General features: G+C 71.4%; 50 protein-coding genes and 6 pseudogenes (1 of these 56 cut by a window edge). 29 read left to right on the top strand and 27 right to left on the bottom strand.

All coding sequences use genetic code 11. The annotated features are described in order from the left end of the window. Positions 1-214: 214 nt before the first annotated feature. The 3 genes and pseudogenes from OHQ87_RS31375 to OHQ87_RS15620 all read right to left on the bottom strand — a co-directional run. Positions 215-571, bottom strand: a pseudogene (locus tag OHQ87_RS31375) (ATP-binding protein); the annotation flags it as partial. Positions 572-742: 171 nt separating this feature from the next. Next, positions 743-1,726, bottom strand: a pseudogene (locus OHQ87_RS31380) (histidine kinase dimerization/phospho-acceptor domain-containing protein); the annotation flags it as partial. Positions 1,727-1,767: 41 nt separating this feature from the next. Further along, positions 1,768-2,424: a response regulator transcription factor gene (locus OHQ87_RS15620; protein ID WP_328338545.1), complete on the bottom strand. Its 657-nt coding sequence runs from the start codon at positions 2,422-2,424 to the stop codon at positions 1,768-1,770. A 95-nt stretch (positions 2,425-2,519) separates the two neighbouring features. Here OHQ87_RS15620 and OHQ87_RS15625 point away from each other — a divergent pair, with 95 nt between their 5' ends. Beyond that, the gene (locus tag OHQ87_RS15625; RefSeq protein WP_328338547.1) at positions 2,520-3,671 is read left to right on the top strand and encodes a LolA family protein; all 1,152 of its coding nucleotides are present in this window, start codon (positions 2,520-2,522) and stop codon (positions 3,669-3,671) included. Positions 3,672-3,969: 298 nt separating this feature from the next. Beyond that, complete coding sequence (locus OHQ87_RS15630) at positions 3,970-6,294, top strand: HelD family protein (RefSeq protein WP_328348867.1); 2,325 nt, start codon at positions 3,970-3,972, stop codon at positions 6,292-6,294. A gap of 533 nt (positions 6,295-6,827) precedes the next feature. On the opposite strand, the gene OHQ87_RS15635 is transcribed toward OHQ87_RS15630, so the two are convergent. Beyond that, entirely contained in the window at positions 6,828-7,235 is a 408-nt protein-coding gene (locus OHQ87_RS15635; RefSeq protein WP_442930459.1) for a hypothetical protein, read from the bottom strand. A 790-nt stretch (positions 7,236-8,025) separates the two neighbouring features. Here OHQ87_RS15635 and OHQ87_RS15640 point away from each other — a divergent pair. Next, positions 8,026-8,361: a hypothetical protein gene (locus tag OHQ87_RS15640; RefSeq protein WP_442930833.1), complete on the top strand. Its 336-nt coding sequence runs from the start codon at positions 8,026-8,028 to the stop codon at positions 8,359-8,361. Between the two features lie 129 nt (positions 8,362-8,490). On the opposite strand, the gene OHQ87_RS15645 is transcribed toward OHQ87_RS15640, so the two are convergent. Continuing rightward, entirely contained in the window at positions 8,491-9,480 is a 990-nt protein-coding gene (locus tag OHQ87_RS15645; RefSeq protein ID WP_328338551.1) for a sporulation protein, read from the bottom strand. 63 nt (positions 9,481-9,543) lie between these two features. Next, a complete protein-coding gene (locus OHQ87_RS15650; RefSeq protein ID WP_328338553.1) occupies positions 9,544-10,809 on the bottom strand; it encodes a multidrug effflux MFS transporter in 1,266 nt (421 codons plus the stop codon). Positions 10,810-11,152: 343 nt separating this feature from the next. Between OHQ87_RS15650 and OHQ87_RS15655 the strand changes: the two genes are divergently transcribed. The 3 genes from OHQ87_RS15655 (at position 11,153) to OHQ87_RS15665 (ending at position 15,668) form a co-directional block, all read left to right on the top strand. Continuing rightward, positions 11,153-11,326, top strand: a complete 174-nt coding sequence (locus OHQ87_RS15655) for a hypothetical protein (RefSeq protein ID WP_328338555.1) — start codon at positions 11,153-11,155, stop codon at positions 11,324-11,326. Positions 11,327-11,583: 257 nt separating this feature from the next. Beyond that, positions 11,584-14,733 (top strand): RHS repeat-associated core domain-containing protein, encoded by a 3,150-nt coding sequence (locus OHQ87_RS15660; protein WP_328338557.1) that lies wholly within the window; start codon positions 11,584-11,586, stop codon positions 14,731-14,733. A gap of 620 nt (positions 14,734-15,353) precedes the next feature. Next, positions 15,354-15,668, top strand: a complete 315-nt coding sequence (locus OHQ87_RS15665; RefSeq protein WP_328338559.1) for a hypothetical protein — start codon at positions 15,354-15,356, stop codon at positions 15,666-15,668. A 101-nt stretch (positions 15,669-15,769) separates the two neighbouring features. Here OHQ87_RS15665 and OHQ87_RS15670 read toward each other — a convergent pair whose 3' ends face one another. After that, a complete protein-coding gene (locus OHQ87_RS15670) occupies positions 15,770-15,937 on the bottom strand; it encodes a hypothetical protein (protein WP_328338561.1) in 168 nt (55 codons plus the stop codon). A gap of 369 nt (positions 15,938-16,306) precedes the next feature. On the opposite strand from OHQ87_RS15670, the gene OHQ87_RS15675 reads away from it, so the two are divergent. Together OHQ87_RS15675 and OHQ87_RS15680 are read left to right on the top strand one after the other, a co-directional pair. After that, a complete protein-coding gene (locus OHQ87_RS15675; protein ID WP_328338563.1) occupies positions 16,307-16,495 on the top strand; it encodes a hypothetical protein in 189 nt (62 codons plus the stop codon). Positions 16,496-16,679: 184 nt separating this feature from the next. After that, positions 16,680-16,889: a hypothetical protein gene (locus tag OHQ87_RS15680; RefSeq protein ID WP_328338565.1), complete on the top strand. Its 210-nt coding sequence runs from the start codon at positions 16,680-16,682 to the stop codon at positions 16,887-16,889. A gap of 48 nt (positions 16,890-16,937) precedes the next feature. On the opposite strand, the gene OHQ87_RS15685 is transcribed toward OHQ87_RS15680, so the two are convergent. After that, positions 16,938-17,609 carry a TetR/AcrR family transcriptional regulator gene (locus OHQ87_RS15685; protein WP_328338567.1) on the bottom strand — a complete coding sequence of 224 codons (672 nt, stop codon included), beginning with the start codon at positions 17,607-17,609 and terminating at the stop codon, positions 16,938-16,940. A gap of 51 nt (positions 17,610-17,660) precedes the next feature. Between OHQ87_RS15685 and OHQ87_RS15690 the strand changes: the two genes are divergently transcribed. Continuing rightward, positions 17,661-18,497: an alpha/beta fold hydrolase gene (locus OHQ87_RS15690; protein ID WP_328338568.1), complete on the top strand. Its 837-nt coding sequence runs from the start codon at positions 17,661-17,663 to the stop codon at positions 18,495-18,497. On the opposite strand, the gene OHQ87_RS15695 is transcribed toward OHQ87_RS15690, so the two are convergent. Then, on the bottom strand, positions 18,494-19,387 hold the full coding sequence (locus tag OHQ87_RS15695) for an alpha/beta fold hydrolase (protein ID WP_328338569.1): 894 nt from the start codon (positions 19,385-19,387) through the stop codon (positions 18,494-18,496). The genes OHQ87_RS15690 and OHQ87_RS15695 overlap by 4 nt on opposite strands. A 56-nt stretch (positions 19,388-19,443) precedes the next feature. Between OHQ87_RS15695 and OHQ87_RS15700 the strand changes: the two genes are divergently transcribed. Then, the gene (locus OHQ87_RS15700; protein WP_328338571.1) at positions 19,444-20,013 is read left to right on the top strand and encodes a TetR/AcrR family transcriptional regulator; all 570 of its coding nucleotides are present in this window, start codon (positions 19,444-19,446) and stop codon (positions 20,011-20,013) included. A gap of 248 nt (positions 20,014-20,261) precedes the next feature. After that, positions 20,262-20,693, top strand: coding sequence for an NUDIX domain-containing protein (locus OHQ87_RS15705; protein WP_328338573.1), 432 nt, complete (start codon positions 20,262-20,264; stop codon positions 20,691-20,693). Here the strand turns inward: OHQ87_RS15705 and OHQ87_RS15710 are convergent. Next, entirely contained in the window at positions 20,667-21,101 is a 435-nt protein-coding gene (locus tag OHQ87_RS15710) for a hypothetical protein (RefSeq protein WP_328338575.1), read from the bottom strand. The genes OHQ87_RS15705 and OHQ87_RS15710 overlap by 27 nt on opposite strands. A 57-nt stretch (positions 21,102-21,158) precedes the next feature. After that, positions 21,159-21,524, bottom strand: coding sequence for a DoxX family protein (locus OHQ87_RS15715; RefSeq protein WP_328338577.1), 366 nt, complete (start codon positions 21,522-21,524; stop codon positions 21,159-21,161). Positions 21,525-21,640: 116 nt separating this feature from the next. On the opposite strand from OHQ87_RS15715, the gene OHQ87_RS15720 reads away from it, so the two are divergent. The 3 genes from OHQ87_RS15720 (at position 21,641) to OHQ87_RS15730 (ending at position 23,028) form a co-directional block, all read left to right on the top strand. Next, positions 21,641-22,018: a winged helix-turn-helix transcriptional regulator gene (locus OHQ87_RS15720; RefSeq protein WP_328338579.1), complete on the top strand. Its 378-nt coding sequence runs from the start codon at positions 21,641-21,643 to the stop codon at positions 22,016-22,018. Positions 22,019-22,030: 12 nt separating this feature from the next. Beyond that, a complete protein-coding gene (locus OHQ87_RS15725; protein WP_328338581.1) occupies positions 22,031-22,579 on the top strand; it encodes an AAA family ATPase in 549 nt (182 codons plus the stop codon). Between the two features lie 248 nt (positions 22,580-22,827). Continuing rightward, a complete protein-coding gene (locus OHQ87_RS15730) occupies positions 22,828-23,028 on the top strand; it encodes a hypothetical protein (protein ID WP_328338583.1) in 201 nt (66 codons plus the stop codon). A gap of 64 nt (positions 23,029-23,092) precedes the next feature. On the opposite strand, the pseudogene OHQ87_RS15735 reads toward OHQ87_RS15730, so the two are convergent. Next, positions 23,093-23,233, bottom strand: a pseudogene (locus OHQ87_RS15735) (IS5/IS1182 family transposase); the annotation flags it as partial. Between the two features lie 119 nt (positions 23,234-23,352). Between OHQ87_RS15735 and OHQ87_RS15740 the strand changes: the two are divergent. After that, a protein-coding gene (locus OHQ87_RS15740) for an IS3 family transposase (RefSeq protein ID WP_442930460.1) occupies positions 23,353-24,752 on the top strand; the annotation gives its coding sequence in 2 pieces (ribosomal slippage) (positions 23,353-23,686 and positions 23,686-24,752; 1,401 coding nt in all). Between the two features lie 123 nt (positions 24,753-24,875). Here OHQ87_RS15740 and OHQ87_RS15745 read toward each other — a convergent pair. The 3 genes from OHQ87_RS15745 to OHQ87_RS15755 all read right to left on the bottom strand — a co-directional run bounded on the left by OHQ87_RS15745 (position 24,876) and on the right by OHQ87_RS15755 (position 26,447). After that, the gene (locus tag OHQ87_RS15745) at positions 24,876-25,148 is read right to left on the bottom strand and encodes a hypothetical protein (RefSeq protein ID WP_328338585.1); all 273 of its coding nucleotides are present in this window, start codon (positions 25,146-25,148) and stop codon (positions 24,876-24,878) included. Between the two features lie 217 nt (positions 25,149-25,365). Beyond that, positions 25,366-25,587, bottom strand: a complete 222-nt coding sequence (locus tag OHQ87_RS15750; protein ID WP_328338586.1) for a DUF397 domain-containing protein — start codon at positions 25,585-25,587, stop codon at positions 25,366-25,368. Further along, positions 25,584-26,447, bottom strand: a complete 864-nt coding sequence (locus OHQ87_RS15755) for a helix-turn-helix domain-containing protein (RefSeq protein ID WP_328338588.1) — start codon at positions 26,445-26,447, stop codon at positions 25,584-25,586. Before OHQ87_RS15755 ends, OHQ87_RS15750 begins: the two co-directional genes overlap by 4 nt. A gap of 436 nt (positions 26,448-26,883) precedes the next feature. On the opposite strand from OHQ87_RS15755, the gene OHQ87_RS15760 reads away from it, so the two are divergent. Both OHQ87_RS15760 and OHQ87_RS15765 read left to right on the top strand, forming a co-directional pair. Continuing rightward, complete coding sequence (locus tag OHQ87_RS15760) at positions 26,884-27,141, top strand: DivIVA domain-containing protein (RefSeq protein WP_328338590.1); 258 nt, start codon at positions 26,884-26,886, stop codon at positions 27,139-27,141. Further along, a complete protein-coding gene (locus OHQ87_RS15765) occupies positions 27,138-27,470 on the top strand; it encodes a hypothetical protein (protein ID WP_442930461.1) in 333 nt (110 codons plus the stop codon). Before OHQ87_RS15760 ends, OHQ87_RS15765 begins: the two co-directional genes overlap by 4 nt. 15 nt (positions 27,471-27,485) lie before the next feature. Here the strand turns inward: OHQ87_RS15765 and OHQ87_RS15770 are convergent, their stop codons facing one another. Both OHQ87_RS15770 and OHQ87_RS15775 read right to left on the bottom strand, forming a co-directional pair. Beyond that, positions 27,486-28,262 carry a DeoR/GlpR family DNA-binding transcription regulator gene (locus OHQ87_RS15770; RefSeq protein WP_328338592.1) on the bottom strand — a complete coding sequence of 259 codons (777 nt, stop codon included), beginning with the start codon at positions 28,260-28,262 and terminating at the stop codon, positions 27,486-27,488. 40 nt (positions 28,263-28,302) lie between these two features. After that, positions 28,303-30,348, bottom strand: coding sequence for a beta-galactosidase (locus OHQ87_RS15775; RefSeq protein WP_328338593.1), 2,046 nt, complete (start codon positions 30,346-30,348; stop codon positions 28,303-28,305). A 280-nt stretch (positions 30,349-30,628) separates the two neighbouring features. On the opposite strand from OHQ87_RS15775, the gene OHQ87_RS15780 reads away from it, so the two are divergent. The 4 genes from OHQ87_RS15780 to OHQ87_RS15795 all read left to right on the top strand — a co-directional run bounded on the left by OHQ87_RS15780 (position 30,629) and on the right by OHQ87_RS15795 (position 36,206). Next, positions 30,629-31,960 (top strand): ABC transporter substrate-binding protein, encoded by a 1,332-nt coding sequence (locus tag OHQ87_RS15780; protein WP_328338595.1) that lies wholly within the window; start codon positions 30,629-30,631, stop codon positions 31,958-31,960. Between the two features lie 22 nt (positions 31,961-31,982). Continuing rightward, entirely contained in the window at positions 31,983-32,942 is a 960-nt protein-coding gene (locus OHQ87_RS15785) for a carbohydrate ABC transporter permease (RefSeq protein ID WP_328338597.1), read from the top strand. Beyond that, positions 32,939-33,859, top strand: coding sequence for a carbohydrate ABC transporter permease (locus OHQ87_RS15790; protein WP_328338599.1), 921 nt, complete (start codon positions 32,939-32,941; stop codon positions 33,857-33,859). Before OHQ87_RS15785 ends, OHQ87_RS15790 begins: the two co-directional genes overlap by 4 nt. A gap of 199 nt (positions 33,860-34,058) precedes the next feature. Continuing rightward, positions 34,059-36,206 (top strand): alpha-galactosidase, encoded by a 2,148-nt coding sequence (locus tag OHQ87_RS15795; protein WP_328338600.1) that lies wholly within the window; start codon positions 34,059-34,061, stop codon positions 36,204-36,206. Positions 36,207-36,308: 102 nt separating this feature from the next. Here the strand turns inward: OHQ87_RS15795 and OHQ87_RS15800 are convergent, their stop codons facing one another. Continuing rightward, a complete protein-coding gene (locus OHQ87_RS15800) occupies positions 36,309-37,712 on the bottom strand; it encodes a cellulase family glycosylhydrolase (RefSeq protein ID WP_328338602.1) in 1,404 nt (467 codons plus the stop codon). A gap of 426 nt (positions 37,713-38,138) precedes the next feature. On the opposite strand from OHQ87_RS15800, the gene OHQ87_RS15805 reads away from it, so the two are divergent. Next, a complete protein-coding gene (locus tag OHQ87_RS15805) occupies positions 38,139-39,101 on the top strand; it encodes a TIGR03557 family F420-dependent LLM class oxidoreductase (protein WP_328338604.1) in 963 nt (320 codons plus the stop codon). A 5-nt stretch (positions 39,102-39,106) separates the two neighbouring features. Continuing rightward, on the top strand, positions 39,107-39,514 hold the full coding sequence (locus OHQ87_RS15810; protein WP_328338605.1) for a hypothetical protein: 408 nt from the start codon (positions 39,107-39,109) through the stop codon (positions 39,512-39,514). A 364-nt stretch (positions 39,515-39,878) separates the two neighbouring features. On the opposite strand, the gene OHQ87_RS15815 is transcribed toward OHQ87_RS15810, so the two are convergent. The 7 genes and pseudogenes from OHQ87_RS15815 to OHQ87_RS15840 all read right to left on the bottom strand — a co-directional run bounded on the left by OHQ87_RS15815 (position 39,879) and on the right by OHQ87_RS15840 (position 45,244). Further along, positions 39,879-40,742, bottom strand: coding sequence for an endonuclease/exonuclease/phosphatase family protein (locus tag OHQ87_RS15815; protein WP_328338607.1), 864 nt, complete (start codon positions 40,740-40,742; stop codon positions 39,879-39,881). 10 nt (positions 40,743-40,752) lie between these two features. After that, positions 40,753-42,246, bottom strand: a complete 1,494-nt coding sequence (locus tag OHQ87_RS15820) for a phosphatase PAP2 family protein (protein ID WP_328338609.1) — start codon at positions 42,244-42,246, stop codon at positions 40,753-40,755. 82 nt (positions 42,247-42,328) lie between these two features. Beyond that, positions 42,329-43,328, bottom strand: a pseudogene (locus OHQ87_RS15825) (YihY/virulence factor BrkB family protein). After that, positions 43,321-44,328 (bottom strand): diacylglycerol/lipid kinase family protein, encoded by a 1,008-nt coding sequence (locus OHQ87_RS15830; RefSeq protein WP_328338611.1) that lies wholly within the window; start codon positions 44,326-44,328, stop codon positions 43,321-43,323. Before OHQ87_RS15830 ends, OHQ87_RS15825 begins: the two are co-directional and overlap by 8 nt. Before the next feature lie 128 nt (positions 44,329-44,456). After that, positions 44,457-44,636: pseudogene (locus OHQ87_RS31385) on the bottom strand (Clp protease N-terminal domain-containing protein); the annotation flags it as partial. Between the two features lie 183 nt (positions 44,637-44,819). Next, positions 44,820-45,011, bottom strand: a pseudogene (locus OHQ87_RS31390) (Clp protease N-terminal domain-containing protein); the annotation flags it as partial. Then, positions 45,008-45,244, bottom strand: coding sequence for an HTH domain-containing protein (locus tag OHQ87_RS15840; RefSeq protein ID WP_067310060.1), 237 nt, complete (start codon positions 45,242-45,244; stop codon positions 45,008-45,010). The gene OHQ87_RS15840 and the pseudogene OHQ87_RS31390, both read right to left, overlap by 4 nt. 115 nt (positions 45,245-45,359) lie before the next feature. Here OHQ87_RS15840 and OHQ87_RS15845 point away from each other — a divergent pair, with 115 nt between their 5' ends. From OHQ87_RS15845 to OHQ87_RS15860, 4 genes are all read left to right on the top strand, one after another. Continuing rightward, positions 45,360-46,190: a PP2C family protein-serine/threonine phosphatase gene (locus OHQ87_RS15845; protein ID WP_328338615.1), complete on the top strand. Its 831-nt coding sequence runs from the start codon at positions 45,360-45,362 to the stop codon at positions 46,188-46,190. Positions 46,191-46,244: 54 nt separating this feature from the next. Next, positions 46,245-47,075 (top strand): universal stress protein, encoded by an 831-nt coding sequence (locus OHQ87_RS15850; RefSeq protein ID WP_328338617.1) that lies wholly within the window; start codon positions 46,245-46,247, stop codon positions 47,073-47,075. A gap of 126 nt (positions 47,076-47,201) precedes the next feature. Then, complete coding sequence (locus tag OHQ87_RS15855) at positions 47,202-49,604, top strand: phosphoketolase family protein (protein WP_328338619.1); 2,403 nt, start codon at positions 47,202-47,204, stop codon at positions 49,602-49,604. 87 nt (positions 49,605-49,691) lie between these two features. After that, entirely contained in the window at positions 49,692-50,558 is an 867-nt protein-coding gene (locus OHQ87_RS15860; RefSeq protein ID WP_328338621.1) for a universal stress protein, read from the top strand. A gap of 21 nt (positions 50,559-50,579) precedes the next feature. Here OHQ87_RS15860 and OHQ87_RS15865 read toward each other — a convergent pair whose 3' ends face one another. Beyond that, entirely contained in the window at positions 50,580-52,931 is a 2,352-nt protein-coding gene (locus OHQ87_RS15865; RefSeq protein WP_442930462.1) for a heavy metal translocating P-type ATPase, read from the bottom strand. Between the two features lie 187 nt (positions 52,932-53,118). On the opposite strand from OHQ87_RS15865, the gene OHQ87_RS15870 reads away from it, so the two are divergent. Continuing rightward, positions 53,119-54,129, top strand: coding sequence for an Acg family FMN-binding oxidoreductase (locus OHQ87_RS15870; protein WP_328338623.1), 1,011 nt, complete (start codon positions 53,119-53,121; stop codon positions 54,127-54,129). An 85-nt stretch (positions 54,130-54,214) separates the two neighbouring features. Continuing rightward, on the top strand, positions 54,215-55,885 hold the full coding sequence (locus tag OHQ87_RS15875) for a sensor histidine kinase (protein ID WP_328348871.1): 1,671 nt from the start codon (positions 54,215-54,217) through the stop codon (positions 55,883-55,885). A 65-nt stretch (positions 55,886-55,950) separates the two neighbouring features. Here OHQ87_RS15875 and OHQ87_RS15880 read toward each other — a convergent pair whose 3' ends face one another. Further along, positions 55,951-56,023, bottom strand: the end of a protein-coding gene (locus OHQ87_RS15880) for a response regulator transcription factor (RefSeq protein WP_328338625.1). The gene runs 566 nt beyond the window's last position; only the last 73 of its 639 coding nucleotides appear in the window; its start codon lies beyond the right edge, outside the window; the stop codon is at positions 55,951-55,953.

Consider the following 56,023-nt stretch of genomic DNA (forward strand, 5'->3'; position numbering starts at 1 on the left):
CTCGGGTGATCAAGAGGTTTACGTCAGGTGGGGCAGGTGGGGTGACGTAAACCTCTTGATCAACTCGGGCGGACGGGCGGACGGGCGGACGGGCGGACGGGCGGACGGGCGGACGGGCGGGCCCACTGCACCGTCCGGGGCGCCACGCTTGCCTGGCAGCGCTCAGGCCACGCCGCGCCGCGCCGCGCGGGTCACGCCGAGGCGCGGCGACGGTTCAGTCGGGGTCCGGCAGGATCGGTAGGCGTAGCCGGACCAGCAGGCCGGGGTCGGCGTCGGCGAGTTCGACCGTGCCACCGCTCCGACGGACCAGCTCCCCGACGATGGCAAGGCCGAGCCCGGCACCGCCCGCGTCCCGGGCACGGCCCTCGTCCAACCGGGTGAACCGGCGGAACACCCGCTCCCGGTCCGCGACCGGGATGCCCGGCCCGTCGTCGGTCACCGTCACCAGGTGGTACGCCCCGTCCACCGCCGGCTCGACCGCCAGCACGACCCGGGTACGGGCGTGCCGGACGGCGTTGTCGACCAGGTTCCCCAACACCCGCCGCAGTTCGTCCGGAACACCTACCGTCCACGCCGACCCCGACTCCGCAGCGACGGTGACGACCGGCGACACCGACGGACCACCAACATCCGACGACACGGACGCAGCGGTGAGGGCCGACGGCACGGACGGACCGGTGACAGCCGGCGACACGGACGGACCACCGACAGCCGGCGACACGGACGTAGCGGTGAGGGCCTGCGGTGCGGGCGTCGCGGTGGCGGCGACCGGGGGGCTCGGCCAGCGGGCGGCCAGCTCGGCGAGCAGTCCGCCCAGTTCCACCGGTTCCGCCTCGCGTGGGGGGCCGGCCCGCTGCGCCGGCTGCTCGTCGAGCCGGGCCAGCAGCAGCAGGTCGTCGACGAGCCGGCCCAGCCGCTCGGTGTCGGCGAGCAGGTCGGCGGCGACCGCAGGCCAGTCGGACCGCTCACCGAGACGCTGGGCCACCTCCAGCTCGGTACGCATGTTCGTCAACGGGCTACGCAGCTCGTGCGCCGCGTCGGCGAGGAACGCCCGCTGCCGGGCACGGGCCGCCGCCAACCGGTCCAGCATGTCGTTCAGGGTGACCGCCAGCCGGTGGATCTCGTCCTGCGAGGCGGGCACCGGCAGCCGGTCGGCCGCGTCCCGGCCGGTGATCTCGGCGGCCCCGCTGCGCAACGCCTCGACCGGGCGCAGGGTAGCCCCGACCACCCGCCAGGCGACCACCGCGAGCAGCGCCACCAACAGCGGAAAGGCGACCAGCAGCACCGTCCGGGCGGCCTGGGTGGCGTGTCGGACGTCCACCGTGGAGCGACCCACCAGCACGGTCAACGGCTCTCCCGCCGCCTGGGCCGGCACCGCCACCACCCGCACCGGCCCCTCCCAGCCGAGCCGCTGGCCGGGCACCACCGTCCGCCGCCGGCCGTCCCCGGCGAGCTGGCCGGGGCGGACCATGGGCACCAGCCGGTCCGCGTCGATGGAGGCGGCCCGGATCCGTCCGGCCGAGTCGACCACCTGCACCCGCAACTGCCCGCCGGCCACCGGCAGCGGATCAGGCAGGGCATCCTCACCGGCCAGCCGGGCGACCGCGTCGGCCGTCCGGAACGCCTCCTCGTCGACTGTGCGTTGCAGCGTCCAGCCCAGCGCCACCAGCAGCACCACCCCGCCCAGGGCCAGCCCCACCGAGAGCCCCGCCACCCCGAGCACCATCAGCCGGGCGCGCAGGCCCAGCACCGGCCAGCGGGGGCGTCTCACGGGCTCAGCCGGTAGCCGGCGCCCCGGACGGTCTCCAACCGGTCCCGGCCGATCTTGCGGCGCAGGTAACCGACGTAGACCTCGACCGCGTTCGGGGCGGTCCGCATGCTGGCGTCCCAGACGTGATCCAGCAGCTCGGTCTTGGAGATCACCTCGCCGGGCCGGCGGATCAGGTACTCCAGCAGGGCGAATTCCCGGGCGGTGAGCACCACCTCGGCGTCGGCCCGGGTGACCCGTCGGCGGGCCGGGTCCAGCCGCAGATCACCGACGGCGAGCACGGTCGGCCGTTCCGGGGCGCCCCGCCGCAGCAGCGCCCGCAGCCGGGCCAGCAGCACCACGTACGAGAAGGGCTTGGTCAGGTAGTCGTCCGCCCCGCAGTCCAACCCGTCGGCCTGGTCGTACTCGCCGTCCTTGGCGGAGAGCATCAGCACCGGCAGCCAGTGCTCGTCGGCGCGCAACCGGCGGACCACCTCGTAGCCGGACAGGCCGGGGAGCATCACGTCGAGGATCATCGCGTCGTAACCGCCGTGCCGGGCGGCATCCAACCCGGTCGGCCCGGTGCCCGCGGTGTCCACCACGAACCCCTCGGCGGTCAGGCCCCGCTGCAGCGCCGCCGCCAGCCGCGCCTCGTCCTCCACCACCAGCACCCGCATAACCCCAGCCTGCCACCCCGACGCGAGCGACCGGGAGGCCGTCCTCAGCCGGTTCACAGCACCGGACCGGCAGGATGGCCCCAGGAGGTGTCGTCATGTCCTTACTGAAAAACCGTTCCACCCTGCGGTGGCTGGTGCCGCTGGCCGCCGCGGTCACCGTCGTCGGCGGAGGTGCCGCGATCGGCACGTTCGCGGCGAACGCCGAACCCGCCCTGCCCCCGCGCAGCGCCGCCCAGCTTCTCGTCGACCTGCAGACCGCCCGGCTGGACGGGCTGTCCGGCACGGTGGTGCAGCGCGCCGATCTCGGGCTGCCGCCGCTGGCCGGGCTGGCCGGTGGGGATGCCGCGCTGCTCACCGGCACGCACACCCTTCGGGTCTGGTACTCCGGGCCGGACCGGCAGCGGGTCGCGCTGCTCGACACCCTCGGCGAGCGGGACGTCGTCCGCTCCGGCCGGGACGTGTGGACCTGGGACAGCAAGGCCAACACCGCGACGCACCGCACCCTGCCGGAGTCGACCGGGCGGGCGGCGGAGGGCGCGTTGCCGGTCACCCCGAAGGAGGCCGCCGAACGGGCCCTGGCCGCCGTCGACCCGAGCACGCTGGTCACCACCGGCCGGTCGGCCACCGTCGCCGGTCGGGACGCGTACGAGTTGGTGCTCACCCCGCGTGACCAGGCGTCCCTGGTGCACCAGGTGCGGATCGCCATCGACGCGACCGAGCACGTGCCGTTGCGGTTCGAGGTGCTCGCCGACGGTGCCGACCAGCCGGCCTTCGAGCTGGCCTTCACCCAGGTCGACTACCGGCGGCCGGACGCCGACCAGTTCACCTTCAACCCGCCGCCCGGGGTGAAGGTGACTGAGGCGACCGGTGACCGCCCGGGGCCGAAGGCCGGCGCGCACCCGAAGGCGGGGGCCGGGAAGCCCGACGCGGCGCAGCGGCCCGACGCGGACGGCGACGCCGGTCTGCGTACCGTCGGGACCGGCTGGACCACGGTGCTGGTGGCGCGGACGGACGCGGCGGACGCGGCGCGGACCCCGGCCGGCGGTGCGGCGAAGCCCGGACCGGGTGACGGTCCCGGCGCGGCCCAGGCCCTCGACCTGCTCAACGGGTTGCCGAAGGTCAGCGGGGACTGGGGCAGCGGCCGGTTGTTCAGCGCGAAGCTGTTCAGCGTGCTGCTCACCGACGACGGACGGGTGCTCGCCGGAGCGGTGACGCCGGAGCGGCTCTACCAGGCCGCGCGCGACTGATCATCCCGTACGCGACGACCCTCGGGGGTCCGGGCCGGCGAAAGCCGGTGCGGGCCCCCGAGGGCTGTCCGGCCCCGCGCTGCCTGTCCCGGCCCCACCCCGGTACTCGGTGGAGGGGTGCGGCGCAGGCAGCGGCGGTGCCAGGCAGCGGCGTGGGAGTGTGACGAGGGTCGGGAACGGGCGCAGGCTTGGTACGGACGGCCGCAGGCGGTATCTTAAGCAGTTCCCGAAACAAAAGAAGGAATGACCAGAAGGCCATTCCAGAAGCAATTCTAAGCGACGAGGAGACGGCTTGTCAATGCGCCCGGACGAGCTGCGGCAACACGATGACGAGATCGGCCGCGAGCAGACGTACGTCTCGATGCTCTACGGCCGGCTGGACGACCTGCGTGAGCAGGCCGCCCGGCGGCTCACCGACGAATTGCGCGCCGGTGGCGGCGGCACCCAGCAGGACCGCTCCCAACGCGACAGCGCTGTCCGGATGTACGCCGACCAGGTCGAGCAGTTCTCGGCGGTCGAGCAGGGGCTGGCCTTCGGCCGGCTCGACGGCGCCGACGGCAGCCGGCACTACGTCGGCCGGATCGGCATCTTCGACAACGACGGTGACTACGACCCGCTGCTGATGGACTGGCGGGCGCCGGCCGCCCGACCCTTCTATCTCGCCACCGCCGCCAACCCGCAGGGCATCCGGCAACGGCGGCACCTGCGCACCCGGGAACGCAAGGTCACCGGCCTCAACGACGAGGTGCTGGACATCCAGGCGGCCTCCCCCACCGGCCACGAGGAGCTGACCGGCGAGGCGTCCCTGCTCGCCGCGCTCGACGCCGGGCGTACCGGCCGGATGCGGGACATCGTCGAGACCATCCAGGCCGAGCAGGACCGGATCATCCGGGCCGACCTGCCGGGGGTACTGGTCGTGCAGGGCGGGCCGGGCACCGGTAAGACGGCCGTCGCGCTGCACCGCGCCGCGTACCTGCTCTACACCCACCGGCAGCAGCTCTCCACCCGGGGCGTGCTGCTGGTCGGGCCGAACGCCACCTTCCTGCGGTACATCTCCCAGGTGCTGCCGGCGCTGGCCGAGACGGGCGTGCTGCTCAGCACCCCGGGCGACCTCTTCCCCGGGGTCAGCGCCCGCCGCACCGAGCCGGCCCGGACCGCCGCGCTCAAGGGGCGGGCGGTGCTGGCCGAGGTGCTCGCCGCCGCCGTACGGGACCGGCAGTGGGTGCCCGACGAACCGCTGGAGATCGAACTGCCCCAGCGGGAGGTGCTGCCGCTCGACCCGGCGACCGTACGCCGGGCCCGGGACCGGGTCCGGCGTACCGGCCGCCCGCACAACCTGGCCCGCGCCCTGTTCGACATCGAGATCGTGCACGCCCTGGCCGACCAGGTCGCCGAGCGGATCGGCGCCGACCCGCTCGGCGGGGAGAACCTGCTGGAGGAGGCGGACCGCGCCGAGATCCGCCGGGAACTGCGGGAGGAACCGGAGATCACCGCCGCGCTGGACAGGCTCTGGCCGGTGCTCACCCCGCAGCGCCTCCTCGCCGACCTGTACGCCTCCCCGGAGCGGATCGCCGCCGCCGCGCCGATGCTCACCGACGCCGAACGCGCCCTGCTGCACCGCCCGGCCGGCGGTGGCTGGACGCCTGCCGACGTGCCGCTGCTGGACGAGGCCGCCGAGCTGCTCGGCGAGGACGAGCGGGCCGCCGCCGCCCGCCGGGAACGGATCCGCTCCTTCCAACGCGAGTACGCCGAGGGCGTGCTGGACATCGCCCGGGGCTCCCGCTCGATCGACGTGGAGGACGACGCCGACGGCGGCGAGATCCTCGGTGTCACCGACCTGATCGACGCCGAGCGGCTGCTGGAACGGCAGGAGGAAACCGACCGGCTGACCACCGCGCAGCGGGCCGCCGCCGACCGGAGCTGGGCGTTCGGCCATGTCATCGTCGACGAGGCGCAGGAGCTCACCCCGATGGCCTGGCGGCTGCTGATGCGCCGCTGCCCGAGCCGGTCGATGACCATCGTCGGGGACGTGGCGCAGACCGGCGCGCTGGCCGGCACCCCGTCCTGGGCCGAGGCGCTGGAACCGTACGTCGCGCAGCGGTGGCGGCTGGAGGAGTTGACGGTCAGCTACCGCACCCCGGCCGAGATCATGGCGGTCGCCGCCGAGGTGCTCACCGGGATCGACCCGGCACTACGCCCACCCCGCTCGGTACGCCGCAGCGGCGTACCACCGTGGGACCGGACGGTCGGGGCGGACCGGCTCGCCGCCGAGCTGGTCGAGGCGGCCAACCGGGAGGCCGCCGGGCTGGCCGGTGCCGGCTCGGATGCCCGTCCGGGTGACCGGGAGGGGCGGCTCGGGGTGATCGTGCCGGCCAGCCGGGCCGACGAGCTGGCGAGCGTCGTGCTGGCCGCGCTACCCGAGGCGGCGGTGGGCGAACAACCCGAACTGGAGAGCCGGGTGGTGCTGCTCACCGTCGGCCAGGCCAAGGGCCTGGAGTTCGACTCGGTGCTGGTGGTCGACCCGGACGGGATCGTCGCCGAGTCCCCGCGCGGGCGCAGCGACCTCTACGTCGCACTGACCCGCGCCACCCAACGCCTGGGCGTGCTCCGCCCCACCCCCTGACAGCCCCCACCCCTGACGCCCTGCCCCGCCCCATCCCCTTTTGTGACGCCCTGCCGCGTCCCGCCGGGTCCCCGTGACTCGCAAGATCGTGCTGCAACATGGATGTCAACACCGTTGCGTTAACGCCGTGGGTGGCTCTGGTCAACCCGGGACAGGAAGTGCCCGATCGGGGAGCGGGGTGGGCCCGCTCGGCGATCATGGAGTGGTGGTGCCGACCTTGGGGGTTCTACGGGCGTTCTGTTACCCACCACAACTCCATGATCGGCGAGGCAGCGGTGGTTGACGAACAGCCGTTCCACCTAACGCAACGGGGTTGACATGGATGTAGTGGCCTCCCCACGTGGGGAGGCCACTACATCCATGTTCGAGCGTGATCAAGGGTATCGACCGCCCACGACGGAGCGGGTGTCGCGAGTGCCGGGCGCACTGATTCGGTCGGGATGCCGGGCCCGACCTGGTGAGCACGCGGCACATCCGCGCTGTCGCTCGGTGGGTCAGACCCGACCAGGTGAGCACGCGGCACATCCGCGCTGTCAGTCGTCGGAGAAGTCGCCGATCTCGACGGCGCTGGCGGCCTGGTCGCTGACGGGGCCACCGGTCGGGGTGCTCAGGCCACCGGTGGTGGCGTCGCCGGTGGTGGTCGGGGCCACCGCACCCGGGTGTCGTTCGGGTTGTCGGGCGACCCGGCGGACGCTGGCCGGGCCGGCGGTGCCGCCGGTGGTGGTCACCGCGCCCTGGCCCCGGGTCGGGCCGCCGTCGCGCAGCACCTCCGGGTCGATCGGCACGTCGGCCACGTCGTCCGGGTCGTCCTCCTGGATGGCCCGGGTCACGTCGACCTGGGGCACGGTCACCTCGTCGAGTGCCCCGGGGCCGTACACCCCGGCGGTGAGCCGGTCCTCGGCCTGCCGGACGGACTGTCGGAACCTGTCGTTCTCGCCCACGTTCATCACCTCGCAGCAGTGGTGGTGAACCTGCTGCCTGCCCGCTGCGGTGCCGGCCAAACCGGTCCGCGCCGGTCCACCGGCCGGTCGCCGGGATGCTGGTGCACCAGCTGACCCTGGCCCAGTTGCGCACGATCGACTACCGTTCCCGGACGCTGCCGGAGTTTCTGGCGGGCGCCGACCAGGATCACCCCGAGCGAGCGGGCACCGACCAGGATCACCCCGAACGAGCGGCGGCGCTCCCGGACAAGCTCGCCGTCCCCGGTGCCCGTATTCCCACCCCGGACGAGGTCTTCGCGCTGCTGTGTGCCAGTGGGCGTACCGGAGCCCGGCTTGGACATCGGGACGAGGAGCAGCCCACATCGAGCCGTACCCGAGCGTCACCCGCAAGCTGGTCGACGCGACCGGCCGGGCCGGCTTCGCCAGTTGCTCGTCGCGGGCGGTCCACGACGATCCGCCGGTACGCAGCCCGTGGGCCGCACGGCCCGGACTGGTGGCGGACGCCGGACCTGGGCCGGCTGGTCCGGGAGTCCGGTCCCGACGGTGCCCGAGACCGGGGGACCACCGGCGGCGAACATTTCGGGGCGGGTCGGTGTTACCTGCTCGGGGCCCGGGGGTAGACCCAGGGTGCCCCCGCCACAGCAGGTGAACCGTGCCGTGGCCGACCACGGTAGCGGGGCGAGGGAGTGCCAGGTACTCATCAAATCCTGAGGAGGACCAGATGAGCACGCAGGCTGCATCCACCAGGCCCATGAACCGGCCGATGCAGGACGTCCAGAACCGGACGTCGATGCAGGACACCGCCCAGCGCAACGCCATGATGAACGAGCAGACCCGGCAGATGCCGGCGATGCACGACGGGCACCGGGATCCGATGCCGTCTCCGGGCACGGAGACCAAGCAGTCGTTCCTGACCACCGAGTTCTGGGTCTATGCCGCCGCAGTCGCGGTAGTGGTGATCTCCGCCTTCTGGCGTGGTACCACCACGAACGGGCTGAACATCAACAACCCGAACCAGGCGTGGTGGTTCCTGACCGCCCTGACCGGCGCCTATCTGGTGAGCCGGGGCCTGGCGAAGGCCGGCTCGGCGCGGCGCTCCGGCGCGGAACGCAAGGGTCGGCGCTGACCGTAGCTGACCCGAGCAGCGCGAGCTGCTGAGTACGATGGCCCCCGGGATTCCTCCCGGGGGCCATCGCCGTTTCCCGTCAGCCGCCGCACACAGCGGGCCGCACGTAGGCGGGCCGCTCTGCGGCGGTCACTCGAAGTCGCCGCCGAAGTCACCGCCGTCGTCGTCGCCCTCGAAGGCGTCGTCGAGCAGTTCACCGGCGATCAGGCCCCCGGCGACACCGAGCGCCGCGCCGGCCACCACGCCGCCCATTCCGGGACCCCGGCCGTGGTGGCCGTGGCTCTGGCCGTGCATCGGGTAGCCGTGGGTGGGAGCACCGAACCCGGAGGAGGCGCGGAGGTTGCCGTACGTCGAGGTGGTCTCGCGCAGCCAGCCGTCGACGACCTGGGCCCAGTCGACCCGGTCGGCGTCGGCGTGCGAGACGGTGTAGCGGCCGAACACGTCATGCCCGGAGCTGAGGAAGCCGCCCCGCTTGTCGCACTCCAGCACCACCTCGACCCCGTGCGGGCTGGTGACGAAGGTCAGCTCGACCTCGGAGATGGCCTGTGCGTACTGGGGTGCCGCGAAGAACTCGATCTCCTGGTAGAACGGCAGCGTCTGCTGGGAGCCCCGGATGTGGCCCCGCTCCAGGTCGGCGTGCTTGAACCGGAAACCGAGCTGCTGGAACGCGCCGAGGATGTGCTCGTGCACCGGCAGCGGGTGCACGTTGACCTGGTCCAGGTCGCTCTTGTCGACCGCGCGGGCGATGGCCAGCTCGGTACGCAGACCCATGGTCATGCCGTGCAGGCGCTGACCGTAGACGTCGGTGATCGGGGTCTCCCACGGCACCGGGAACTGGAACGGGATGGCGAGCTGCTGCTTCGGCGCGAGCTGGAGCGGGCCGCTGACCACCATCCGGTGGAACTCCATCACCCCGGCGTACTCGCCGTCGCCGCCCTCGACCTCGACCCGGGTGACCAGGCCGATGCCGATCTGCTCGATGTTGGCGGGGGCGTCCCCGCCGACCAGGTTCACGTTGCCGTCGAGGGTCAGGCCGGGCCGGGTGTTCGGGTTGGCCAGGACGGTGTCGACGCTGGGCCCACCGACACCGAACGCGCTCAGCATCTTCTTGAAGACCATCGGTACTCCCGTTTCACGGTCGGCGCACTCCACCATGGAGCACACACAGTTACCTCGCGCACCCTAAACGGTAGGACTGTGAAGTGGCTGAGAGGGCGCGCCGGGCCGGGCCGACAGGATCAGCACCCCGCAGGCCGCCACGAAGAAGACCGCCATCGCCGACGCCATGGGCAGCAGGGTCGCGTACCCGAGGAGACCGGTCAGCGGCGTGACCAGCGCGCCGGCCAGGAAACCCAGGCCACCCTGGAGGGCGGCGGCGGTGCCGGCGGAACGGCGGCCCGCCTCCTGGGCCAGCGCGGTGGTCGCCGGCAGGGTCAGGCCCATCCCGGTCACCACCACGGCGAGCAGCACCCACGGCACCGCCAGCGGCCATCCGGCCCGCCCGTCGACCACGGCGACGACCAGCAGGGCGAGGGTGGCCACAGTGGACAGGGCCACCCCGACCGCCCGCAGCCGGGCGGCCCCGACCCGCACCACAAGCAGCCGGAACAGCAGCCCGGCCCCGGCCATCCCGGCGGCGTTGGTGGCGAAGACGAGGGTGTAGCGGGCCTCGTCCAGCCGGTAGACCGTCTGGAAGACGAACGACGACCCGCCGATGTAGGTGAAGAAACCGGCGATGGCCAGGCACAGCACGGTGAGATGGCTCAGGAACACCCGGTCGTGCAGCAGTTCGGTCATCCGCGCCACCGCCTCGCGCGGGCCGCCCGCCTGCCGGCGGTGTGCGGGCAGCGTCTCCGGCAGCCCGACCAGCGCGGCCACCGCCATCACCGCCCCGAGCGCGGTGAGGGCGAGGAACACGGTACGCCAGGTGCCGTGGTCGAGGATCACCCCGCCGACGGCCGGTGCCAGCACCGGACCGAGGAAGGTCACCGAGGCGATGGTGCCGAACCGGGCGGCGGCCCGCGTACCCTGCCAGGCGTCGGTCACCATCGCCCGGCCGAGCGCCAGTCCGGTGCCGGCGGCGATGCCCTGAAAGAGCCGGGCCAGCACCAGGATCCCACCGGTCGGGGCGACCGCGCAGACCAGCGACAGCAGCGCGAAGCTCAGCGTGCTCGCCAGCACGATGCCCCGCCGGCCCCGGACGTCGCTGACCGGGCCGAGCAGGAGCTGGCCGGCGGCCATCCCGACGATGAACGCGGTCAGGGTCAGCTGCGCCACGGTGGCGCTGGTCTCCAGGGAGCGCCGCAGCTCGGGCAAGGCGGCGATGTACGCGTCGGTGGCGAACGGCCCGACCCCGGTCAACAGCACCAACGCCACCATGGACGGGGTGCCCGGCGGGCGGCGTCGCCGTGACGGCGTGGACGGCGTGTCGACATTCCGCAGGCTCACCCATGGACCCTAGACGATCTGATCCCTTACCACTAACGGACAGGTGGGACACGGAGAGTAACTCATAGGTCCGTTTAGATGAGAATTCTGGCTTTCCTCCTGGCTGGTTGTGCTTTTCATTGACAGCCATTCGATCGATGGATAGCTTCGTGACCAGACGCTTGTCGGACAGCAATAGAATCACGGGGGCTGTTCGGGGATCCGGTCGTGTCGAGTCGCGACCTTCATGGGCCACTGTCCAGACGGCGGATGATCTTTCAATGATTGCCGACAGGTGATCAAAACGGGGACTCGGTGAATCAATGAACAATCGTCGCTGCTTGGCGTCTTCATGGGCTTGCGGATGAACGCCGCCCTCGTGCTCGTGGCAATTTTCCTCTTACTTGCCATCGTGGTGCCCGCCCTTGTGCGGGCCGCGCGTCGCGTCGACCACGATCTGGCCGTGCTGGCAGAACTTCCCGCCACCTCAGCGGCAGGGCGCACCGTCTACTGCCTGGAAGACACCTCGCCAGTCTGACTCTTGGCCGTTCCTCGACACCCGCTCATCCGGGTGTCGGTCACGCCCGCCCTGAATCGGGTCCGCCCGGCTCAGCGTCCGGCTCTTCGGCATAGCTCCATACCAGTGGAAATTCGTCCACTGGAGTCATCGGGGAGATTTTTGTGGGTCAACGCAAAATGGTCGCGGGGATAGTCTCAGCCCTGCTGACCACATCAGTGCTGGTAATGCCCTCAGGTGGGGCGGCGACCGCCGCCGCACCCGGTGGTCGAGACGGGGTGGGCAAGCCCGTCGTGTCCCCGAAGTCGAAGCCCTCGGTCTGGTTGTTCGACACGCCACACACCACCCCGTCGCGGGCCGCCTCGCTCGCGGGGGCGGCACCGTCGGTGCCGAAGGGCACCGGGCCGGTACGCAACGCCACCCAGCTGTCGTTCTCGCTCAGTGACCGCCTACAGGCGAAGGTCAACGTCGGTTCCGGCAACCTGATGCTGAGCAGCACCGAGCTCACCCTGCCCGGTGTCGCGGAGAACGTCACAGTCGGCGCGACCTTCAACAGCCTGCTGCTGGGCAGTGACCTGGCGACCGGCGCACACGGGGCGGGGTGGCGCACCCGCGCCGGCCAGGACGTCAAGCTCTACCCGGCCGACGACGACTCGGTCACGTACGCCGCCGCCGACGGCGTGGTCGGCAAGTTCACCGCCTCCGGTTCCGGCTACTCCGCGCCGAGCGAGTTCAAGGCCACCCTGGCGCACAACGGGACCGGCTGGAAACTCACCGAGCACGACAGTGGCAAGAAACTGTTCTTCGGCTCCGACGGGCTGCTGGACAAGACGGAGGACCGCAACGACAACGTCACCGACGTCGCCTACAGCGGCGGGCAGATGACCGGCATCACCTCCGACCGCGGCCCCACCGCGGCGCGCACTGCGGCGGCGACGTGGACCGCCGGCAAGATCAGTAAGTACCGGCAGACCGGCAGCGACGGCAGTTGGCGGGAGGTGTCCTACGCCTACGACGGCAACGGCCGCCTCCAGAAGATCCAGTCGGCGACGTGGCGCAAGGTGCTGTTCGAGTACGACACCGCCGGTGACCTCACGAAGATCACCACGAAGGACAACACCTACGTCACCATCACCTACGACGGTCAGCACCGGGTCACCTCGCTGACCCAGGTCACCGACAACGCCACCATGCAGGGCTCCACCACCCGCCTGGCGTACCCGACCTCCTCCCAGACGCTTGTCGCCGACGCCCGGCAGGACATCTCGCTGGCCGTCTCGGCGGTGCCGCACACCACCTACGACCTGAACAGCAGCAAACGGGTCACCAAGACGACCGACCCGGCCGGCAACGAGCAGAGCAAGACCTACACGCCGTTCAGCGACGTGGCCACCTCGGTCAGCCCGGAGAACTCGACTGTCACCAACACCTTCGGCGCGAACGCCGGTGAGTCGATGACCAAGTCGGAGTCCCCGACCGGGGCCAGCGCCTCCGCCGCCTACGCCAACGCCGCGACCTCGACGAACCCGACGGCGAACTTCCAGCCGTCGTCCTCGATCGACACCCAGAGCAACAGCTCGACCTACACCTACAACGGCGCCGGCAACCCCACCTCCACCGCCGACGCCCTCGCGGCGAAGGCCGAGGTCGACTACAACACCGACGGCACCGTCAAGACCTCGACCGACCCGGCCAACACCGGCAACCCCACCAACTACGGCTACGACGGCAGCAGGCAACTCACCACTGTCACCCCGCCGACCGGCAACGGCCTGGCGACCAAGACCATGACATACGACCCCTACGGCCGGCTGAAGACCGTCAACGACGGCTGCACCACCAGCTACACCTACACCCTGGACGACCGGATCTCCCAGATCGACTACTCCGGATGCGGCACGCAGCCCCCGGTCACCTATGACTACGGCGGCACCGGCAACCTGCTCACCCGCGTCGACGCCACCGGCACCACCGCCTGGTCGTACGACAATCTCAACCGGCTCCGCGAGCGGAACAACCCCGGCGGTGGCATTCTGACGTACGTGCCGGACGCAGTGGGCAACCTGGTGGAGCTGACCGACGGTCGGGGCACCACGAAGTACTACTACAACACCCGCAACTGGCTGGTCCGGATGGACACCGCCGGGAACACCCGCTACAACTTCCAGTACGACAAGGACGGCAACCGCACCTACACGTACTTCGCCACCAACGAGACCAACAGCAGTTGGGCGTTGCGCACCCAGACGACATACGACAAGTCGAACCGGCCGACCCGGATCACCGCCACCCGCAACTCGGCCAGCCCGGCCACCGTCTTCGACGTCACCTACTGCCACGCCGAGTACACCTCGGGTCAGCCCTGCTCGACGGCAAAGGCCGACGACACCGGCCTGCGCCAGTGGCAGAAGGACGAGGTGACCGCCGCCGTCAGCCAATTCACCTACGACAAGGCCAACCGGCTGACCAAGGCCACCAACTACAACGGCAAGACCTACGACTACGCCTACAACAGCAACGGCAACCGCACCAGCGTCAAGGTCGACGGCACCACCACCCAGACCCTGACCTACAACACCGCCAACCAGATCACCACCACCAACAACACCTACGACGGCCGCGGCAACCAGACCAGGGTCAGCACGCCCTCGGTCAACCCGGTGACGTACAACTCGGTCAAGCAGATGACCGGCGCCAACAGCGGCAGCTACTCCTACGCCGGCACCGACCAGGTCGAACTCGTCCAGAACACCACGGCCACCATGCAGTACGGCATGGAAGACCAACACGGCATGCCATGGCTGCAGTCCTGGACGGCGAACGGCTCGACCGCCTACGTCGAACGCGACGGCATCGGCACCCCGTTGGGTCTGCGGCTCGGATCCACCGACCACGCCTACGTGCTCGACGCGCTCGGCTCGCCAGTGGCCATCGTCAAGGCAGACGGCACCGTCTCGGCCACCTACCGCTACGATCCCTACGGCACGGGGACGACCACCGACGAATACAACCTTGGCCAGAGCAACCTCATCCGCTACACCGGCGGCACGTACGACCCGACCACCGGATTCACCAAGTTCGGGCAGCGCTGGTACAACCCGGGACAGGGCCGCTTCACCCAACAGGACAACCTCAGCTTCATCGGCAGCCCCGAGAAGGGGAACCGCTATGCTTACGCTGCCTGCAGCCCTCTGAATTTCATTGACCCCACAGGTATGGACACGGGCACCAATATCGGAACGACGATGGTCGGCGTGATCACTACCGTCATGTGTGAGGCAACCGTCGTCCTTGGGGCTGCTGCCTTAACCGCATCCTCTGGCGGTGCTGGGTTTCTCGTGGCAGCGCAGGGCGTCGGATGGGCGGGGGCACTATGCACTGGCGTGGGAGCAGCGGTAGGCTTCGGGCTCAGCCAATTGACCGATTGATAGGCGGGACTCGATGGGAAAGCGATCCCCATGGCTTTGGCTTTTAGCCACCTTCGTACTGTGCGCACTACTCGGCCTGACTGTTTTCAAACTGCCGTGGTTGAAAGTCCTACTCTTCGCCGGGGTGCCGTTTCTTGTCACCTCCTTGGCATTGCTGGCTAGACCGAGAAACTGGAATAAGTAGCCCCAACTGAATTACCAATAGCATCTCACCTTCGCGTCAATAGCGACGGAAGGGCAGGATTGCGGTCCGGCTCGTTCCCGCCTGACCGCAATCCTGCCAATCATCCGCGCCGTGGCGCATTAGCCATCAATTCAGGGGTTGAGGCGCAGAGAAGACACGGGGGCAGGATCGACTAGAAATCGTGAGGAGGGCGGGTCGCCACCCCGTCCTCCTCACGCTGCCACGAGCCTCTCAGACGCCACGGGCCCTATGGGTGACATCTTCACAGCGGAGAGTCAAGCCCGACCCCATAAGATCCACAATTGGAAAAACCCTCCGAGATTTCGCCGAACTCGTAGAGGCAGATGCTTCGACTGCCTGATTCGCCCCAAGCTTGCGGTGGCTCATCACGAGCCACCGCAAGCTTGATGCAAGAGCAACACTTGAGGAGGAGTCGATGGCATCAGTTGTGGTTCGTCGCGGGAACGACTTAGGAGGACTGCTACGCCGCATGAAGATAGAATTGGATGGCGTCGTCGTGGCCAGGCTAAAGCAGGGCGAAAGCATCACGTTGAAGGTGAATCCCGGGCCTCACGTCTTCAGGGCACGCCTCGACTGGCTCACCAGCGCCCCGCTCGAATTGCACGTCGAGGAGAACATGCAGTTCACTTTGGCAGTTGCCGCCGGCGAGAAGGTGCAGACATACGACGCCACCTTCATCCGGCCGGAAACCGCACTGGAACTACTGATAGTCGAACCTGGAAATAGGTAGCAGCATTGGCTGCGCCGACGACCCGTGCCTGATGCCGACCGGCCTCGACCGACGCCACCCATCCGGCCCGGCAAGAGCCCTACAGCCAGCTTTATCTGGCGTCATCGGTGAGCAGCGCTGCGTACCATCGCCTCGAAGAGATCGCGGGGCGCGGACGGTGACGGCGGCGCGGTGAGGGCGGCGGTCAGGTTCGGGAACGCCGCCACGTCGATCCCGGCGAAGCCGGCCGGCGGCCCGGCGGACTTCCGGCGGGCCAACAGCGACGTCACCCAAATCATCATAGCGATCGTCTGCAACCGATACGCCTACGCCGGGACAACCCGGTAAACTACATCAATCCCACTGGACAGCTGCCTGAGGGAGCGAAAGCTTTTGGACCGGTGTCGGGTTCGTAGGCGCAGCCATACTGGGCGCAGCGGTCGCTCCTGGTGTCGTCACGGGCTTGGCTCTCGCTGCGGCCCGCGGGTGCCGGCATGTCGACCTTGCTGGCGCCACGTTCATCTGGTGCTGCCCACCCAGCCACCGACCTCCGTCGTGGTCGCGGCACGATCGGGCGGTGCGCCTCACCGCCACGTCACTACCGGGCATGAACAGGACTGTCAGCATTGGGATTCGCCAGGCTGCCCGCATCGAGAAAGATGAGCGTCGCCGGAAGCACGTACTGGTACCTGACGTCCGTGTCGCCCTGGGTCATCGCCTGGGCCGGGTACGAGATGGTTTCGGGCGAGCGTGGCGATGCCGTGCCGTGGGTGTTGCTGATCGTCTCGATTGCGGCACTGGTCGCTGGTGTCGTCGGACTGGTCGTGCTGAAGTCCCGGCGTCATTGACCCATACCCCCAAAGCGATCGCTACAGTGGTGGGACGGCCCCTGAATCCCTGCACGGGCCTGTCATAAATCGACCCTGCCGGCGACCTGGGCGAGCCGTTCGCTTGACAGGAACCGGGCATACTGGAGGCAGCGGAGTTCCGGACCACAACGGACCCGAAGCCTTTCGGTGGACGGAGGCCGACATGCGTTGGCTCATTATCCTGATCATCGTGGTGGTAGCTGCCGTCGCCGTCTGGCTGTGGCGTCGTTCCCGACTGGCACCCATCGACCCCGACCGTCGGATTCTCGACCAGCAGGCGTCGGCCGAAGCCCGGAACCGACTCGACGAGCACCGCAACCGCACCGACGGCAGCGGCACCGGCAGCGGCGGGGTCGGCGGCTGGAGCCAGTAGGGCCCGCCCTCCGTTCTCGCTGGAGCCGGTAGGGTCCGCCCGCCGGCCCTACCCTGGGTCGTCGACGAGCAGTCCGCGCAGGACGCTGCGTACCGTCGTCTCGAAGAGGTCGCGGGGTGCGGACGGTGACGGCGGCGCGGTGAGGGCGGCGGTCAGGTTCGGGAACGCCGCCACGTCGATCCCGGCGAAGCCGACCGGCGGGCCGGCGGACTCCCGGCGGGCGAACAGCGACGTCACCCCGGTCATCATGGCGATCGCCTCGAACTTGGTGGCGGTCGCCGCCGGCACCGGGCGCAGGATCGCCAGGCAGTGGTCGAACCAGGCGAGGCTCTGCGGGCCGGGGGCGGTCGGCCGGGGTAGGACCTCCACCAGCCACGGGTGCCGGCGGTAGAGCGCCAACTGCCGGTGGGCGAGGCGCAGCATCGCGTCGAGCCAGTCGCCGCTGCCATCCGGGTAGGGGCGCAGCTCCCCCGCCGCCCGGTCGACCATCAGGTCGAGCAGGTCGTCCCGGGAGGACAGGTAGCGGTAGAGCGATCCGGCTCCGGTGTGCAGCGCGGCGGCGACCGCCCGCATGGAGACCGCGCCGATGCCGTCGGCGTCCGCCATCGCGATCGCGGCGGCCACGATCTCGTACCGGGAGTGCGTCGGGGCGGGACCGCGCAGGCCCCGCGCAGGCCGGGACCAGATCGGCGGACGCTCTGGCTCATCGGGTGACGTCACGGTTAGACTTTAACTGCGAACGCCGTTCGCGGTTTCGAGGGGGAGGACGAGATGGAACAGGACTGGACCGTCCAACGGGTGCCGGCAGCCGACGGTGCCGAGATCGTGCTCCACTCCGTCGGCAGCGGGCCGGGCCTCGTGGTCGTGCACGGCGGCGGCGTCACCATCGACATCTACCGTCGGCTGGCCCTGCGGCTGGCCGACCGGTTCACCGTCCACCTCTACAACCGGCGCGGGCGGGCCGACGCGGCGACCCGCGCCGAGCCCTACGACGGCGAGCAGGACGTCGACGATCTCGCCACGCTGCTGGCCCACACCGGGGTCCGCAACGTGATCGGCCACAGCGCCGGCGGCTTCGTGGCCCTGCGTGCCGCCGCCCGCGGCCTGCCGATCGACCGGCTCGCCCTCTACGACCCGGCGATCCAGGTCAACGGCCTGTTCCCCCTCGGGTGGGTGCCCGCCGCCCAGCAGGCGGCGCAGGCCGGCAACACCGCCCGCGCCCTGGCGATCACCGGCGGCGGCCTCAACACCCACTCGCCCGCGTCGCGCCTGCCGCTGGCCGTCCGGACCACCCTCTGCCGACTGTTCCTGCGGTCGCCGGTCGGGCGCACCATGGGCGAACTGCTGCCGACCACCCTCGACGAGAGCACGCTGATCCAGCGGCACGACGGCCCACCGGAGCAGTGGGCCGGCGTCAAGGCCGAGGTGCTGCTGGCCTGCGGCGGTGCCGGTCCGGCCTACTACCGGCCGATCATCGAGGCGCTGGCCGGGGCCATCCCGCACGCCCGCACGCTCGTGGTGCCGGGCGCGAGTCACGACGCGCTCAACCGGGCCCCGCAACCCCTGGTCGACGCGCTCTCCGGGTTCTTCACCGCCCCGGCCAGCTAGCCACCGAGGAAGCTCGCCAGGGCTTCGGTGAACCGCGCCGGCTGTTCCTCGGCGGCGTAGTGGCCGCAGTCGTCGATGATCACCTCGGTGACGTCGTCGGCCGCCAGTCGCATCGTCTGGGCGACCGCCGCGCCGCTGTAGAGCGCGCCGCCGATGGCGAGCACCGGCAGCGTCAGCCGGGTCTTCGCGCGCTGTTCGTTCTGCGCGATCGTCTCGTCGAGCGCCCGGTAGTACCCGAAGCTCGCCCGCAGCCCGCGCGGGTCCGCGACGATCGCGTCGACGTAGACGTCGACGGCGTACGCCGGGATGGTGGTCGGGGTGGCGGCCTTCTTGGCGAACTGGTAGCCGAAGTAGAGCCGTTCCCGGCCCCGGACCAGTTCCTCGTTGAGGTCGTCGAGCCGGTTGAAGCCGAAGTGCCAGAGCCGCTGGCTGACCTCGGCCGGGCTGAAGAACGACGGCGCGGGTGTGAGGCCGGGGATGATGGCGTCGACGACGGCGAGCCGGCCCACCCGCTCGGGGTGGTCGGCGGCGAGGGCGTACCCGGTCCACATGCCGATGTCGTGGCCGACCACGTCGAACCGGTCGTGCCCGAGCGCAGCCATCAGGGCGACCAGGTCGGCGGCCAGGGTGCCGGCGTCGTAGCCGGCGTCGGGCTTGTCGGAGAGCCCGGTCCCGCGCTGGTCGACGGCGACGACGGTGTGCGTGCGGGCGAGCGCGGGCATCACCTCACGCCAGGCGTACCAGGTCTGCGGCCACCCGCCGACCAGCAGCAGCGGCGGGCCGTCCCCGCCGGTGACCGCGTGCAGCCGCAGCCCGTCCAGCTCCACGAGCCGGCTGGTGAAGACGTCGGTGAACCCGTCGGGCAGCCGCAGCGAACTCAAGGTTGTCATGCCGCCAACCATACCCATCTTGGAACGATCGATACAAGATGGGTATGCTGACAATCATGGCGGGCCGCAAGCAGTTCGACGTGGACGAGGCACTACGACGGGCGATGCTCGTCTTCTGGCGTTGGGGCTGGTCGGAGGCCTCGATCGACCGGCTGACCGAGGGCACCGGCCTGGGCCGCAGCTCGCTCTACGGCACCTTCGGCGACAAGAGCGCCCTCTTCCGGAAGAGCCTCCAGTTGTACGCGCAGACCTACCATCCGCTGTTCGACCAGGCACTGCGCGGCCCCCACCCGGACCCGAGCGCCGTGGTGGCCGCCTTCCTGCAGGTCACCCTGAACCGCATCGCCGATCCGACCGTCCCGGACGGCTGCCTGGTCACGGTGTCGGCAACGCAGTTCCCGGCCCTCGACGCGGAGGGCCAGGCGATGGTCCGCGCGGCGATGGACGGTCTGCGGGCGATGCTGGAGCAGGCGTTGCTGGCGGCCGGGGCCGGCGAGCAGGAGGCGGCCGAGCTGGCGTTGTGCACGCTGGCGACGAACAAGTCCCTGGGGGTGCTGAGCCGCGCCGGCTTCTCCGGCGAGGACCTGGCCACCGTCGCCGCAGCCGCCGCCCACCGCCATGACTAGCTCTGCTGCCCAGCAGCGACGGTGACGCTGACCCCGCGCGACCCGGGAGCGGTCAATGCGTCCAGAAGGTCGCCGGCAGGGCTTCGACGTCGGCCGCGGACCGTTCGAGGAGTGCCGCGTTTCGTCCGACCGGTCCCGGGCACGGCCCGGCGGTCCTGACGGTCGGGGCACGGAGTTGTGCTGGTCAGCCGGTGCGCGCCGGACGCCGACCGCCCCCGCCTGTCCCACCCGTGTGTTCGAATCCCGTCATGCACATGGTCGTCTGTGGCGCACTCGTGGTGAACGACGCGGTCCTGCTGGCGCACCGCAGTCCGGCCCGCCGGGCGTACCCGGATCTGTGGGATCTGCCCGGGGGCCACGTCGAAGCGGGCGAGTCCGCACGGCAGGCCCTCGCCCGCGAGCTGCGCGAGGAGGTCGGCGTCGAGATCGTCGCGGAGTCCTCCTCACGGGTGGGCGACCTGTGGGCCGGCAGCGGCGAGGACGCCGTACACGTGGGTGTCTGGCACGTCGGAGCCTGGCTCGGCTCCCCCGCCAACCGTGCCCCCGACGAGCACGACGACGTCGCCTGGGTCGGGCTCAGCGAGCTGGGCGGCCTTCCCCTAGTGCACCACGGCCTACCGGCGCTGCTGCGTTCCCTGACCCGGCCGCCCCCTTCACGCCTGACGGAGAAGGTGGCGTGACGGAATGTAGTCGATCTTCGTGTCGGCGTAGACGCCGAGCGTGCCGTCGTCGAGGCACCTCAGGCCGACGCTGATCCAGCGCACCTCTCCGTCGTCGACGAGCGCGTAGCCGACCGCGACGGCGAACTCCTCACCACCGCAGGGGCAGGAGCAGGACTCGTGACCGGTCCCGGCCCAGTGGTCGGCGCTGTCGCCGATGAAGGCGACCGCGCCGCAGGCGAGGCAGGTCCGCCGGGTCGCCTCCTCCTCGTCGATGTCGACGCGAAAGGTACGGCCGTCACACCCGCCGCACCGGGACTCCACCACCGTGGCCACCGGGTAACCGCCCGCCTCGAAGTAACGGAGGTACTCGGCGAGGTCGTCGACGTTCTCCCCGCGCCACAGCTTCCCGGACCTGTCGAGTGCCATCCCCGCATTCTGCCTGGCACCGGCGGTGCGCCCGCGAGCGGACGGCCCTCGTCCGGTTCAGACCCAGGTGGTGGCCAGCCAGGCGGTGACGGCGGCGGCCACCAGCAGGACGATGTTGAGCCCGATCTGCCGGGTCTCACCACGGGACAGGTGCACCGCGATCCCGCCGACCTGGATCAGGACCAGCCCGACGGCCGCCGCGACCGCGAGCCAGGGCGCGATCCCGGTCGACGGCGGCAGGACCAGGCCGGCCGCGCCAAGAACCTCCAGCACCCCGATGGCCCGGACCAACGGCATGGGTACGCGGTCGACCCAGCCCATCATCGGCCGGAGCTGCTCCCGGCTCTGCGCCACCTTCTTGCCCCCGGCATAGAGGTAGAACACGGCCAGCAGGGCAGCAAAGATCCAGTAGGCAAGCGTCATGACGGGCTCCTTCGGCAATGAGCAGGATGGTTACGAGAAGGAAGTAGCCACATCATGTGTCAGAATCGGGGGCCTTACAAAAGGCACACGGGTGTGCGTGAGACATAAGGGTGGTCATGTCGCAGTACGAACACACCTGCATGATCCGGGGCGACGGCGGCCGGACTATCCGGGCGATCCTGGACCGCATCTGCAACAAGTGGACACTGCTGATCGTGGCGACCCTGGACGGGGGCGCACTGCGCTTCACCGAGCTGCACCAGCAGATACCCGGCATCTCCCAGCGCATGTTGACACTGACCCTGCGCCACCTGGAGCACGACGGCCTGGTGTCGCGGACGGCGTACGCGGAGGTCCCGCCCCGGGTGGAGTACGCGCTGACCCCCACCGGCAAGAGCCTCATCCCGCCCGCGCTGGCCCTCGCCGGCTGGGCCATCGCAAACGTCCCCCACATCGAGGCGAGCCGAGCCCTCCACCAGACCGGGACGGGATGAGTGGTTCGGAGGATGACGATGGGGCAACCGACACTGTTCCTGACCGTGGGGCTCCCCTGCACCGGGAAGACCACCACCGCTCGGCGCATCGAGATCGAGCAGAACGCCCTTCGACTCACGAAGGACGAATGGGTGAAGGCCCTCTACGGGCACGAGAATCCGCCGTCGGCCGGAGACGTGATCGAGGGACGACTCATCCAGATCGGGCTGCGCGCCCTCGAACTCGGCACCAACGTCGTGATCGACTACGGCCTCTGGGGCCGCGACGAGCGCTCCGCCCTCCGCCAGGCAGCAGCAGACCTCGGCGCGTCAGTGGAGCTTCACTACTTCGCACTCACCCCCACCGAGCAACGACGACGACGCGACCGACGCCAAGCCGAAGCACCACACACCACATGGCCCATGTCCGATGCGGAACTCGCCGAATGGGCTGACCGCATCGACATCCCCACGCCTGGTGAACTCGACGGCAGTGAACCCGTCGACGACCCGCCGGCCGGATTCACGACATGGGACGAGTGGCGCAGGCATCGCTGGCCGCCGACGGTCTCCTGCCTATGATCGCCGAGACCAGAATCGGCAGGCCCCCGTCCGGGCCCGACGGGTGGCACTGGCATCCAACGACGTCGGGTAGTTGACGTGGGCGGCACCTCGCCGGTGGCACCCAGCCGCAGGTAGTCGTCACGGCCGTCGCCGTTGACGTCGGCGAACCGGATGTGGGCGCGGTCAAAATCCCAGGTCAGAAGCATCCTAAGGCGACTATGCAGAGCCCCTGGGTTGAGACCGGCACAGATGGGTAAACCGCCGACATGACTGAGCTACCGACGAACATTCTGACGGACGCGGGCTTCACGGCCGACGAGGCCGATGCCATCGTTCAGGGCTTGGTGCAAGGCATTGACCTGCATCAAGACACACAGCGCACGCACTCCATCAACATCGACGAACTCCCGCCAGAGAAGAAGGAGGCGCTCGAGCGGTTCAACATGGCCGTCGCCGCAGACTTCTGAGACGAGCACCGGCCGGCGTCCGGACGCGTGCTCACTGAGCACCTTCCACAGTGGGTGTCGGCTGGTGTGGACGGTTGACGGTCTTCTGTCGGCGGGACAGCCGGGGCCGGTGCCGGCGGCGTTTGCACGGTATGCGGATGCCGCCGCCGGCGCCCTGGTATGCGTTGTCGGCGGATGTCATGACGCTCGCGCCGTTCAGCGCATCCCTGTCTGTCAGGGTGAGTTGGGGCCAGCGGCTCGTAGCAAGTCCGCCGGACAGGGCGAGTTCAGGATCGAGAAGCGTTGAATACTGCTGTTGACGTCGTGACGGCCCAGGATGGGGTCATGAGTCGCAAGAAGGGTCCGTGTTCAGGTGGGCCGCGGGCGCGCCGGTCGTTCACGCCGGGGCAGAAGCTGGAGTTGCTGGCCGGGTATGAGCAGGCCGTCGCGGCTGGTGAGGGCGGTGCGTTCCTGCGGCGGGAGGGCTTGTACTCGTCGCTGATGTCGGAATGGCGCCGGGCCCGCGATGGCGGGTTGTTGCAGGGTAAGCCGGCTGGGGAGACGGTCGGGAGGCCGTCGGCGGAGCAGGCCGAGATCGCCCGGTTGCGCCGTGAGCTGGAGTTGGCGCAGGTGAAACTGGCGCGGACCGAGACGGCGTTGACGATCATGGGAAAAGCGCGCGAGCTCTTGGAGGACATCTCCAGGAGCGAGCCGGACGGTCCGGACGTGTTCGGGCTCGGCAGACGCTGATGGACATCTATCACGTGTTGACCGGGGCGGGGATCACGACGCGGGAGGCGAAGCGGCTGACCGGGATCGCCAGGTCCAGCGCTGAGCGCGACCGGCGGCGGCCGACACCGGCACGCCCGGTGCGGCGAGCGCCGGCGAACGCGTTCACCCCGGCCGAACGTGAGCAGGTCCTGCGGCTGTTGAACAGTGCGGAGTTCGTCGACGCCGCTCCGGCGCAGATCTATGCGGCGCTGCTGGACCAGGGCGTGTACGTCGGTTCGATCGCCACCATGTATCGGGTTCTGCGCGAGCACGCGCAGGTTCGCGAGCGTCGCCGGCTGGCCCGGCACCCGGCTCGCCAGCGTCCCGAGCTGGTCGCTGACGGGCCGCGGCAGGTCTACACCTGGGACATCACCAAGCTCGCGGGTCCCGTCAAGGGCTCGTACTTCGACGCCTACGTGATGATCGACATCTACTCCCGGTACATCGTCGGCGCCCGTGTGCACGCCCGCGAGTCCGGCCCCCTCGCGGAGTCGATGATGCGCGAGGTGTTCGGTGTCCATGGCGTCCCGCACGTCGTGCACGCCGACCGGGGCACGTCGATGACGTCGAAATCGGTGGCTGACCTGCTCGAAGACCTCGACGTGACCCGCTCGCACTCCCGGCCGAAGGTGTCCAACGACAACCCGTACAGCGAGGCCTGGTTCAAGACGTTGAAGTACGCGCCGGTCTTCCCGGACCGGTTCGCGTCCCTCGCTCAGGCGCGGGCGTTCATGACCGGCTTCGTGACCTGGTACAACCATGCCCACCGGCACTCCGGGATCGGCCTGCACACCCCCGCCGACGTCCACCACAGCCGTCACCACGCCGTCCGCGCCCACCGCGAGGACACCCTCGCCGCAGCCCGGACGGCGCACCCGGCACGGTTCGGCACCACCCGACCCCTGCCCAAGATCCTCGACCTGCCCCAACAGGTCTGGATCAACAAACCCGAGCCACAACGACAAGCCGCTTAACTCCCGTTGGCCTCAATCCCTTGACACGTTCCGGCATCGATCCGGATGTACCGCCAAGCCGTGGAGAGATAAGGACGGCACGCGGGATGCGGCACGTGGGCGCGGCGCCCCCTTCGATGGTTGTCACTCGTAGCCGAGATTCTCCTCGGAGTGCAGGTGCCACCCGTCGTGCCGCTTGACCAGGACGAAGGCGGTGCGCTCGAAAGCGTCGTAGAATCCGGAATCCGGATCGTGGCCACACGTGTACCAGAGCGCATCGACCCGCGCTGTGTCCGGAGCCTCGCTGACGACAGTCACCGAGTCCAAACTCAACTCTCCGCCGAATTCATCAACCCTGCCTTTGCTGTGCGCCTCGGCGTACCTGGCGCAAAAATCAGCAGGGCTCTGATAGAGCATCTGATACCTCCCCTTGGCCCGGCCTCCGGCTGGCAGGTGGCGGGCGCCGTCGTGTCGGGCATGTTGTCCACCGTAGGGCTTGGCACAAGCGCATAGGGCCGCAGGAGCACCATCACGAACGGACGAATGGGGGCACATCAGGTGCCCTGTTCTTGCCACCACCGGGCAGCGTCACACGTGGCCAGCGGCCGCATGAGATGCAAGCCCCTCGCCCTTGTCAGCCGCCGGTGAAGTCGAACTCGCCGTCCTTGACGCCGCCGACGAAGGCCGCCCACTCGTTGGCCGTGTAGACGATCGTCGCCGCGTCACGCGCCTTGCTGTGCCGCACGGCCACCCGACCCGAGCCGTCGAGCAGCGGCCCTGCCTCCACACAACTCCCACCGTTGCTGTCACTCTTGGTGCTGATGTGCCAGGCGACCTCGGGCATAGCCTCGTTCATGCCAACTCCTCTGCGATGGCCCCCATCAGGGCGGTCGACTCGTCCTTGCTGAGTGCGGACTTCGACAATCGATCGTACGCACGAAGAAAGCGCTCGGCTTTCGGTGACTCCATGTACAACCGGCCACCCAGGGATTCCACGTAAGCAACCGCAGGATACGGCTCAGGAAGGTGGAAGATCCAGAACGTGCCGTCGAGCCCCTGGTGGAGAGCGACCGAGGACGGCATGATCTGGATACGAACCTGCGGCAGGGCCTGGAGTTTCACCAGGTGTGCGAGCTGGTCCCGAAGTACGTGGGCACCACCTGCCCGGCGACGCACGACGGATTCGTCGATGACGGTATGAATCGTGAGCGGGCGCTCCTTGGAGAGCACTTCCTGGCGCGAGAGCCGTAACTCGACCCAGCGGTTGATCGTCGACTCGGACACCTCCTGCTCCGCCGCGTTCCGGATCACCGCTTCGGCGTAGGCCCGGGTCTGGAGCAGCCCCGGCACGAGGGTCATGTGGAAGCAGCACACCTTGTCGGCACGGCCTTCCAGCCACGGGTACTCGATGAAGGACGAGTCGACGACGTCGCCGTAGTCTTCGTCCCAACGGTCGGTGCGCCACACATCCTCGGCCAGGGCCAGCAGACGGGCCCGCTCGGCGGCGTGGTGGAAGCCGTAGAGGTCGAGCAGCGCGACGACGTCACCCTTGCGGATCGGCCAGTCCGCCCGCTCGTACCGCCCGAGCGCCGACATGTCCCGTTGCAGGTGCTCCGAGACGAGCTTCAAGGTCATTCCCCGTTCTTCCCGCAGGGCACGCAGTTGCTGCCCGAGCCACTGCGCGCGCAGGGTCCGAATGAACGGCTTGTGCGGCATGATCCACCTCTCGAAAAAGTTGACAAGGCCCGCGAAGGAACCATTGCTCCAGTTCCAGGCCACTGGAAATGTGGCCTTCGGGTGAGGGTGATCACCGGCCCCCGGGGACGCCCGGTGCAAGCGCAGTAACCGCGGCTGTGCCAACAGCCGAGAAGGTGACGAGAGACGGCATCGCGGGTGGCAGCCGCATACCGGATCTCGTCGGGCCTCTACGTGGAGCCGCATTCGCATTCGTCTGTCGGCTCCGACCGACTTGCTGAATATCTATCACGGCGGCCGGGGTCACCGCGACCCCGTACCGCGCGACACCTGCACATCCACGGCAGCCCGGCCGCCGTACCCGCCGAATGAGGCTGCGGTCGCCGGGCGGGGCGGCCCTGCCGGAATTCCCCCTCCAGCGGGGCCGCCCCATCCAAAGCGCACAGAGGAGGGACCGATGGGACCAGGCACCATCTACCGGGGCGCGCTCCCGGCCCGGCTGCACCCCGTGCTCGTCCGCAACAGGCGGTTCTCCCCCGCCGGGTTCGGCCGGCGGGGGCTCGACCCCGAGGAGGTACGCCGGTTCCTGCACCGGGTAGCGCTGGAGTTGACGACGTTGCACCACGAGGTGGACCGGTTGGTCGAGGAGAACGCCCGGATCAAACAGGCGCTCCGTGACTGGCAGACCGTCCAGGCCCGCCGGCGTCGGTCGTGAACCCGCCGGCAGCACCCGGCCCCGACGCGGTCTTCGCCCCGCTTCCCCGGGCCGCAGTCGAGGCGGTCGCCGGCTCGGACGACCGGTCCCCCGGCCACGTCATCCATCTGCCGATCACGATCACCGACCGGGACGATGCGCTGCGTTTCGCGTACGCGCTGGCGCGTTCGCTGGCGTTGGTGCCGGGGGTCGAGGTCGGTGGGGCCACCGTGTCCGCCGAGGACGCCCAGGACGTACGACGGTGGGTGTTCTGTGACCGGATCCTGCCGGACCGCCGGCGCTGCCTGGCACGGGCCGAGCACGACGGGCCGTGCGACCCCGGCCGGTGAGCCGGTCGGCGGCTGTCAGTCGACCTCCACGACGGCCAGCTCGCCGACCTGTTCGCCGATCTGCTGGCGGGCGTCCGGCGGCAGCCCGGCGTCGGTGATCAGCAGGTCGGCCTCGGCCAGCGGGGCGATGGTGGCGATGCCGATGGTCTCCCACTTGGTGTGGTCGGCCAGCACCACCAGGTGCCGGGCGGCACCGATCAGCCGCCTGTTGACCGCCGCCTCCAGCAGGTTGGGGGTGGTGAACCCGGTGCGTGGGCTCATCCCGTGCACGCCGAGGAAGAGCAGATCCACATTGAGGGTACGGATCGCCGCCTCGGCCACCGGCCCGGTCAGCGCGTCCGACGGGGTACGCATGCCCCCGGTCAGCACCACGGTCTGGTCGACACGCGGGTTCTGGTAGAGCGCGTCGGCGACCGGGATCGAGTTGGTCACCACCGTCAACCCGGGTACGTCGCCGAGCAGGGTGGCAAGCGCGGCGGTGGTGGTGCCGGCGGAGAGCGCCACGGCCATCCCCGGCTCGACCATCCGGGCGGCCCGCCCGGCGATGGCCCGTTTCTCGTCCTGCTGACGGATCGACTTCGCGGCGAAGCCCGGTTCCTCGGCCGACCCGGGACCGGCCAGGGTAGCCCCGCCGTGCACCTTGTCGACCAGCCCCCGCTCGGCAAGCACCTCCAGGTCGCGGCGGATCGTCATGTCGGAGACGCCGAACCTGCTGACCAGGTGGCTGACCCGCACCCCGCCGCGCTGCCGGATCAGCTCCAGGATGGCGTTCTGCCGTTGCTGAGCGAGCATGGAACCTCCCAACCGCGCGGACGAGGGAACGGTACGCAGGTCAGGCCGCTGCGGCCGGGGACGGCTCACCCGCTGGGACCGCCACCGTCGCCGCCCGCTCCTCCCGGACCACCGCCACCTCGCCGGCCGGCACCCGCAGCGTGCCGCCGCAGGGCTGCCCGGTGAGCAGGTCGGTGCCGGTCACGTCGAGGGTCGCCTCGTCCTCGGTGTGGTTGAGCACGAACAGCCAGGACCGGTCGTCGGCGTGGCGGCGGACCACCTCGACGCCGGGCGGGGCGGCGACCGGCGGCCGGACCCCGGCCTCGGTGAGCAGCCGCACCACCAGGGCGTCGGTGGCCGCCTCGTCGAGCCGGGTGGCCAGGTACCAGGCGGTGCCGTCGCCGACGCGGTGCCGGGTCAGCGCGGGCACCCCGGGCAACGGCCCGTCCTCGTACGACGCCACCACCTCGGCACCCTCCGGGTGCAGCCACTCGGTCCACACGTCGGCGGTGGAGCCGTCGTCGAGGGTGACCTGCTCGCCGGCCAGCAGCGGGAAGAACTCCTCGGTACGCACGCCGAGCAGTTCCCGGAACGCGCCCGGGTAGCCGCCGAGCCGGATGTGGTCGTGCTCGTCGACGATCCCGCTGAAGTAGGTCACCAGCGCCGTCCCGCCCCCGGCGACGTACCGGCGCAGCGCCTCGGCGTCGGCGTCGCGGGCCAGGTAGAGGGTGGGGACGAGGACCAGCCGGTAGCCGGACAGGTCGGCCGACGGGTGCACCACGTCGGCGGTGACCCCGGCCCGCCACAGCGCGTCGTAGAGCGCCCGCATCCGGTCGGTGTAGGTGACGTCGACGCTGGGGTGGGAGTCCAACTCGACCCCCCACCAGGCCTCCCAGTCGAACAGGATCGCCACCTCGGCCTCGACCCGGCTGCCGCGTACCTCGGCCAGGGCCTTGAGGTCGGCGCCGAGCCGGCAGACCTCGTCGAAGACCTTGGTGTCCGGGCCGGCGTGCGGGACCAGGGCGGAGTGGTACTTCTCCGCGCCGGCCCGGGAGGCCCGCCACTGGAAGAAGAGCACCCCGTCGGCGCCGCGCGCCACGTGGGCGAGGCTGTTGCGGCGTAGCTGGCCGGGAGTCTTGGCGACGTTGCGGGGCTGCCAGTTGACCGCGCTCGTGGAGTGCTCCATCAGCAGCCACGGGGCACCGCCGGCGACGCCCCGGGTCTGGTCGGCGGCGAACGACAGGCCGAGGTGGGCGTTCGGGTCGGTGGCCATCAGGTAGTGGTCGTTGGCGACCAGGTCCACGTCGGACGTCCAAGAGTGGTAGTCCATGTGCTTGGCCATGCCGATCATGAAGTTGGTGGTGACCGGCTGGCGGACCCGCCGCTTGAGCACCTCCCGCTCGGCGCGGAGCTGGGCGCGCTGCTCGTCGGAGGAGAACCGCAGGAAGTCGAGCTGCTGGGTGGGGTTGGCCATGGTCAGCGTGGCCCGGGGCGGGTTGATCTCGGCCCAGTCGTGGTAACGCTGGCTCCAGAAGGCGGTGCCCCAGGCGTCGTTGAGCCGGTCGAGGTCACCGTAGCGCCCGCGCAGCCAGCCCCGGAACGCCTCGGCGCTGACGTCGCAGTAGCAGTGCACGTTGTGGCAGCCCAGCTCGTTGGAGACGTGCCACATGACCACCGCGGGGTGCTCGGCGTAGCGGTCGGCGACGGTCTCGACCAGGGCGAGCGAACGCTCCCGGAAGATCGGCGAGCTGGGGCAGTACGCCTGCCGCCCGCCGGGCCACCGCACGGTGCCGTCGACGGTACGCGGCAGCGTCTCGGGGTGCCGGTGGGCCAGCCACGGGGGCGGGCTGGCGGTGGCGGTGGCCAGGTCGACGTGGATGCCGCCGGCGTGCAGCACGTCGAGGGCCCGGTCGAGCCAGCCGAACTCGTACCGGCCGGGGGACGGTTCGAGCAGCGCCCAGGAGAAGATCCCGACGGAGACCAGGTCGACCCCGGCCCGGCGCATCAGCGCGACGTCGTCGGCCCAGACCTGCTCAGGCCACTGCTCGGGGTTGTAGTCGGCGCCGAAGTGGATCCCGTCGCCCTGCCAGCTGCCGTGTTGCCGCATGAGTGCAGAGCGTGCCCCCAGCGGACGATCAAGTCAACACTTTCCAACATCGACCATCTTTCCAACGTTTACCGCTCGGATCGCCTGTCAGCACACAGATATCGATCCGGAGCTGCCCCCTTGACAGGGCGGCACGGACGGGTAGCTTCAAGCGCCACCGGGAGTTCGTGTTTGCCAATGTTCGTTCTCGGTGGATCTATGTTGGCATTTCCGAACTGCCGCTCCCCCACCACTGACGGCCCTTCGGGCGCAGCGCACCTCTTCATCCGCAGGAGGCACCATGTCCCGTCCCCGCACCGAAGCCGAGTACCTCGCCCGGCTCGTACCGTCCTCCGTCGCCGGCATCGGCCGACGCTCCCTGCTCACCGGGGTCGGCGCGGGCGCGCTGCTCGGCACCGGGCTGCTCGCCGGCTGCGGTTCCGACTCCGGCTCCGGCTCGGGCGGCGACAGCAAGGAGGTGTCGGTCGGCTCCAACCAGTCCGACCCGCAGCCGAAGGCGGTGATCGCCAAGGTGATGGACGGGTTCAAGGCCGCGTCCGGCGTCGCCCCCAAGATCAACACGGTGGACCACAACACCTACCAGGAGAACATCAACAACTACCTCCAGGGCAAGCCGGACGACGTGTTCATGTGGTTCGCCGGCTACCGGATGCGGTTCTTCGCCGCCAAGGGCCTGACCGGCGACATCAGCGACGTGTGGGGCAAGCTCTCCGGCTACTCCGACGCGTTCAGGAAGGCGTCCACCGGGGACGACGGCAAGCAGTACTTCGTACCGTCGTCGTACTACCCGTGGGCGGTCTTCTACCGCAAGTCGGTCTGGAAGCAGCACGGCTACCAGGTGCCGACCACCATCGACCAGTTCACCGCCCTCGGCGCGCAGATGAAGAAGGACGGCCTCACCCCGATCGCCTTCGCCGACAAGGACGGCTGGCCGGCGATGGGCACCTTCGACATCCTCAACCTGCGGATCAACGGCTACCAGTTCCACATCGACCTGATGGCCGGCAAGGAGGCGTGGACCTCCGACAAGGTCAAGAAGGTCTTCGACACCTGGAACGGCCTGCTCCCGCTGCACCAGCCGGACAGCCTGGGCCGCACCTGGCAGGAGGCCGCCCAGTCGTTGCAGCAGAAGAAGAGCGGCATGTACCTGCTCGGCCTCTTCGTCGCCCAGCAGTTCGGCAACGACGAGCAGGACGACATCGACTTCTTCACCTTCCCCGAGATCGACCCGGCCATCGGGGCCAAGGCGCTGGACGCGCCGATCGACGGCTACATGCTGGCCCGCAAGCCCAAGGCCGAGGCCAACGCCAGGAAGCTGCTGGAGTACGTCGGCTCCAAGGAGGCCGCCGACATCACCGTGAAGAACGACCCGACCACCCTGGTCGCCAACAGCGGCGCGGACACCAGCGGCTACACCGCCCTGCAGAAGAAGGCCGCCGAGCTGGTCGGCTCGGCCACCGAGATCGCCCAGTTCCTCGACCGGGACACCCGGCCGGACTTCGCCTCCACCGTGATCATCCCGGCCCTCCAGCAGTTCATCAAGAACCCCAGGGACATCGACGGGCTGGTCAACAGCATCGAGAACCAGAAGAAGTCGATCTTCACCAGCTGACGGCGAGAGGGGGAGGACCGTCGTGTCCGACCTGCCCCTGATCCAAGCGGATCACGCCGTGGCGTCGCCGGCCCCGACCAGCCCCTCCCGGGGTGGTCGTGGCCGGCGGCTACGGCTCCTGTCCCGCACCGACCGCGTGGTGATCACGCTGATGGTGCTCGTACCGCTGCTGCTGGTGGTGGGTCTGGTCTGGCTGCCCGCGCTGGCCACCGTGGCGCTCTCCGGCACCGACTGGGACGGCATCGGCCCCCTGAGCGAGATCGACTGGGTGGGCGGCCGGAACTACGCCGACGTGGTCGGCAACTATCCGCCGTTCGTGCCGGCGATGCAGCACAACCTGCTCTGGCTGGCCGCACTGTTCGTGGTGGCCACCCCGCTCGGGATGTTCCTCGCCGTGCTGCTCGACAAGGAGATCCGGGGCAGCCGGTTCTACCAGACCGCGCTCTACCTGCCTGTGGTGCTCTCGCTGGCACTGATCGGCTTCGTCTGGCAGCTCATCTACTCCCGCGACCAGGGGCTGCTCAACGCCGTCCTGGGCGGCCAGACCGACTGGTACGGCGACCCGCACGTCAACATCTGGGCGGTGCTGGTGGCGGCCGGCTGGCGGCACGTCGGCTACATCATGCTGCTCTACCTGGCCGGACTCAAGGGGGTCGACCCGTCGCTGCGGGAGGCCGCCTCGGTCGACGGGGCCTCGGAGACCAGCACCTTCTTCCGGGTGGTCTTCCCGGTGATGCGGCCCATCAACATCATCGTGCTGGTGGTGACCGTGATCGAGTCGCTGCGCGCGTTCGACCTGGTCTGGGTGATCAACAAGGGCCGCAACGGGTTGGAGCTCATCTCGGCCCTGGTCACCCAGAACGTGGTAGGCGAGGCGAGCCGGATCGGCTTCGGCTCCGCCCTGGCGACCATCATGCTTGCCATCTCGCTTGTCTTCATCACCATCTACCTGGCCGTCGTCATGAGGGAGGGCCGGCGATGAGCACGTCGACCACGACCCGTCCGCAGGCGTCGGGGCCGGCATCGAAGCCGGCCCCGCGTCGACCGCCGCTGCGCCCCGCCCGGGTGGTGCTGCACCTGTTCCTCGGCACGGTCGCGGTCGGCTGGCTGTTCCCGATCCTCTGGGCGGTGCTGACCTCGCTGCGCTCGTACGCCTACACCGCCGCCAACGGGTACGTCTCGCTCGGCGGGTGGACGTTCGACAACTACGTCACCGCCTGGCGGACCGCCGAGTTCGGCAAGCACTTCCTCAACTCGGTCTACATCACCGTCCCGGCGGTGCTGCTGACCCTCTTCCTCGCCTCCTGCGTGGCGTTCGTGATCGCCCGGTTCTCCTGGAAGCTCAACATCGTCCTGCTCGGGCTCTTCACCGCCGCCAACCTGCTGCCCCAGCAGGCGCTGCTGATCCCGCTGTTCCGGATCTTCACGCAGGTGCCGCTGCCGGAGTTCATGAGCGACTCGGAACTGCTCTACGACAGCTACTGGGGGCTGATCCTGGTCAACGTCGCCTTCCAGTGCGGCTTCTGCGTCTTCGTGCTGAGCAACTACATGAAGGCGCTGCCCCGCGACCTCTACGAGGCGGCAATGGTGGACGGGGCGAGCATCTGGCGGCAGTACTGGCAGGTGACCATGCCGCTGTGCCGGCCGGCGCTGGCGGCCCTGGCCACCCTGGAGGTGACCTGGATCTACAACGAGTTCTTCTGGGCCACCGTGCTGATGCGTACCGGCGACAAGTTCCCGGTCACCAGCTCGCTGAACAACCTGCGCGGCGAGTTCTTCACCGACAACAACCTGGTGTCGGCCGGCTCGGTGCTTGTCGCCATCCCCACCCTGGTGATCTTCTTCCTGTTGCAGAAGCAGTTCGTCAAGGGCCTGACGCTGGGAGCGTCCAAAGGCTGAGGTCACCACCGCCCCCACCCACCCACACATGCGCGCGAGAGCGGTATTCCTGGCAGGCATGAATATGACCCACAGGCATACCGCTCTCGCGCGGTACTGACACCCGGCGACCTCACCCACATCGCCCCGCTCCCGCACAGCGCGACGACGGCGACCGACCGTGACGGATGCCGGGGTGCCCGCACCGGAGATGAGCGCCATGACCGATCCGACCGTGATCCACCTGCGCCGGGGCCGCACCAGCCTGGTGCTCGACGCACGCGGCCCGGGGCTGCCCCGGATCGTCCACTGGGGGGACGACCTCGGTCCGCTGCCCGCCGACGACCTGCCGGCCCTGGTCGACGCCACCGTGCCGCCGGTGGTGCCGAGCAGCTTCGACGCGCCGACCGTGCTGTCCCTGCTGCCCGAGGCGAGCGCCGGCTGGAGCGGCCGGCCCGGTCTCGCCGGCCACCGCGCCGGCCGCGACTGGTCCACCGCCTTCCACCTCGACAACCTCGACGTCGACGACCCCGGCACCGACAACGGCACGGCGCGGGCGAGCGTGCGGGCGACCGACCCGGGCGCGGGGTTGACCCTGACCGTCGAGATCACCCTCGACCCGGCCGGGGTGTTGACCGTGCGGCACCGGCTGCGCAACGACGCCGAGAAACCCTACGAGGTACGCGAGCTGACGCCGGTGCTGCCGGTGCCACCGGTCGCCACCGAACTGCTCGACCTGACCGGGCGCTGGTGCCGCGAACGCGCGCCGCAACGGCACCCGTGGCCGCAGGGCGCCTGGGTCCGCGAGGGCCGGCACGGCCGTACCGGGCACGACGCCACCCTGCTGCTCGTCGCCGGCACCGCCGGATTCGGCTTCGGCCACGGCGAGGTGTGGGCGGTGCACACCGCGTGGAGCGGTGACCATGTGACCGCCGCCGAACGCCGGCCGACCGGGGAGTCCACCCTGGGCGGCGGGGAACTGCTCGCCCCCGGCGAGATCGTCCTCGGCCCCGGCGACGAGTACGCCACCCCGCTGCTCTACGCGGCGCACTCCACCACCGGGCTGGACGGGCTCAGCGACGTGCTGCACACCCACCTGCGCGCCCGCCCGGAGCACCCCCGCACGCCGCGCCCGGTCACCCTCAACGTCTGGGAGGCGGTCTACTTCGACCACGACCTGGACCGGCTGCGGGCGCTCGCCGACCGGGCCGCCGAGGTGGGGGTCGAGCGGTTCGTCCTCGACGACGGCTGGTTCACCAATCGCCGGCACGACCGGGCCGGCCTGGGCGACTGGCAGGTCGACGCCGACGTCTGGCCCACCGGGCTGGCACCCCTCGTCGACCACGTACGCGGGCACGGCATGCAGTTCGGGCTCTGGGTCGAGCCGGAGATGGTCAACCCCGACTCCGACCTGTTCCGCGCCCACCCCGACTGGGTGCTCACCACGCCCGGCCGGCTGCCCCTGCCGTGGCGGCATCAGCAGGTGCTGGACCTGGCCCACCCGGCGGCGTACGCACACCTGCTCGACCGGCTCGACGCGCTGCTTACCGAACACCCCGGGATCGACTATCTCAAGTGGGACCACAACCGGGACCTCACCGAGGCCGGGCACGCCGGTCGGCCCGGGGTGCACGCGCAGACCCTGGCGGCCTACCGGCTCCTCGACGAGTTGCGCGCCCGGCACCCGCACCTGGAGATCGAGAGCTGCTCGTCCGGCGGGGCCCGGGTCGACCTGGAGATCCTGCGGCGTACCGACCGGGTCTGGGCCAGCGACTGCAACGACGCCCTGGAACGGCTGTCGATCCAACGCTGGACCGGCCTGCTGCTGCCCCCGGAGCTGGTCGGCACGCACATCGGCCCGGAGCGCTCGCACACCACCGGCCGGGTGCACGCCCTGGGCTTCCGGGCGGTCACCGCGCTCTTCGGCCATCACGGCATCGAGTGGGACATCGTCGCGATCAGCGATGTCGAACGGGCCGAGCTGGCCGGCTGGGTGGCCCTGCACAAGCGGCTCCGGCCGCTGCTGCACACCGGCCGGGTGATCCGGCTCGACCACCCGGACCCGGCCGTCCAGGCGCACGGCGTGGTCGCCCACGACCGCTCCCGCGCGGTGTACGCGGTGTCCCGGCTGGCCACCTCCGCCACGCAGACCCCCGGCCCGGTCCGGCTGCCCGGTCTCGACCCGACCCGCCGGTACGCCGTCCGACCCGCCGAGGGGGTGCCGGAGCCGGCGACGTTGCAGATCACCGAACCCCGCTGGCTGCCCGGCGTGACGCTGGGCGGGTCGGTGCTGGCGACGGTGGGCCTGCAACTGCCCGCCCTGCACCCGGAGCAGGCGCTGCTCCTGGAGGTCGACGCCGTCGACTGAACCGGGCCGGTCGGGGCTGGACGGGGTCGGCGCGGTGGGCGTACCGGAGAAGGAGGTGGCCGGGTCCGGACGGACCCGGCCACCGGTGGATCGGACGTGCGCTCAGCTCGCGGTGCAGGTCACCGTGGGGGCCGGGTTGCTGCCGTTCCAGCTGCCGATGAAGCCGAAGGCGGTGCTGGCGCCGGCGCCGAGCCGGCCGTTGTAGTCGACGTTGCGGGCGGTCACGGTGCTGCCGCTGCTGCTCAGCGTGGCGTTCCAGGATTGGTTGACGGTCTGGCCGTTGGCGAAGGTCCACTTCGTGGTCCAGCCGCTGATGGCCGCGTTGCCGGCGGTCACCCTGACCTCACCCTGGAAACCGCCCTGCCACGAACCGGTGATCGCGTAGGTCGCCGTGCAGCCACCGGTCGCCGGCGGAGTCGTGACGGGCGGGGTGGTCGGCGGGGTCGTGGTCGGCGGGGTGGTCGGTGGAGTCGTCGGCGGGGTGGTGGGCGGCGTGGTCGGCGGGGTGGTCGGGGTGGTGCCGGAGTAGACCGACGCCTCCTTCGACGTCGCCTTGATGCCGTTGGCACCGTTGAAGATCCGCTGGCCCCAGGTGGTCAGGGCGGCCGGGTTGAAGTTGGTGGTCATGTCGAGGTACTCCACGCCGCCACCGTTGCCGCTCCACGACCAGCCGAGGTAGCCGATCCCGTTGGCCTGGGTGTAGGACAGGATGGTGTCCTCGTCGGGGTTGCCGTCGGAGTGGTCGAAGCCGAACTCGCCCACCACGATCGGCAGCTTGGCCGTGCGGAACCGGCCCAGGTAGTCGCTGATCTCGGCGGCGGTGTCGAAGACGCCGTACATGTGGATGGAGAAGACCGTGTTCTTCTGCGGGTCGGCGGCGAACACGCCTGCCGCGTTGTCCCGCATGGTGAACGACCAGTCCTGACCCCAGTTCGGCGCGTCCACCATGATCGTGTGGGCGATGCCGCCGGCGCGCAGCCGCTTGATCGCGTTGGCGTTGTCGGTGGCCCAGGTGGCGTAGCCCTGGTTGCCGTACGGCTCGTTGCCGATGTTGACGATGACGTACCGCTCCTGGCCCTGGAGGGCGCTGGCGATGCTCAACCAGTAGTCGACCGCCCGGTCCAGGGTGATCGCCCCGGCCTGCTCGCCGTAGCCGGTGGTGTCGTGCACCTCGAGCACGCAGATCAGCTTGTTGGCCTTGCAGAGCGAGATGACGTTGCTGACGTCGGCGGCGGTGTTCTTGGTCCAGCGGTCACCGCTGGCCAGCACCACCCGCACGGTGTTCGCGCCGAGCGCCTTGATGTTGGCGAAGGAGGTGGTCTGCTGCGGGTACCAGGTGTGGGCGTGGTTGACGCCACGCATGATGAACTCGTTGCCGTTGGCGTCGTAGAGCTTGCCACCGGAGACCGAGAAGCCGGCCGCGGCCTGGGCCGGTTGCCCGAAGGCGAACACGGCGGCGAGCACGGTGAGCAGGGCGACGCCGGCGACGGAAAGTCGCTTCTTCATGGGTTTCCTCAGGAAGGTCGACCCCGTTGCCCTGGCGGGGTGGCGATGGTGTGACGGTGGCGCTCGGCTGTAGCCCGACAGCCGCCGCCGGACTCCCAGGCCGCGTGCGGATCAGCGTAGGCCGATGGAATCGGGAAGGCAACCGGTTAAGTTACGGAGCTGGTCCTGCCCCTCCCGGTGGTGACCCACGCCGGACGCGGGTCACCACCGGGATCGGCCATCCCCACCACAGGATGTGACACCACCAGCCTGAACCGGTTAAGTCGGAGGCTAGACGCCAGTCCCGGCACCGTCAAGAGTCCATCCTCGTGGTGACCGGGTTCCGCCGGTGGGCACCCCGTCGGGTGAAGCGGCGGGCATCCGAGGTTGACCGGCACCGGGCAGGGGTATCCGGAGACGATCGTCGCCCGGAAGGAGAAAACCAGGATGGTCAGCGTCGGCTACACCCTGATGTGCGAACAGACCGGCCCCAAACAGTTGGTCGACCACGCGGTACGGGCGGAGGCGGCCGGCTTCGACCAGCTGGTCATGTCCGACCACTACTACCCGTGGCTCGACGCGCAGGGCCACTCCCCCTACGCCTGGTCGGTGCTGGGCGCGGTCGCCCACGCCACCAGCCGGGCCGAGCTGATGTCGTTCGTGACCTGCCCGATCCGCCGCTACCACCCGGCGGTGGTGGCGCAGAAGGCCAGCACCATCGGGGTGCTCTCCGACGGCCGGTTCACCCTCGGCCTCGGCGCCGGGGAGAACCTCAACGAGCACGTGGTCGGCGGCTGGCCGCACGTGCAACAGCGGCACGAGATGTTCTCCGAGGCGCTCCAGATCATCCGTCCGCTGCTCAACGGCGAGACGCTGACCTTCTCCGGCAACCACTTCGACGTCCCCGACGCCTTCGTCTGGGACCGCCCGGAACGACCCGTGCCGATGGCCGTCGCCGCGTCCGGGCCGTCGTCGGCCGCGCTGGCCGCCGAGTACGCCGACGGCATCGTCGCCACCGAACCCGACTCCCGGATCATCCAGCTCTATGACGACGCGGGCGGCGCCGGGCAGCCCCGCTACGGCCAGGTGGCCATCTGCTACGGCCCCGACGAGGCCGAGTGCCGCAAGATCGTGCACGACCAGTTCCGCTGGTTCGGCAGCGGTTGGAAGGTCAACGCCGACCTGCCCGACCCGGACGCCTTCGCCGCCGCCACCCAGTTCGTCCGGGAGGAGGACGTCGCCGAGGGCATCCCCTGCGGCCCCGACGTCGAGCGGCACGTCGAGGCGTTCCGCTCCTTCGTCGACGCCGGCTTCACCCACGTGGCGCTCCTCCAGGTCGGCGGGGACAGCCAGCCGATGTTCCTGGACTGGGCGCAGGAGCAGTTGCTGCCCCGACTCCGCGAACTGTGACCACGGTGGCGGGTCGGGACGGGTCGCGCACCCGTCCCGACCCGCACCCGACCGGTGCCGGCCCCGGCGCATTGCGGCGCGCCCTCGCCGCGCCGCGCCCGACGGCCGGCCTGGGTGGGGACGCGATGGCGTCCCACCCGGCCGCCGACGTCAGCCGGAACCCCTGGCAGGTGCCGATCCTGCGCCGCGACGTCCTCGACGCCCGGCCGTGGCGGGTCGCCACCACCGTCTCGCACTCGGTACGCCACGCGGTGGAGACGGACCTGCCCGGATCACCGCGCCCACCCTCGTGCTCACCGGGGAACGGGACCCGATCGTGCCGCCCCGGTGGCGGCTTCGGCTGCCTCCTGATGATCCTCTTTTCGGTGCTCGCCTCGATCGTCCTGACCGTCCTGGTCAACCTGCTCCTCTGACGACGGCGGAACCGGATCTGGTGCCGCACCCGACGTCGTGCCCCACCGGGCCGGACGGCAGGAGGACCCCGGGCAGCGGCTGCCGCACACGCGGCATGGTGGGTACCACTTGCCCGGAGTAGACATGCCTGCTTGTCATATTTATGCCCCGGCGGCATAAGGACGTGCCGAGATGGTGGCCACCGGACAGGGTGCCCCGCGGGGTGCACCGCGTCGCCGACCGGACGGGCCACCCAGGCGCAAAGGCACCAGGATGAGCCCGGCTCGGTGCGATGACCAGCGCGGCTCGGTGCGATGACCGGTGCGGCTCGGTGCGATGACCGGTGCGGCGGCGTGCAGCCGGCGGGCATCCGCGACGAGCCCGTCAGGCCGGGTCGAGGTCCAGCTCAGCGACGACCGGGTAGTGGTCGGAGGCGTACTCGGTGTCGCCGCCGCGTACCACGTGGAAGTCCCGCAGCCGGGCGGCGAGCGCCGGGGTGCCGAGCAGGTAGTCCAGTCGCATGCCGGAGAACTCGACGCCGCCGCCGTGCCGGGTCGGCGCGGTCAGCCCGGCCTCGGCCGGCCCGCCGGCGTGGGTCGGATCGGCCGGCCCACCGGCGTGGGTCGGATCGGCCGGCCCGCCGGCGTGGTGGGTCCAGAGGTCGACCAGGCCGGCGGCGAGCAGCCGGGCCACCGCCCGGGTCTCCACGGTCCGCCCGTCGCGGCGCAGGTGCCGCCGCCGGTACGCCTCGGGCAGCCGGGCCACCCGGTCGGCGTGCTCGGTGCCCGGGTCGAGGGTGTTCAGGTCCCCGGCGACCAGGGCCAGCTCCCCCGGCGCGCGGCGCAGCGCCCCGGCGAGCCAGCCGGCCTCCACCCGCCGCCGCCACCCGGCGTACGGGTCGAGATGCGCGCTGAGCACGGTGAGCGGGCCGGCGGTGGTGGCCAGTTCCACCCGTTGCGCCGCGTGGTGGAACGGCCGACGGACCGGCCCCGCCGAGCGGGTCGGCCACGGCGGGCGGACCAGCACGGCCACCGGCTGACCGAAGCAGGCGCGGGCCAGGTGCGGGCGCATCCCCAGCCGGTCGGCGAACCCGGCCAGCACCCCCGGCCGGTCGAAGCCGCGCAGCTCCTGCACGGCCAGCACGTCGGGGGCCTGCGCGGCGACGACCCGGGACACCAGGTCCAGCCGGCCGGGGCCGGTGCGGTCCCGGCCGCCGGTCCTGATGTTCCAGGTCATCATCCGCAGCACTGTCGACGGCTCAATCCGGGCGGCCGGCCTTGGCCAGCTCGTCGTCCAGCTCGTCGACCTGTTCCGACTCGATCTCGGGCCGGTTGCCCTCGTACACGTCGGCGTTGGGGCGGATCACCCAGTAGAGCAGCCCGATCCAGAGGCCGCTGAGGATGAGCGCGCCCATGAAGTCCGTCGGGTGGTGCATCCCCCGGTACATCCGGGAGACCGCCACCCCGACCGGCATGATCACGGCGAGCGCCACGAACAGCCAACGCCACCAGCGGTCGGTACGGACGAACACGATGATCGCGACGGCCAGCCAGAGGCAGGTGGTCGCCGCGATGTGCCCGGACGGGAAGGACGAGGTGGGCATCTGCCCGTCCAGGTTCTCCACCGCCGGGCGGGGCCGCTCCACCACCCGGGCCGAGGCGAGGAAGAGGCTCAGCTCGCCGAAGAGCGCCAGCACCACGAAGAGCACGGGCCGCCACCGCTTCCAGATGGCCAGCACCAGCGGGCAGAAGACCAGCGAGACGATCAGGATGGCGTGGGTGTCGCCGAACTTGCTCCACCACCAGCTCAGCTCGGTGAGGAAGTCGGTGTGCCGGTCGGCGAACCAACGCGGCACGTCGGTGTCCAGGGTCTCGAAGACGGTGCCCTTGGCGTGGTAGCTGACGTAGCTGCCGAAGGCGTACAGGGCACCGAAGATGATCACCCAGCCGACGAGCAGTTCGGCCACGGCCGAGCGGGGGTGCTCCAGCACGTGCTCCTCGGCCGGGGCCGGGGTGAGCTTGTCGCCGGCCTCCGGCTCCAGCCCCTCGGTCAGCGGCGGCACCGGCCGGCCGCGCTCGCGCCGCCACAGCCGGAAGGCGTACGCGGTGACACCGAGCCAGGCCGCACCGAGCAGCCAGCCACCGAGCACGTCGGAGACGAAGTGCACGCCCAGCGCGATCCGGGTCAGCCCGACCAGCGCCACCAGCACGGCCGCGATGGCGATCGCCGGCTTGCGCCAGCGGGGCGACATGGCCGGCAGGAAGACCAGCAGCAGCGCCCCGTACGCGACGAACGAGCCGAGCGCGTGCCCACTGGGGAAGCTGTTGCCGGGGGCGCTGGCCACCGGCACGTCGACCACCGGCCGGAGCCGGCCGACCAGGGCCTTGAGCGACGGGTCGAGAATCAGCCCGCCCACCCCGGTCACGATCAGGTAGACCGCCAACCGGGACTGGCGGCGGATCAGCAGGGTGACCACCGCGATGGTGACCAGCCAGATCAGCACCGGCCGACCGCCCAGGTCGGTGACCGCCTGGAGCACGGTGACGAGCGCGTGGTGCGGCGCGACGAGCCCGTTGAACCACTCGGCCGCCTCGTGGTCGGCGTGGTACATCGGGCTCCATTTGAACCTGACGAGCATCAGCAACAGCCCGAAACCGACGCCCGCGCCGGCCACGGCCAACAGGCCGGCGACGCTCCGTTCGGCGAAATGGCCGAGCGGCCGTCGGGCCGTCGTCTCCTTGACCGCGGTCAACCCGCACCTCCCTGCGTCGACGTGGCGAGGCGCGCTGTACCCGATTCCGCCGCCCCGTACACGCCCGTCCGGTGTGGCGGGGTCAGAGTGCTGTCATCTCACCGGTGTCGAAGCTCCACCTGCTCGGCCTCGGGCTCCCACAGGTCGGGCTGGGCCGGCTCGGGAGCGCCGATCCGCATCGCCTCCAACTGGGCGGCGAAGGACAGCCCGCCGAAGAGCGCCATGCCGGTGAGGTTGGCCCAGAGCAGCAACGCCATCATCCCGGTCAACGCCCCGTACGTCTGGCCGAAGCCGCCGCCGAACTTGACGTACCCGGCGAGCAGCAGGCTGGCCAGCCACCACAGGGCGGTGGCGATGCCGGCGCCGAAGAAGAGCCAGGACAGGCCGGGCTGCTTACGCCGGGGGGCGTGCCGGAAGATCACCGCCACCGCGACCACTGTCAGCACCAGGCTCAGCGGCCAGCGCACCGCCTCCCAGACGCCGGCGGCGAGGTCACCCCACTCGTAGTGCCGCTGCACCGATTCGCCCATCGCCCCGCCGCCGACCAGGATCAGGAACCCGGCCAGCGCGGGCAGGCCGGCGACCACGGCGAGCACCGCCGCCCGCAGGTACTTCCGCAGCGCCGGACGGTCCCGTTCCACCCCGTAGATCCGGTTCGCGCCGCGTTCGATCTGGGCCATGGTGGTGGTCAACGCCACCAGGCCGGTGATCAGACCGAGGGTCAGCGCCAACTCGCCCTTGCTCTCGGTGCGGTCGCTGTCGCCGAGCAGGTCCTGCACCACCTGCTCGCTCTGCCCGGGGGTAAGCGCCAGCACGGTGTCGGCGACCACCCGGCCGCCCTCCTCGACGCCCAGGTCGCTGATCAGACCGGTGAGCGCGATCAGGAACGGGACCACGGCGAGGCAGAGTTGCAGGGCGAAGGCCCGGGAGTGGCTGAACCCGTCGCCGTAGCGGAACCGGATGAAGCCGTCGCGCAGCAGGTGCCAGCCACCGAGCCGGCGCAGCGTACGCCAGGCGTCGTCGGCGGAGAGGTCGTCCGACGCCATCAACCGGGTCTCGGGGACGAGCTTGGTGCTACTCACGGCGGGCTTCCTCGACCAGTTTCTCACCGCGCTTCGCCGCCGCGTCGGCGTCGTGGGCCAGGTCGGGGTCCTGGGCCGGACGCGGCACGCAGAGCCAGAGCGACTCGGGTCTGATCTCGGCGGCCAGGGTCCGGCCCGGCGCGATCAGGTCGCCGTCGAGCTGCCGGGGCTGGGCGCGGTTGCTGGTGATGACGACCTTGCGGGCCCGGTGGACCTCCATCCGGGGGACACTGCCCTGCCGGCGGACCAGGGCCCAGCCCATGGCGAGCCAGTGCCGCACCCGGTTGGGGGTGAGCACCGCGACGTCGAGCCAGCCGTCGTCGGGCTCGGCGTCGGTGAGCAGGCGTACCCCGCCCTGGAGCCGCCCGACGTTGGCGACCAGCACGGTACGGGCGCGACGGCGCACCGGGGGCCGGTCGTCGATCCGGATGGTGAGCCGCATCGGGCGGTCCCGCAGGTGCTTCGCGGCCCCCACCACGTACGCGGGCCAGCCGATCCGGGCCTTGGTGGTCTCGGAGGTGTCGGCCAGCATCTGCGCGTCGAAGCCCATCCCGGCCATCACCGCGAAGCACTTGTCGTCGACGACGCCCACGTCCAGCCGGCGGCGTCCGCGCTCGACGGCCACCTGCAGGCCGGCGGCCAGGTCGTTGGAGAGCCCCAGGTTGGCGGCGAGCAGGTTGCCGGTCCCCTGCGGCAGCACGGCGAGCTCCACGTCGGTGCCGGCCAGCGCGGTGACGCAGGCCATCACCGTGCCGTCGCCGCCGCAGGCGAAGACCAGCTGGGCCCCGGCGGCGACGGCCTGCTCGGTCTGCCCCCGGCCGGGGTCCTCGGCGGTGGTCTCGTACCAGGTCGGGGCCGGCCAACCGGCGGCGGCGAGAGCCTCGTCCACGGTCCGGCGGAACTCGTCGAGGTCGGCCACCTTCGTCGGGTTGACCACCACCGCCGAGCGCGGGGCGCGGTTGTCGCCGGTCACCGTACGCTTCTGCTCTGCACCGTCCACGGCGCAAGTGTGCAGCACCCCGGCCCGCTCAGCGACCCGACGACGGTCGACGTTGCATTGACCGCAAACAGGTTTGAGTGGGCCGGGGGCCGGTCGGCGGCTCAGGCCACCGTGCGGAGCGCCAACTCGACCCGTCGGCGCAGGTCGCCGAGGTCCGCGCCCGCCTCGGTCAGCACCACCGCGCCCAGTCCGCCGCCCTCGCGGAGCAGACCGAGCAGGATGTGTTCGGTGCCGATGTGGCGGTGGCGCAGCCGCAGCGCCTCGCGCAGCGCCAACTCCAGCACCTTGCGGGAGCGGGGCGAGAACGGCCCGCCGACCGGCCGCCGCAGCCGCCACCGCCGACGGGGTGCCGGAACGGCCTCGCGCAGGGCGTCCGGGCCGAAGGAGTCCTCGATCCGGGCGACGATGGCCGCCAGGTCGATGCCGATCTCACGCAGCGCAGCGGCGTCCGCCTCGCCGAGCCCGAGCCCGCCGTCGCCGACGTGCCGCCGGACCCGGGCGCGCAGGTCGTCGGCGTCGAGGCCGGCCTCGACGAGCACCCGGCTGGCGAGCCCGTCGCCATCGGCCAGCACGGCGAGCAGCAGGTGTTCGGTGCCGACGGGGCGTCGTCCGTCGCTCCGGGCCTGCTCGACCGCGCGCTGGACGACCGCCCGGGCCCGGTCGGTGAACCGTTCGAACATCATTCCTCCCAGGTGCCGCGGACCGCCGGTCGCCCGGCGTGCTTCTTGTGGACCGCCTGCCGGCTGACCTCGAGCGCGTCGGCGATCTCCTGCCAGGACCAGCCCTGCCGTCGGGCGTTGTCCACCTGGACCACCTCCAGCCGTTCGAGGAGCCGGCGCAGGGCGAGCACCGCGCGCAGGCCGACCCTGGGGTCGGTGCTGCCGGCTGCCGCCGCGAGTTCCGTCGCCTGACTCATGCCGTCAACCTACGTTGACACCGAACCCCTGTCAACCCGAGTTGACGAAATCGACAGGTACCCGACACGACGCCGGACGCCCGGTCCGGGCCGACGGCGGTGCTACCGTCCGCTGGTGTTCCGTCGCCGCACCGCCGACCAGCCCGTCGAGGCGGCCCACCGGCTGCCCGTCGGCCGGTTCGAGTGGGAGGTCGCCGGCGGTTCCGTGGTCGGCGACCGCTACCCGGCCAACTTCGACGTCCTGCACGTCGACCCGGAACTGCCGTTCGTGGCGGTGGTCGACGGCATGGGCGAGGGCGAGGGCAGTCGGATCGCCGGCAGCACCGCGCGGGACACCCTGCACGAGCTGGTCCACGCCGGCTGGCCCGCCGTCGGCCCCCACGAGCTGCGGACCGCGGTCACCGAGGCACAGATCCGGGTACGCCGGGCCGGTGCCGCCCTGGACGAGCTGGCCGGCTGCACGCTGACCGCCCTGCTCGCCGAGCCAGACGGCGCGCTGGCCTGGATCGTCCAGCTCGGCGACTCCCGGGCGTACCGGCTGCGGGACGGGTTGCTGGAGCTGGTCACCGTGGACCACACGATGGCCTGGCTCGGCGTGCTGCACGGCTGGTGGCCGGCGAACTCCCCGGAGGCGGTCCGCGCCCGCTACCAACTGCTGCGCTACCTGGGCCACCCCGACCGGCCGGACCCGGACCTGCTCGGGGTGCCGCTGCGCCCCGGTGACACCTGGCTGCTCTGCACCGACGGGGTCAGCGACCAACTCGACTACCACCGGCTACGGGAACTGCTCTCCGAACCGGACCCGACCCGGGCGGTCCGCGCCCTGCTCGCCGCGACCCTGGCCGCGGGCGGCAGCGACAACGCCACCGCCGTCGTGCTACGCGTACACCGGCGTGACCAGGCCCGTCCGGCCGATCGGGCTCCGCCACCCGCCCCGCGCGACTAGCGTCGGTGGGGACGGCGTGGCCGTACCGTGCGGGACGCCCGGGAGGTGAACCGGATGACCGGATCCACCGGCGGCCCGGTGGTGGTCGGCGTCGGCCCGACACCGACCGACCTCGCGGTGGTCCGGCTGGCCGCCCGGGAGGCCGCCGCCCACGGTCGGGACCTGGCCCTGCTGCACGCCTTCAACTGGGAGGCCGCCCTCGCCGGCCCGTCGCTGGTCGGCAGCCGGGACGCCGCCGAGGAGCTGATCGCCCGCGCCGCCAGCACCGCGAACGAGGTCGAAGCGGGGGTGTCGGTAAGCGGTGAGATCGTCGAGGGGGCCCCGGTCGGTGCCCTGGTCCGCCGCTCCGAGACGGCGTTCCTGGTGGCCATCGGGGACGGCGGGATGGCCGGCTGCGGCAGGTGCGTGCCGGCCGATGCGCCGGCCGTGCAGCTCGCCGCGCGGGCCGGCTGCCCGGTGCTGGTGGTCCGCCCCGACCCGCCGCCTCCGGGGCCGGTGCTGGTCGGCGTGGACGGCTCGCCCGGCTCCCGGGCCGCGCTCGACTTCGCCTTCGGCTGTGCCGTCCGCCGACCGGCCCGGGTCGTCGCGGTGCGGGTGGTCGAGCCGGGGTGGCCCGACGACGGCGACGACCTGCTCACCGCGCTGGTCGCCGAGGTCGGCCGGCACCACCCGGACGTGCCGACGGAGTGCCACACCGTGCACGGCGCCCCCGGGACAGTCCTGGTGGAGCAGTCCCGGTCGGCGCAGGTGGTGCTGGTCGGCGCCCGGGGCGACCAGCCGGGGCGGGGGATGCTGGGCGAGGTGAGCCAGACCCTGCTCTACCACGCACCGGCACCGGTCATCGTCGTCCGTGGCCTGGTTTCCGCCGCACCGGCCGGGGCATGAGGTCCCCGGCCGCCGGGACCAACGGCCCTGACCGGTGACCCCCCGGAACGCGAAGACTGGGTCTGCCCGGGGCGAAACGGCGCTTCCGGGTGCAGAACTCCCCGACCCGCGAGAGGCTTTGGCAGCATGGACACCGCTCTCGACCTGCACAGCCCCCTGACCGACGACGAGCTGCGCCGGCTGGACGCCTACTGGCGGGCGGCGAACTACCTGACCGTCGGGCAGATCTACCTGCTGGACAACCCGCTGCTGCGCGAGCCGCTTACCCCCGAGGACGTCAAGCCCCGGCTGCTCGGCCACTGGGGCACCAGCCCCGGCCTGAACCTGCTCTACGCGCACCTCAACCGGGTCATCGTCAACCGCGACCTGTCGGCCATCTTCGTCACCGGCCCCGGCCACGGCGGCCCGGCGCTGGTCGCCAACACCTGGCTGGAGGGCACCTACAGCGAGCTGTACCACTCGGTCAGCCGCGACGAGACCGGCATGCAGCGGCTGTTCCGCCAGTTCTCCTTCCCCGGCGGCGTCCCGAGCCACGTGGCACCGGAGGTGCCGGGCTCGATCCACGAGGGCGGCGAGCTGGGGTACGCCCTGAGCCACGCCTACGGTGCCGCCTTCGACAACCCGGACCTGCTGGTCGCCTGCGTCATCGGCGACGGGGAGGCGGAGACCGGCCCGCTGGCGGGGAGTTGGCAGTCCAACGTCTTCCTCAACCCGGCCCGGGACGGCGCGGTGCTGCCCATCCTGCACCTCAACGGCTACAAGATCGCCAACCCGACGGTGCTGGACCGGATCCCCACCGAGGACCTGCTCGGCCTGATGCGCGGCCACGGCTACCAGCCGTACCTGGTCGCCGGGGACGACCCGGAGCAGGTGCACCAACTCCTCGCGGCCACCCTGGACCGCGCCTGCGACGAGATCGCCGAGATCCAGCGGGTGGCCCGCTCCGGCGGCCGGGTCGAGCGCCCGCGCTGGCCGATGATCATCCTGCGGACCCCGAAGGGCTGGACCGGCCCGGCCCAGGTCGACGGCAAGCAGGTCGAGGGGACCTACCGGGCCCACCAGGTGCCCATCGCCGAGGTACGCGACAACCCGGAGCACCTGGCCGAGTTGGAGCGCTGGCTGCGCAGCTACCGACCGGAGGAGCTCTTCGACGCCACCGGTGCCCCGGTCGCCGAGCTGGCCGCGTTGCCGCCCAAGGGCGAGCACCGGATGAGCGCCAACCCGGTCACCAACGGCGGACGGGTGCTGCGCGACCTGACCCTGCCGGACTTCCGCGACTACGCCGTCGACGTCCGGCAGCCGGGTGAGCCGGTGGTCGGTGCGGCCGGCGTGCTCGGCACCTGGGTCCGCGACGTGATCACCGCCAACCCGCAGACCTTCCGGCTGTTCGGCCCGGACGAGGTCGCCTCCAACCGGCTCGGGGCCGCCTTCGAGGTCACCGACCGGGCCTTCGTCGGCCGGATCGAGCCGACCGACGACCACCTCTCCCCCGACGGCCGGGTGATGGAGGTGCTCTCCGAGCACCTGTGCGAGGGCTGGCTGGAGGGCTACCTGCTGACCGGCCGGCACGGCATCTTCACCAGCTACGAGGCGTTCATCCACATCGTCGACTCGATGGTCAACCAGCACGCCAAGTGGCTGAAGGTGACCCGGGGCATCCCCTGGCGGGAGCCGATCGCCTCGCTGAACTACCTGCTCTCCAGTCACGTCTGGCGGCAGGACCACAACGGTTTCTCGCACCAGGACCCCGGCTTCATCGACCACGTGGTCAACAAGAAGGCCGAAGTGGTCCGGGTCTACCTGCCGCCGGACGCCAACACCCTGCTCTCCACCATGGACCACTGCCTGCGCAGCCGGCACTACATCAACGTGGTGGTGGCCGGCAAGCAGCCCGCGCCGAACTGGCTGACCATGGACGAGGCGGTCCAGCACTGCCGGCGCGGCCTGGGCATCTGGGACTGGGCCAGCACCGACGACGGCCAGGAGCCCGACGTGGTGCTCGCCTGCGCCGGTGACGTGCCGACCCTGGAGACCCTCGCCGCCGCCGACCTGCTCCACCAGCACCTGCCCGAGCTCAAGGTGCGGGTCGTCAACGTGGTCGACCTGATGCGGCTCCAGCCGTCGTCGGAGCACCCGCACGGCCTGCCGGACAACGAGTTCGACACCATCTTCTCCCGGGACAAGCCGATCATCTTCGCCTACCACGGCTACCCGTGGCTGATCCACAGGCTCACCTACCGCCGGGCCAACCACGACAACCTGCACGTGCGCGGCTACAAGGAGGAGGGCACCACCACCACGCCGTTCGACATGGTGATGCTCAACGACCTGGACCGCTTCCACCTAGTCATCGACGTCATCGACCGGGTGCCCGGCCTGGCCGCCCGCGCCGCCCACCTGCGTCAGGAGATGGTCGACACCCGGCAGGCCTGCCGCGATCACACCCGCCGGTACGGCGAGGACGACCCCCGGGTCGCCGAGTGGCGCTGGATCAGGGAGACCCAGCCGGCCCAACTGGACGGTCAGTGACCCGCCGCCGCCCGCTGTGGGCCGGCCTACCGGCCCAGAGCGGGACCACCACCACCCCGTGACCAGCACCCAGGAGAGGACGAGACGATGAGCACCGACGAGATCCTGGTCGGCTACGACGGTTCCGCCGACGCGGGGTTCGCCCTGGACTGGGCGCTGGCGGAGGCGCAGCGCAGCGGACGCCCGGTCCGCCTCGCGTACGTCTTCGAGTGGCTGACCGTCGCCGGGTGGGTCGGTCCCGGGGTGGCCCCGGGGATCTGGCCGGACGACGACGCCCGACGGCAGGTCGACGAGTTGGTGCAGAAGGCCGCCTCGGACGCCGCTGCCGGCTGCCCCGGCGTCGCCGTGCACGGTGAGGTCTTCGACGGGCCGCCCGCGCTGGTGCTGGAGGAACGCTCCGCCGAGGCCGGGTTGCTGGTGCTCGGCAGCCGGGGTCACGGTGGCTTCGCCGGCCTGCTCGCCGGTTCCACGGCGGTCTCGGTGGCCGCCCACGGGCACTGCCCGGTGGTGGTGGTCCGCGAGGGGCAGGCCAAGGCCGCCGGCCCGGTGGTGGTCGGCTTCGACGGCTCCGACCAGGCCCGCACGGCACTCGGTTTCGCCGTCGAACGGGCCGCCCAACGGGACACCCCGCTGCGGGTATTGCGGGCCTCCGCACCGCCGGACGACCGTTGGCGGCCGTCCGAGCCCTACGCCGAGGCGACCCTCGCGGCGGACCGGGTCGAGATCGAGGAAGCCCTCGCCGGATGGCGGGAGACCTTCCCCGACGTCCCGGTCACGGTGGAGATCGCCCCGGCCCGACCGGCCGCCGCGCTCGTCGAGGCGAGTCGGGAGGCGCAGCTCGTGGTGGTCGGCAGCCGGGGCCGGGGCGGGCTGCGCGGGATGCTCCTCGGCTCGGTCGGCCAGCAGCTCATCCAGCACGCGCACTGCCCGGTCGCGGTCGTCCGCGAACGCTGACAGCCCGCCGGGGTCGGCGGCTCACCGGTGGCCGGGAACGGGCGGGGTGGGCGGGTCGGGGGCCAGGGAGGAGTAGTCCTCCTCTTCCCGGGCCAGGTGCAGGCGCAGCACCGCGTCCAGCCCGTACAGGCTGGCGAGCAGGTCGGGCACCTGGTCGGGGCGCAGCCGCCCGTCCGCCTGGGCCAGGTGACCGCCGATCCGGTCGACCAGCCGGTGGATCTCCACGTGTTCCCGGCTCATCGTGGACGTCGCCTCGTCGCCGCCGAGTGGCCCGGTCAACGCCGGATAGAGCTGCCGCTCCTCGGCGCTGTCGTGCGGCAACACCTCGTCGGTCAGCCGGCGGTGCGTGTCGCGCAGCGCCGGCAGGCACCCCTCGGCCGTCGGTCGGGTCGCCACCAGGTCGGCGGTGTCGCGTACCCGGGCAAGCACGTCGCGTACCCCGGCGTGCTGGCCGGCGTACCGGTCGAGCAGCTCGCGGGTGGCCGGCGGGACGTCCCGGCGGCGCAGCCCACCGCGCAGCGCCCGGAGCGCGTTGAGGATCACCAGCACGTCGATGCCCTCCTGGAGGAAGGCGCCCGCCACCGGCGGCAGCCGACCGGCGGCAGCGACCAGCATCGCCAGCACCGCAAGCCCCATCCCGACGGCGGCGCTCTGCACCGCGATCCGACGGGCGTACCGGGCGATCTCGACGGCGTCGGCGAGCCGGTCCAGCCGGTCCACGGTGATCACCGCGTCGGCGACGTCCGCCGAGGCGGTCGCCCCGGTGGCCCCCATCGCCACCCCGACGTGCGCCGCCGCCAGCGCGGGCGCGTCGTTCACCCCGTCGCCGACCATCACGGTGACCGCCCGCCGCGACTCCTGCCGGACCCGGGCCACCTTCTGCTCCGGGGAGCACCGGGCCAGCGCCTCGTCCACCCCCACCAGCCGGGCCACCTGCTCGGCGGTACGCGGTCGGTCCCCGGTGAGCAGCAGCAGCCGGGTCAACCCGGCCTCCCGCAGCCGGCGTACCGTCCGCCGGGCGTCCGGGCGGACCGGGTCCTCCAGCAGGATCGCGCCGAGCGGGCCGTGGTCGTCGCTCACCCACACCGTCGACCAGCCGGCCAGCTCGGCCCGGTCCCGGGCCAGCTCCGCCCAGTCGGGCAGATCACCGCTGAGCTGCCCGACCCGCACCGGCCGGCCGTCGACCCGGCCGCTGACCCCCCGCCCCGGTTCCTCGGTCACCTCCGTCGGCTCGACCAGCGCCAGCCCCCGCTGACGGGCCTGCCGCACCAGCGCCACGGCCAGCACGTGCGGGGAGAGCTGCTCCACCGACGCGGCCAGCCGCAGCACCTCGTCCCGGTCACCACCGGGGGCGACCACCGTCTCCGCCGCCCGGGGCCGCCCGGCGGTCAACGTGCCGGTCTTGTCGACAAGCAGGGTACGGGCCCGGCCGAGCAGCTCCAGCGAACCACCGTCGCGCACCAGCACGCCCCGCCGGGCCACCCGGGACAGCCCGGAGACGATCGCGATCGGGGTGGCCAGCAGCAGCGGGCACGGCGTCGCCACCACCAGCACGGCCACCGCCCGGACGAACTCCCCCGACCACCACCAGGCCACCCCGGCCAGCAACAGGGTGAACGGGACGAACGCCGCCGCATACCGGTCGGCGAGCCGGACCGTCGGCGCCCGGTGGGCGGTCGCCTCCTGCGCCAGCCGGACGATCCCCGCGTACGTGCTGCCCGCCGCGTCCCGGGTGGCCCGCAGGCCCACGGCGGCACCGGCGTTGACGACCCCGCTGGGCACCTGTTCCCCGGCGGCCCGGCCGGCCAGTTGGGACTCACCCGTCACCACCGACTCGTCGAGCGTCGCCGGGGCCGCCAGGACACCGTCGACCGGCACCACGTCACCCGGCCCGACCAGCAGCTGGTCGCCCACCGCGACCCGGTCCAGCGCAATCACCTCGATGCCCCCGTCGGGGGTGCGCCGCCGCGCCTGCCGGGGGGCCCGCTCCAGCAGGGCGCGCAGGTCACGGGTCGCCCGCCCCTGGGCGTACGCCTCCAGCGCCCGACCGGTCGCCACCATCACCGCGATCACCGCACCGGCCAGGTACTCGCCGACCAGCAGCGCGCCGGCCAACGCCAGGACGGCGATCACGTCCACCCCGAACCGCCGCCGCCACAGCTGACGCAGCACCGCCCAGACCGCCGGCACCAACGCCACCAGGGTCACCGCCGCCCAGATCCCGTCGGCGGGGCCGCGCCGGCCGGTCAGCCACAGCGCCGCCCCGGCCAGCACCGCCGCGGCGAGCAGGGTCAGCGGCGTCCACTCGCGCCAGTGCACCCGGTGCCGGCCGGCCGGCCGCTCCGGAACGCACTCCTGCGGTGCCGTGCCCACCTGCGGATCGTCCCAGCGGCCCGACGCCGGCGACACGGAACCGGGAAACCACCGGGCCGAAAGGCCCCCGAGGAGGGACCTGCGGACCCTGCGCCCGGCCGCACCGGGCAGGACAGGATGGAGCGGCATCCCCGCCCGCGGACCGACCGGGTGGGGCACGATGGGGAGAAACGGAAAGGTCGTGCCGATGAGCCACCAGACGCCCGCGACGGACCGCCCGCTGACCACCGCGCTCGCGGAGGCGGCCGCGACGGCCGGTCACGCCCCCTCGGTGCACAACACGCAGCCGTGGCGGTGGCGGGTCCTGCCGGACGCCCTCGAACTGCGGGTGGTCCGGGACCGGCAGCTCACCGCCGCCGACCCGGAGGGTCGCCTGCTGGCGCTGAGCTGCGGCGCGGCCCTGCACCACGCCCGGGTGGCGCTGGCCGCCGAGGGCTGGACGGCGGTGGTCGAGCGGCTGCCCGACCCGCAGCAGCCGGACCTGCTGGCCCGGTTGACCGGCCTGGACCGCTCCGGGGCCGACCCGGACGCGATGCGTCTGGTGCAGTGCATGCAGGTGCGGCACACCGACCGTCGGCCGGTCAGCGACGAACCGGTGTCCGGCGGGGCGATCGACGACATCGTCCGCGCGGCGGACGCCGAGGGTTCCCGGTTGCAGATCCTCGACTCCGACCAGGTGATGGAGTTGGCCGCCACCGCCTCGCACGCCGCGACGGTGGAGGCGGAGGACCCGCAGACCCGCGAGGAGTTGCAGTACTGGACCAACCGGGCGGGCAGCGGCACCGGCCTGCCGCCTGAGGTGCTGCCGCACGACCAGCCGCAGACCACCGTCCCGGCCCGCGACTTCGGCAGCCCCGGTGACCTGCCGGTGGGCCCTGGGCACGACCGGGCCGCCGCGTACGGGCTGCTCTACGGCGACGAGGACGAACCGGACAGCTGGCTGCGGGCCGGCGAGGCGCTCTCCGCCCTCTGGCTCGCCGCCACCCGGCACGGGGCGTCGGTGGTGCCGCTGTCCGGCGTGGTCGAGGTGCCCGGCACCCGGCAGACGCTGCGGCAACTGCTCAGTGGGCTCGGCTACCCGTACCTGGTGCTGCGGATCGGGATCGCGGACCCGGCGCACGCCGGCCCGCCGCACACCCCGCGGCTGCCCACCGAGCAGGTGGTGGACACCTCCGCGGTCCGCGAACAGCGGGCCTGACGGTCTCGTGTCGGGCGGTAACATCGCCCGCGTGGCCGCCAGCACACCGACTCCCCGCAACGAACACCCGACCCCCTCGCTGGGGCTGAGCCCGTTGTCCCGGGTCCGCCTCGACGAGCTGCTCCAGGAGATGCTGGACCGGGTCGGCGACGTGGTGACCAGCCGGGAGCGGCTGCGGGCGCTGCTCGACGCGGTGGTCGGCATCGGCACCGACCTCGACCTGCGCAGCACCCTGCAACGGATCGTGCAGGCGGCCTGCGAGCTGGTCGGGGCGCGTTTCGGCGCGCTCGGCGTGATCGGGCCCGACCGGCTGCTGCACGACTTCATCACCCACGGCATCGACGCCGAGCTGCACGCGAAGATCGGTGACCTGCCGCACGGTCGGGGGGTGCTCGGGCTGCTGATCGACGAGCCCCGCCCGGTCCGCATGCCGGACATCACCCAACATCCCCAGTCGTACGGCTTCCCGCCGCACCACCCGCCGATGCACAGCTTCCTCGGGGTGCCGGTACGCATCCGCGACCAGGTCTTCGGCAACCTCTACCTGGCCGAGAAGCAGGGCGCCCCGGAGTTCACCGAGGACGACGAGGAAATCGTCGTGGCGCTGGCCGCCGCCGCCGGGGTGGCCATCGAGAACGCCCGGCTCTACGCGCTGGCCCACCGCCGGGAACGCTGGCTGGCCGCCACCGCCGAGATCACCTCGGTGCTGCTCGGCGAGGTGCGCCGTACCGACGCGTTGACCCTGGTGGCCCGGCGGGCCCGGGAGGTCGCCGAGGCGGAGCTGGCGCTGGTGCTGCTATACGACGAGGATGCCGGCCAGTTCACCGTCGAGGTGGTCGACTCCGCCGACGGCGACGCCGCGGGGCTGGTCGGCGCGGTGCTGCCGGCCACCGAGACCAGTTTCGCCGGGTCGGTGACCGAGCATCGCCGCGAACTGCTCGACGACCTGGCCGAGGCGGCACCCTGGCCGGTGCCGGTGGTCGCCGGCCCGGCGGTGGTCTCCCCGCTCGCCGCCGCCGACACCCTGCACGGGGTGCTGGTGGTCGCCCACCGGCCCGACTCCGGCCGGGCCGCCGACGCCGACGTCACGCTGCTGGCCAGCTTCGCCGGCCAGGCGGCGCTGGCCATGGAGCGGGCCCGCGGCCAGGAGGAACGGGAGCTGCTGGTGGTCCTGGAGGACCGCGAACGGATCGCCCGGGACCTGCACGACGTGGTGATCCAACGGCTCTTCGCCACCGGCCTGCAACTGCAGAGCGGCGCGATGAACGCCCGCCCCGAGGTCGCCAAGCGGATCAACGCGGCCGTCGACGACCTCGACGCCACCATCCGGGACATCCGCCGCACCATCTTCGAGCTGCGGACCCCGATGAGCGCGGCGCTGCGCACCGAGATCCGGGAGGCGGTCGACGTGGCCGCCGGGTCGCTCGGCTTCCGCCCCGAGGTGGAACTCGACGGCCCGATCGACAGCGCCGTGCCGGAACCGGTCCGTCCCGACCTCACGGCCGTGCTCCGCGAGGCGCTGTCCAACGCGGTACGCCACGCCGGGGCCAGCCGGCTCGCCGTCGCCGTACGGGTGGACGCGGGCCGGGTCACCGTGACGGTCACCGACGACGGGGTGGGCTGTGACCCGGCCGCCGCCCGGGGCGGCCTGGTGAACCTGCGTGAACGTGCCGAGCGTCACGGCGGCGAGTTCGAGGTACGCCGGGTCGACCCGCACGGCACCCAGCTCTACTGGTCGGTCCCGCTGCGCGACTGATCCGGGTGGCCGGGTAGCGGCCGTTCGGGTCGGCGGTCGCTGGACCGGTGGCGTCCGCCTGCGGGTCAGGGGCGCTGGCCGAGGAGGCGGGTGGCGAGCACGGCGGCCTGGGTGCGGCGTTCCAGGCCCAACTTGGCC

Origin of the sequence: Micromonospora sp. NBC_00421 (genome assembly GCF_036017915.1) — a bacterium.
Classification (GTDB): domain Bacteria; phylum Actinomycetota; class Actinomycetes; order Mycobacteriales; family Micromonosporaceae; genus Micromonospora.

What these genes read in the sequence shown, in the direction of transcription:
- OHQ87_RS15620 (WP_328338545.1), bottom strand. Translation starts at nt 2,424, where the DNA reads ATGCGGGTGCTGGTGGTGGAGGACGAGGCGCGGCTGGCGGCGGCGCTG.
- OHQ87_RS15625 (WP_328338547.1), top strand. Translation starts at nt 2,520, where the DNA reads ATGTCCTTACTGAAAAACCGTTCCACCCTGCGGTGGCTGGTGCCGCTG.
- OHQ87_RS15630 (WP_328348867.1), top strand. Translation starts at nt 3,970, where the DNA reads ATGCGCCCGGACGAGCTGCGGCAACACGATGACGAGATCGGCCGCGAG.
- OHQ87_RS15640 (WP_442930833.1), top strand. Translation starts at nt 8,026, where the DNA reads ATGCAGGACACCGCCCAGCGCAACGCCATGATGAACGAGCAGACCCGG.
- OHQ87_RS15645 (WP_328338551.1), bottom strand. Translation starts at nt 9,480, where the DNA reads ATGGTCTTCAAGAAGATGCTGAGCGCGTTCGGTGTCGGTGGGCCCAGC.
- OHQ87_RS15655 (WP_328338555.1), top strand. Translation starts at nt 11,153, where the DNA reads ATGAACGCCGCCCTCGTGCTCGTGGCAATTTTCCTCTTACTTGCCATC.
- OHQ87_RS15665 (WP_328338559.1), top strand. Translation starts at nt 15,354, where the DNA reads ATGGCATCAGTTGTGGTTCGTCGCGGGAACGACTTAGGAGGACTGCTA.
- OHQ87_RS15675 (WP_328338563.1), top strand. Translation starts at nt 16,307, where the DNA reads ATGAGCGTCGCCGGAAGCACGTACTGGTACCTGACGTCCGTGTCGCCC.
- OHQ87_RS15680 (WP_328338565.1), top strand. Translation starts at nt 16,680, where the DNA reads ATGCGTTGGCTCATTATCCTGATCATCGTGGTGGTAGCTGCCGTCGCC.
- OHQ87_RS15690 (WP_328338568.1), top strand. Translation starts at nt 17,661, where the DNA reads ATGGAACAGGACTGGACCGTCCAACGGGTGCCGGCAGCCGACGGTGCC.
- OHQ87_RS15695 (WP_328338569.1), bottom strand. Translation starts at nt 19,387, where the DNA reads ATGACAACCTTGAGTTCGCTGCGGCTGCCCGACGGGTTCACCGACGTC.
- OHQ87_RS15700 (WP_328338571.1), top strand. Translation starts at nt 19,444, where the DNA reads ATGGCGGGCCGCAAGCAGTTCGACGTGGACGAGGCACTACGACGGGCG.
- OHQ87_RS15705 (WP_328338573.1), top strand. Translation starts at nt 20,262, where the DNA reads ATGCACATGGTCGTCTGTGGCGCACTCGTGGTGAACGACGCGGTCCTG.
- OHQ87_RS15710 (WP_328338575.1), bottom strand. Translation starts at nt 21,101, where the DNA reads ATGGCACTCGACAGGTCCGGGAAGCTGTGGCGCGGGGAGAACGTCGAC.
- OHQ87_RS15715 (WP_328338577.1), bottom strand. Translation starts at nt 21,524, where the DNA reads ATGACGCTTGCCTACTGGATCTTTGCTGCCCTGCTGGCCGTGTTCTAC.
- OHQ87_RS15720 (WP_328338579.1), top strand. Translation starts at nt 21,641, where the DNA reads ATGTCGCAGTACGAACACACCTGCATGATCCGGGGCGACGGCGGCCGG.
- OHQ87_RS15725 (WP_328338581.1), top strand. Translation starts at nt 22,031, where the DNA reads ATGACGATGGGGCAACCGACACTGTTCCTGACCGTGGGGCTCCCCTGC.
- OHQ87_RS15730 (WP_328338583.1), top strand. Translation starts at nt 22,828, where the DNA reads ATGACTGAGCTACCGACGAACATTCTGACGGACGCGGGCTTCACGGCC.
- OHQ87_RS15745 (WP_328338585.1), bottom strand. Translation starts at nt 25,148, where the DNA reads ATGCTCTATCAGAGCCCTGCTGATTTTTGCGCCAGGTACGCCGAGGCG.
- OHQ87_RS15750 (WP_328338586.1), bottom strand. Translation starts at nt 25,587, where the DNA reads ATGAACGAGGCTATGCCCGAGGTCGCCTGGCACATCAGCACCAAGAGT.
- OHQ87_RS15755 (WP_328338588.1), bottom strand. Translation starts at nt 26,447, where the DNA reads ATGCCGCACAAGCCGTTCATTCGGACCCTGCGCGCGCAGTGGCTCGGG.
- OHQ87_RS15760 (WP_328338590.1), top strand. Translation starts at nt 26,884, where the DNA reads ATGGGACCAGGCACCATCTACCGGGGCGCGCTCCCGGCCCGGCTGCAC.
- OHQ87_RS15770 (WP_328338592.1), bottom strand. Translation starts at nt 28,262, where the DNA reads ATGCTCGCTCAGCAACGGCAGAACGCCATCCTGGAGCTGATCCGGCAG.
- OHQ87_RS15775 (WP_328338593.1), bottom strand. Translation starts at nt 30,348, where the DNA reads ATGCGGCAACACGGCAGCTGGCAGGGCGACGGGATCCACTTCGGCGCC.
- OHQ87_RS15780 (WP_328338595.1), top strand. Translation starts at nt 30,629, where the DNA reads ATGTCCCGTCCCCGCACCGAAGCCGAGTACCTCGCCCGGCTCGTACCG.
- OHQ87_RS15790 (WP_328338599.1), top strand. Translation starts at nt 32,939, where the DNA reads ATGAGCACGTCGACCACGACCCGTCCGCAGGCGTCGGGGCCGGCATCG.
- OHQ87_RS15795 (WP_328338600.1), top strand. Translation starts at nt 34,059, where the DNA reads ATGACCGATCCGACCGTGATCCACCTGCGCCGGGGCCGCACCAGCCTG.
- OHQ87_RS15800 (WP_328338602.1), bottom strand. Translation starts at nt 37,712, where the DNA reads ATGAAGAAGCGACTTTCCGTCGCCGGCGTCGCCCTGCTCACCGTGCTC.
- OHQ87_RS15805 (WP_328338604.1), top strand. Translation starts at nt 38,139, where the DNA reads ATGGTCAGCGTCGGCTACACCCTGATGTGCGAACAGACCGGCCCCAAA.
- OHQ87_RS15840 (WP_067310060.1), bottom strand. Translation starts at nt 45,244, where the DNA reads ATGAGTCAGGCGACGGAACTCGCGGCGGCAGCCGGCAGCACCGACCCC.
- OHQ87_RS15850 (WP_328338617.1), top strand. Translation starts at nt 46,245, where the DNA reads ATGACCGGATCCACCGGCGGCCCGGTGGTGGTCGGCGTCGGCCCGACA.
- OHQ87_RS15855 (WP_328338619.1), top strand. Translation starts at nt 47,202, where the DNA reads ATGGACACCGCTCTCGACCTGCACAGCCCCCTGACCGACGACGAGCTG.
- OHQ87_RS15860 (WP_328338621.1), top strand. Translation starts at nt 49,692, where the DNA reads ATGAGCACCGACGAGATCCTGGTCGGCTACGACGGTTCCGCCGACGCG.
- OHQ87_RS15870 (WP_328338623.1), top strand. Translation starts at nt 53,119, where the DNA reads ATGAGCCACCAGACGCCCGCGACGGACCGCCCGCTGACCACCGCGCTC.